This window comes from Paraburkholderia sp. EG287B (assembly GCF_040965595.1).
Taxonomy (GTDB): Bacteria; Pseudomonadota; Gammaproteobacteria; order Burkholderiales; family Burkholderiaceae; genus Paraburkholderia.
This window is the reverse complement of record NZ_JBFRCG010000001.1, coordinates 398,095-455,765: the sequence shown is the minus strand read 5'-3', so window position 1 is coordinate 455,765 and position 57,671 is coordinate 398,095. Positions and strand designations below refer to the sequence as shown.

Annotated in this window: 48 protein-coding genes and 1 tRNA gene (2 of these 49 only partly in view); 34 read left to right on the top strand and 15 right to left on the bottom strand. The window is 65.5% G+C overall.

Translation table 11 applies throughout. The annotated features are described in order from the left end of the window. The 3 genes from glnL to AB4Y40_RS02020 all read left to right on the top strand — a co-directional run. On the top strand, positions 1-656 hold the 3' portion of the coding sequence (gene glnL / locus AB4Y40_RS02030) for a nitrogen regulation protein NR(II) (RefSeq protein WP_368686235.1). It extends 487 nt beyond the left edge of the window; 656 of the gene's 1,143 nt are visible here — the last part of the coding sequence; its start codon lies beyond the left edge, outside the window; it ends in the stop codon at positions 654-656. Positions 657-731: 75 nt separating this feature from the next. Continuing rightward, the gene (gene ntrC, locus AB4Y40_RS02025) at positions 732-2,315 is read left to right on the top strand and encodes a nitrogen regulation protein NR(I) (protein ID WP_368686234.1); all 1,584 of its coding nucleotides are present in this window, start codon (positions 732-734) and stop codon (positions 2,313-2,315) included. 117 nt (positions 2,316-2,432) lie between these two features. Further along, positions 2,433-4,526 carry a prolyl oligopeptidase family protein gene (locus tag AB4Y40_RS02020; protein ID WP_368686233.1) on the top strand — a complete coding sequence of 698 codons (2,094 nt, stop codon included), beginning with the start codon at positions 2,433-2,435 and terminating at the stop codon, positions 4,524-4,526. Between the two features lie 9 nt (positions 4,527-4,535). On the opposite strand, the gene xth is transcribed toward AB4Y40_RS02020, so the two are convergent. Next, positions 4,536-5,321 carry an exodeoxyribonuclease III gene (gene xth, locus AB4Y40_RS02015; protein WP_368686232.1) on the bottom strand — a complete coding sequence of 262 codons (786 nt, stop codon included), beginning with the start codon at positions 5,319-5,321 and terminating at the stop codon, positions 4,536-4,538. An 83-nt stretch (positions 5,322-5,404) separates the two neighbouring features. Next, positions 5,405-6,133, bottom strand: a complete 729-nt coding sequence (locus AB4Y40_RS02010) for an SDR family oxidoreductase (RefSeq protein ID WP_324149559.1) — start codon at positions 6,131-6,133, stop codon at positions 5,405-5,407. Positions 6,134-6,233: 100 nt separating this feature from the next. On the opposite strand from AB4Y40_RS02010, the gene AB4Y40_RS02005 reads away from it, so the two are divergent. After that, on the top strand, positions 6,234-6,854 hold the full coding sequence (locus tag AB4Y40_RS02005) for a 2-hydroxychromene-2-carboxylate isomerase (protein ID WP_368686231.1): 621 nt from the start codon (positions 6,234-6,236) through the stop codon (positions 6,852-6,854). Between the two features lie 64 nt (positions 6,855-6,918). On the opposite strand, the gene AB4Y40_RS02000 is transcribed toward AB4Y40_RS02005, so the two are convergent. Then, positions 6,919-7,920: an NAD(P)H-dependent flavin oxidoreductase gene (locus tag AB4Y40_RS02000; RefSeq protein WP_368686230.1), complete on the bottom strand. Its 1,002-nt coding sequence runs from the start codon at positions 7,918-7,920 to the stop codon at positions 6,919-6,921. 188 nt (positions 7,921-8,108) lie between these two features. Between AB4Y40_RS02000 and AB4Y40_RS01995 the strand changes: the two genes are divergently transcribed. Further along, entirely contained in the window at positions 8,109-8,651 is a 543-nt protein-coding gene (locus AB4Y40_RS01995) for a PadR family transcriptional regulator (RefSeq protein ID WP_368686229.1), read from the top strand. Positions 8,652-8,789: 138 nt separating this feature from the next. Further along, a tRNA-Met gene (locus AB4Y40_RS01990) sits at positions 8,790-8,866 on the top strand. 94 nt (positions 8,867-8,960) lie between these two features. Here the strand turns inward: AB4Y40_RS01990 and AB4Y40_RS01985 are convergent. Then, complete coding sequence (locus AB4Y40_RS01985) at positions 8,961-9,668, bottom strand: aspartate/glutamate racemase family protein (RefSeq protein ID WP_368686228.1); 708 nt, start codon at positions 9,666-9,668, stop codon at positions 8,961-8,963. A 141-nt stretch (positions 9,669-9,809) separates the two neighbouring features. On the opposite strand from AB4Y40_RS01985, the gene dinB reads away from it, so the two are divergent. Both dinB and AB4Y40_RS01975 read left to right on the top strand, forming a co-directional pair. After that, positions 9,810-11,006 carry a DNA polymerase IV gene (gene dinB, locus AB4Y40_RS01980; RefSeq protein WP_368686227.1) on the top strand — a complete coding sequence of 399 codons (1,197 nt, stop codon included), beginning with the start codon at positions 9,810-9,812 and terminating at the stop codon, positions 11,004-11,006. 105 nt (positions 11,007-11,111) lie between these two features. After that, positions 11,112-12,398, top strand: coding sequence for an amidohydrolase family protein (locus tag AB4Y40_RS01975; RefSeq protein WP_368686226.1), 1,287 nt, complete (start codon positions 11,112-11,114; stop codon positions 12,396-12,398). Positions 12,399-12,481: 83 nt separating this feature from the next. On the opposite strand, the gene AB4Y40_RS01970 is transcribed toward AB4Y40_RS01975, so the two are convergent. The 4 genes from AB4Y40_RS01970 to fixL all read right to left on the bottom strand — a co-directional run bounded on the left by AB4Y40_RS01970 (position 12,482) and on the right by fixL (position 19,067). Further along, complete coding sequence (locus tag AB4Y40_RS01970; RefSeq protein ID WP_368686225.1) at positions 12,482-14,581, bottom strand: M3 family metallopeptidase; 2,100 nt, start codon at positions 14,579-14,581, stop codon at positions 12,482-12,484. A 246-nt stretch (positions 14,582-14,827) separates the two neighbouring features. Further along, positions 14,828-15,682 carry a bifunctional methylenetetrahydrofolate dehydrogenase/methenyltetrahydrofolate cyclohydrolase FolD gene (folD, locus tag AB4Y40_RS01965; protein ID WP_368686224.1) on the bottom strand — a complete coding sequence of 285 codons (855 nt, stop codon included), beginning with the start codon at positions 15,680-15,682 and terminating at the stop codon, positions 14,828-14,830. Positions 15,683-15,909: 227 nt separating this feature from the next. Beyond that, a complete protein-coding gene (gene fixJ, locus AB4Y40_RS01960; RefSeq protein ID WP_042264842.1) occupies positions 15,910-16,557 on the bottom strand; it encodes an oxygen response regulator transcription factor FixJ in 648 nt (215 codons plus the stop codon). After that, on the bottom strand, positions 16,554-19,067 hold the full coding sequence (fixL, locus tag AB4Y40_RS01955) for an oxygen sensor histidine kinase FixL (RefSeq protein ID WP_368686223.1): 2,514 nt from the start codon (positions 19,065-19,067) through the stop codon (positions 16,554-16,556). Before fixL ends, fixJ begins: the two co-directional genes overlap by 4 nt. Positions 19,068-19,362: 295 nt before the next feature. On the opposite strand from fixL, the gene aceE reads away from it, so the two are divergent. From aceE to lpdA, 3 genes are all read left to right on the top strand, one after another. Further along, positions 19,363-22,059 (top strand): pyruvate dehydrogenase (acetyl-transferring), homodimeric type, encoded by a 2,697-nt coding sequence (aceE, locus tag AB4Y40_RS01950; protein ID WP_368686222.1) that lies wholly within the window; start codon positions 19,363-19,365, stop codon positions 22,057-22,059. Between the two features lie 78 nt (positions 22,060-22,137). Then, positions 22,138-23,814, top strand: coding sequence for a dihydrolipoyllysine-residue acetyltransferase (aceF, locus tag AB4Y40_RS01945; RefSeq protein WP_368686221.1), 1,677 nt, complete (start codon positions 22,138-22,140; stop codon positions 23,812-23,814). Positions 23,815-23,909: 95 nt separating this feature from the next. Further along, positions 23,910-25,676 (top strand): dihydrolipoyl dehydrogenase, encoded by a 1,767-nt coding sequence (gene lpdA, locus AB4Y40_RS01940; protein ID WP_368686220.1) that lies wholly within the window; start codon positions 23,910-23,912, stop codon positions 25,674-25,676. Between the two features lie 231 nt (positions 25,677-25,907). On the opposite strand, the gene AB4Y40_RS01935 is transcribed toward lpdA, so the two are convergent. Next, positions 25,908-26,486 carry a phasin family protein gene (locus tag AB4Y40_RS01935; RefSeq protein WP_324140430.1) on the bottom strand — a complete coding sequence of 193 codons (579 nt, stop codon included), beginning with the start codon at positions 26,484-26,486 and terminating at the stop codon, positions 25,908-25,910. 714 nt (positions 26,487-27,200) lie between these two features. On the opposite strand from AB4Y40_RS01935, the gene pbpG reads away from it, so the two are divergent. The 3 genes from pbpG to AB4Y40_RS01920 all read left to right on the top strand — a co-directional run bounded on the left by pbpG (position 27,201) and on the right by AB4Y40_RS01920 (position 29,441). Continuing rightward, a complete protein-coding gene (gene pbpG, locus AB4Y40_RS01930) occupies positions 27,201-28,385 on the top strand; it encodes a D-alanyl-D-alanine endopeptidase (RefSeq protein WP_368686219.1) in 1,185 nt (394 codons plus the stop codon). Between the two features lie 240 nt (positions 28,386-28,625). Next, the gene (locus AB4Y40_RS01925) at positions 28,626-28,913 is read left to right on the top strand and encodes a hypothetical protein (protein WP_368686346.1); all 288 of its coding nucleotides are present in this window, start codon (positions 28,626-28,628) and stop codon (positions 28,911-28,913) included. A gap of 3 nt (positions 28,914-28,916) precedes the next feature. Continuing rightward, complete coding sequence (locus AB4Y40_RS01920; RefSeq protein WP_368686218.1) at positions 28,917-29,441, top strand: helix-turn-helix transcriptional regulator; 525 nt, start codon at positions 28,917-28,919, stop codon at positions 29,439-29,441. 67 nt (positions 29,442-29,508) lie between these two features. Here AB4Y40_RS01920 and AB4Y40_RS01915 read toward each other — a convergent pair whose 3' ends face one another. Continuing rightward, entirely contained in the window at positions 29,509-30,309 is an 801-nt protein-coding gene (locus AB4Y40_RS01915) for an IclR family transcriptional regulator (protein ID WP_028204180.1), read from the bottom strand. 190 nt (positions 30,310-30,499) lie between these two features. Here AB4Y40_RS01915 and AB4Y40_RS01910 point away from each other — a divergent pair, with 190 nt between their 5' ends. From AB4Y40_RS01910 to iscX, 12 genes are all read left to right on the top strand, one after another. Beyond that, the gene (locus AB4Y40_RS01910) at positions 30,500-31,222 is read left to right on the top strand and encodes a (Fe-S)-binding protein (protein ID WP_368686217.1); all 723 of its coding nucleotides are present in this window, start codon (positions 30,500-30,502) and stop codon (positions 31,220-31,222) included. A 102-nt stretch (positions 31,223-31,324) separates the two neighbouring features. Beyond that, positions 31,325-32,761, top strand: a complete 1,437-nt coding sequence (locus AB4Y40_RS01905) for a lactate utilization protein B (RefSeq protein ID WP_368686216.1) — start codon at positions 31,325-31,327, stop codon at positions 32,759-32,761. A gap of 159 nt (positions 32,762-32,920) precedes the next feature. Then, positions 32,921-33,151 carry a hypothetical protein gene (locus AB4Y40_RS01900; protein WP_069265523.1) on the top strand — a complete coding sequence of 77 codons (231 nt, stop codon included), beginning with the start codon at positions 32,921-32,923 and terminating at the stop codon, positions 33,149-33,151. A gap of 108 nt (positions 33,152-33,259) precedes the next feature. After that, positions 33,260-33,742, top strand: a complete 483-nt coding sequence (locus tag AB4Y40_RS01895; RefSeq protein ID WP_368686215.1) for a low molecular weight protein-tyrosine-phosphatase — start codon at positions 33,260-33,262, stop codon at positions 33,740-33,742. 154 nt (positions 33,743-33,896) lie between these two features. Continuing rightward, on the top strand, positions 33,897-34,430 hold the full coding sequence (gene iscR / locus AB4Y40_RS01890) for a Fe-S cluster assembly transcriptional regulator IscR (RefSeq protein WP_042264865.1): 534 nt from the start codon (positions 33,897-33,899) through the stop codon (positions 34,428-34,430). Between the two features lie 80 nt (positions 34,431-34,510). Next, entirely contained in the window at positions 34,511-35,734 is a 1,224-nt protein-coding gene (locus AB4Y40_RS01885) for an IscS subfamily cysteine desulfurase (protein WP_069265526.1), read from the top strand. Between the two features lie 99 nt (positions 35,735-35,833). Beyond that, a complete protein-coding gene (iscU, locus tag AB4Y40_RS01880; RefSeq protein WP_028216879.1) occupies positions 35,834-36,238 on the top strand; it encodes a Fe-S cluster assembly scaffold IscU in 405 nt (134 codons plus the stop codon). 151 nt (positions 36,239-36,389) lie between these two features. Then, positions 36,390-36,713, top strand: coding sequence for an iron-sulfur cluster assembly protein IscA (gene iscA, locus AB4Y40_RS01875; protein ID WP_028210067.1), 324 nt, complete (start codon positions 36,390-36,392; stop codon positions 36,711-36,713). 106 nt (positions 36,714-36,819) lie between these two features. Beyond that, positions 36,820-37,368, top strand: a complete 549-nt coding sequence (gene hscB / locus AB4Y40_RS01870) for a Fe-S protein assembly co-chaperone HscB (protein WP_368686214.1) — start codon at positions 36,820-36,822, stop codon at positions 37,366-37,368. Between the two features lie 63 nt (positions 37,369-37,431). Further along, positions 37,432-39,303 (top strand): Fe-S protein assembly chaperone HscA, encoded by a 1,872-nt coding sequence (gene hscA, locus AB4Y40_RS01865; protein ID WP_368686213.1) that lies wholly within the window; start codon positions 37,432-37,434, stop codon positions 39,301-39,303. 184 nt (positions 39,304-39,487) lie between these two features. Continuing rightward, positions 39,488-39,829 (top strand): ISC system 2Fe-2S type ferredoxin, encoded by a 342-nt coding sequence (gene fdx / locus AB4Y40_RS01860; protein ID WP_158757575.1) that lies wholly within the window; start codon positions 39,488-39,490, stop codon positions 39,827-39,829. A gap of 30 nt (positions 39,830-39,859) precedes the next feature. Then, complete coding sequence (iscX, locus tag AB4Y40_RS01855; RefSeq protein ID WP_028204168.1) at positions 39,860-40,057, top strand: Fe-S cluster assembly protein IscX; 198 nt, start codon at positions 39,860-39,862, stop codon at positions 40,055-40,057. Between the two features lie 81 nt (positions 40,058-40,138). On the opposite strand, the gene AB4Y40_RS01850 is transcribed toward iscX, so the two are convergent. The 5 genes from AB4Y40_RS01850 to AB4Y40_RS01830 all read right to left on the bottom strand — a co-directional run bounded on the left by AB4Y40_RS01850 (position 40,139) and on the right by AB4Y40_RS01830 (position 47,024). After that, a complete protein-coding gene (locus AB4Y40_RS01850) occupies positions 40,139-40,879 on the bottom strand; it encodes a glycine zipper 2TM domain-containing protein (RefSeq protein ID WP_368686212.1) in 741 nt (246 codons plus the stop codon). 307 nt (positions 40,880-41,186) lie between these two features. Further along, complete coding sequence (gene lysS, locus AB4Y40_RS01845; RefSeq protein WP_368686211.1) at positions 41,187-42,722, bottom strand: lysine--tRNA ligase; 1,536 nt, start codon at positions 42,720-42,722, stop codon at positions 41,187-41,189. Between the two features lie 211 nt (positions 42,723-42,933). Next, a protein-coding gene (gene prfB / locus AB4Y40_RS01840) for a peptide chain release factor 2 (protein ID WP_342945887.1) occupies positions 42,934-44,038 on the bottom strand; the annotation gives its coding sequence in 2 pieces (ribosomal slippage) (positions 42,934-43,956 and positions 43,958-44,038; 1,104 coding nt in all). A gap of 118 nt (positions 44,039-44,156) precedes the next feature. Then, a complete protein-coding gene (gene recJ, locus AB4Y40_RS01835; protein WP_368686210.1) occupies positions 44,157-45,863 on the bottom strand; it encodes a single-stranded-DNA-specific exonuclease RecJ in 1,707 nt (568 codons plus the stop codon). Positions 45,864-45,896: 33 nt separating this feature from the next. After that, the gene (locus AB4Y40_RS01830; RefSeq protein ID WP_368686209.1) at positions 45,897-47,024 is read right to left on the bottom strand and encodes a regulator; all 1,128 of its coding nucleotides are present in this window, start codon (positions 47,022-47,024) and stop codon (positions 45,897-45,899) included. Positions 47,025-47,342: 318 nt separating this feature from the next. Between AB4Y40_RS01830 and AB4Y40_RS01825 the strand changes: the two genes are divergently transcribed. The 8 genes from AB4Y40_RS01825 to eno all read left to right on the top strand — a co-directional run. Further along, positions 47,343-48,596 (top strand): lipoprotein-releasing ABC transporter permease subunit, encoded by a 1,254-nt coding sequence (locus AB4Y40_RS01825; RefSeq protein WP_368686208.1) that lies wholly within the window; start codon positions 47,343-47,345, stop codon positions 48,594-48,596. Further along, complete coding sequence (gene lolD / locus AB4Y40_RS01820) at positions 48,589-49,320, top strand: lipoprotein-releasing ABC transporter ATP-binding protein LolD (RefSeq protein WP_368686207.1); 732 nt, start codon at positions 48,589-48,591, stop codon at positions 49,318-49,320. The genes AB4Y40_RS01825 and lolD overlap by 8 nt, the downstream gene beginning before the upstream one ends. Before the next feature lie 21 nt (positions 49,321-49,341). Continuing rightward, the gene (locus AB4Y40_RS01815; protein ID WP_368686206.1) at positions 49,342-50,130 is read left to right on the top strand and encodes a TatD family hydrolase; all 789 of its coding nucleotides are present in this window, start codon (positions 49,342-49,344) and stop codon (positions 50,128-50,130) included. A gap of 90 nt (positions 50,131-50,220) precedes the next feature. After that, positions 50,221-52,860, top strand: a complete 2,640-nt coding sequence (locus AB4Y40_RS01810) for a ComEC/Rec2 family competence protein (protein WP_368686205.1) — start codon at positions 50,221-50,223, stop codon at positions 52,858-52,860. A 76-nt stretch (positions 52,861-52,936) separates the two neighbouring features. Continuing rightward, positions 52,937-53,740, top strand: coding sequence for an alpha/beta fold hydrolase (locus tag AB4Y40_RS01805; RefSeq protein ID WP_368686204.1), 804 nt, complete (start codon positions 52,937-52,939; stop codon positions 53,738-53,740). A 151-nt stretch (positions 53,741-53,891) separates the two neighbouring features. Then, positions 53,892-55,553, top strand: coding sequence for a CTP synthase (locus tag AB4Y40_RS01800; protein ID WP_069265538.1), 1,662 nt, complete (start codon positions 53,892-53,894; stop codon positions 55,551-55,553). Further along, complete coding sequence (gene kdsA / locus AB4Y40_RS01795) at positions 55,550-56,404, top strand: 3-deoxy-8-phosphooctulonate synthase (protein WP_069265539.1); 855 nt, start codon at positions 55,550-55,552, stop codon at positions 56,402-56,404. Before AB4Y40_RS01800 ends, kdsA begins: the two co-directional genes overlap by 4 nt. A gap of 278 nt (positions 56,405-56,682) precedes the next feature. After that, positions 56,683-57,671 carry the 5' portion of a phosphopyruvate hydratase gene (gene eno, locus AB4Y40_RS01790; protein ID WP_028216897.1) on the top strand. 295 nt of this gene lie beyond the right edge of the window, so the window shows 989 of its 1,284 coding nt (coding positions 1-989); the start codon lies at positions 56,683-56,685; the stop codon falls past the right edge of the window.

The following is a 57,671-nucleotide window of genomic DNA, read 5'->3' as shown; positions in this document are numbered from 1 at the left end:
AGATCAAGAATCCGCTCGGCGGTATTCGCGGCGCGGCGCAGTTGCTCGAATTCGAACTCGGCGCGCTGGAGCGCGACGAGCTGCGCGAGTACACGCAGGTGATCATCAAGGAGTCGGACCGCCTGCAGACGCTCGTCGACCGGCTGCTGGAGCCGCACCGGCATCCGCATATCGTCGGCGACGTGAATATTCACGAAGTGTGCGAGCGCGTGCGCGCCGTGATCCTTGCGGAATTCCCGCGCGGCCTCACCATCGAGCGCGACTACGACGTGAGCGTGCCCGACCTGCGCGGCGACAAGGAGCAGTTGATCCAGGCACTGCTGAACATCGTGCGCAATGCGGCGCAGGCGCTGCGCGAACGCATTTCGCAGGGCGACGCGCGCATTGAATTGCGCACGCGCATCGCGCGCAAGGTCACGATTTCCAAACGCCTGTGCAAGCTGGCATTGGACTTGCATATCACTGACAACGGACCCGGCATTCCCGAGGATATTCGCGACCGCATCTTCTATCCGCTCGTCTCCGGACGCGAGGATGGCAGCGGTCTCGGCCTCACGCTCGCGCAGACGTTCGTCCAGCAGCACGACGGACTCATCGAAGTGGATAGCCGGCCGGGTCACACCGAGTTTCAGATCTTGCTGCCGCTCGATAGTTGAATCCGTTGCATCGATAGCCAAGCCTGAATTTAGATTTACCGATACCGCACGCCACCAGGACTTCTGACCGATCTTATGAAGCCGATCTGGATAGTAGACGACGACCAATCGATACGCTGGGTGCTCGAAAAGGCCCTTGCCCGCGAAAACTTCGCCACCCGCAGCTTTTCGAACGTGCGCGAAGCCGCGAGCGCGCTCGATCACGACAGCCCGCAGGTGCTCGTCTCCGACATCCGCATGCCGGGCGGCTCGGGCCTCGAGCTGCTGCAAACCGTGCGTGAGCGTGTGCCGGGCTTGCCCGTCATCATCATGACGGCGTTCTCCGACCTCGACAGCGCAGTTGCCGCGTTTCAGGGCGGCGCGTTCGAGTATCTCGCCAAGCCGTTCGACGTCGACAAGGCCGTCGAGCTGATTCGCCGCGCCGTGGACGAAAGCATGCGCGGCGAGCAGCAGTGGGACGAGCGTCCCGCCGAAGCGCCCGAGATGCTCGGCCAGGCGCCGGCCATGCAGGACATGTTCCGCGCCATCGGCCGGCTTTCGCATTCGGCCGCGACCGTGCTCATCACCGGCGAGTCTGGCACCGGAAAGGAGCTTGTCGCGCGCGCCTTGCACCGACATAGCCCACGCGCGAACGGTCCGTTCATTGCGCTGAACACCGCGGCGATCCCGAAGGATCTTCTGGAATCCGAACTGTTCGGCCATGAGCGCGGCGCGTTCACGGGCGCGCAGGCCATGCGCCAGGGCCGCTTCGAGCAGGCCGAGAACGGCACGCTGTTCCTCGACGAAATCGGCGATATGCCGTTCGATCTGCAAACGCGCCTCTTGCGTGTGCTCTCCGATGGGCAGTTCTACCGCGTGGGCGGGCACAACCCGCTGCGCGCGAACGTGCGCGTGATCGCCGCGACGCACCAGAACCTCGAAACGCGCGTGCGCCAGGGGCTGTTCCGCGAGGACCTGTATCACCGGCTCAACGTGATTCGGCTGCGTTTGCCTGCGCTGCGCGAACGCAGCGAGGACATTCCGCTGCTCACGCGCCACTTCCTCCAGAAAAGCGCGCGCGAGCTGGGCGTCGAGCCCAAGCGCGTGTCGGACGAGGCGCTGGCGTGGATGTCGTCGCTGCCGTTTCCCGGCAATGTGCGCCAGCTCGAGAATCTCGCGAACTGGCTCACCGTGATGGCGCCCGCGCAAACCATCGAGATCAAGGATCTGCCGCCTGACCTCGTGCCTGCGCACGGCTCGGCGGGTTCGGTGGTGCATCTCGCCGATGCTTCGGCCGCTTCCGAAGCGGGCGCGGGGACCAATGGCGCGGGCGGCGTATCGCCGGTTGGGGGCGCCTTGGCCGGCGCGGGCTTGCCCGGCGCGATCGGCGGCGTCCCGGGCGGCGTGGTGTTCGGCACGCCGGCGTTCGGCGCGGCCAACGGCGTTGCTGCCGCGGTCTCGCCGCTGAGCGTGTGGGAGAGCGGTCTGCGCACGGAAGTCGCGCGTCTGTTGCGCGAAAACAGCGCCGACGTCATGGACGAACTCTCGCGGCGCTTCGAAGCCGCCGTGATCCGCGAGGCGCTCGACTTTACGCGCGGGCGCAAGGTCGAGGCGGCCGAGCGTCTTGGCATCGGCCGCAACACCATCACGCGCAAGATCCAGGAACTCAATCTGGAATGAGCGCGGATTAGCATGGGGCACCGGGCCGGCCTCGCGCCACGCGAGCCGGCCCGGCGCGCAGTCCATCGGCACGCACACAGGGCATAATCGACGCTGTTTTCCTGTCGACGACCGATCATGCCCGTGACTTCTCCCTGGCCCACCGAGGCCGATCCGTTCCTTTCGCTCGAATCGCTCGACGACCCCGCCGTCATGGTCTGGGTCGACTCGCAGAACGCGCGCACGCGCGCCGCGTGGCACGGTGGTGCGCGCTTCGAGGCGCTCGAAAAGCGCCTTGCGCAGGCCTATTTGCCGCGCGAGCGGCCCGTGATCCCGAGCCGCTGGCAGGAGTGGGCCTACGACCTGTGGGAGGACGAGGACAATCCCAAGGGCCTGTGGCGCCGCGCGCTCTGGGCCGACTGGCGCGCCCACAAGCCGCAGTGGCAAACGCTGATCGACTTCGACGCGCTCGGCGCGAAAGAGGGTAAGCCATGGGTGTGCGCGGGCATCGACGTCCTCTACCCGGACGGCGACCGCGCGCTGATCCAGCTTTCCGACGGCGGCTCCGACGCGGTCATCGTGCGCGAGTTCGACATCGTGAAGCGCGATTTCCTCGGCGATGGCTTCGCCATCGCGAAGGAAGGCAAGCACATCATTTCGTGGATCGATCGCGATACCGTGTACCTGGGTTGGGACGCGGGCGGCAAGATCGGCAAGAAGATGCTCACGCGCTCGGGCTATCCGCGCGAGGTGCGCCGCTGGACCCGCGGCACCGCGCTCGCCGACGCGCCCGTGGTGTTCAGCGGCGAGTTCGACGACATCAGCGTGGAAGGCGACTACGATCCGGTCGAGAAGCGCCACGACGTGGTGCGCAGCGTCGACTTCTTCGATTCATACACCTATCGTCTCGACGAGCGCGGCGACTGGCAGGTGTACGACGTGCCCACGCATGTCTCGGTGGGCGCCTGGCATGGCTGGCTGCTGCTCGAGCCGCGGCTCGACTGGAGCGTTGCGGGCGTGACGTACATGGGCGGCGCGTTGCTCGCGATCCGCGAAGACGCGTTCCTCTCGGGCGAGCGCGCGTTCACGCCGCTCTTCACGCCCACGCCGGTTACGTCGGCGTGCGACTGGACCAATACGCTCAACGTCCTGATCGTCTCCTGGCTCGACGATGTCGAGAGCCGCACGATGCTGTGGCAACCGCAGCAGGAAGATGGCGCATGGCGCTGGGAGTCGCGCGTGTTTCCTGCGCGTGCGAGCTCGCAGGTGGATGTCTCGCCCATTGAAGACACGCTCAACGACGAGGTTTTCGTCGACGTCGACGATTATCTGCTGCCGCCCGAATACTGGCTCGCCGATCTCGCGCAAACCGATCTCCAGCAGTGGGAATTGCTCGACCGCTGGCCCACGCAGTTCGACTCCGGCCCGCTCACGGTCATCCGCTCGCACGCGCGCTCGGCGGATGGCACGAGCGTCCCGTTCACCGTGATCGGCCCGAAGGCCGTGCTCGAAGGCGAGTCGCGCAAGGCGTCGCCGTGCCTGCTCACGGGCTACGGCGGCTTCGCAATCGCGCTCACGCCGCAATATCTCGTGGGCTCGGGCATCGGCTGGCTGGAGCAGGGCGGCGTGGTGGCGATCGCGCACATTCGCGGCGGCGGCGAGTACGGCACCGCCTGGCACGTCGAGGCGCAGCGCGAGCATCGCCAGCGCTCGTTCGACGACTTCATCGCGGTGGCCGAGCAGTTGATCGCCGATGGTTACACGAGCGCCGCGCAACTGGGCATCAAGGGCGGCAGCAATGGCGGGCTGCTGGTGGGCGCCTGCATGGTGCAGCGCCCTGAGCTGTTCGGCGCCGTGGTGTGCGAGGTTCCGTTGCTCGACATGCAGCGTTACCCGCTGCTGCATGCGGGCGCGTCATGGATCGACGAATATGGCGATCCTGAGGATTCCGAAGAATCGGGCGCGCTGGCCGCCTATTCGCCTTACCACCATGTGAAGCCAGGCGTCGTGTATCCGCCGTCGCTGTTCACGACTTCGACGAGCGACGATCGCGTACATCCCTCGCACGCTCGCAAGATGGTCGCGCGCATGGCGAAGCAGGGGCACGCGAATGTCTGGTATCTGGAGAACACCGAAGGCGGTCACGGCCCCGGCAGCGATTCGCTCGAGCGCGCGGAGTATGACGCGCTCGTCTATCGCTTTCTGTGGACCACGCTCGCGGGGAACTGGTAAGGCGCGCGTTCAGCCGGCAATGTCGAGCGTGGCGATCACCGGCGTGTGGTCGGACGGCTGTTCCCACTTGCGCGGCACCTTGTCGACTTCGCACGCGGTGAGGTGCCCGGCAAGCGCGGGCGAGAGCAGGATATGGTCGATGCGCAAGCCCGCGTTGCGGCGAAACGCGAACATGCGATAGTCCCACCACGTGAAGAGCTTTTCGGGCTGTTCGAACTGGCGGAACGCATCGACGAAACCCAGTTCGATCAGCCGGCGAAACTGCGCGCGCTCTTCGGGAGAGACGAGGTTCTGGCCTTCCCAGGCCTTCGGATCGTGCACGTCGCGGTCTTCGGGCGCGATGTTGTAGTCGCCGAGCAGCGCAAGCTTCGGGTAGCGCTGCATCTCCTGCGCGAGCCAGTCGTGCATGGCGTCGAGCCATTGCAGCTTGTACGCGAACTTTTCCGTGCCGGGCGCCTGGCCGTTGGGGAAGTACGCGCTCACGATACGCACATCGCCGATCGTGGCGGCGATCACGCGCTGCTGCGGGTCTTCGAAGCCCGGAATGTTGCGCACAACGGTGGCTTCGTCGACGAACAGGCCTTCGCGCACGAGAATGCCCACGCCGTTATAGGTCTTCTGGCCCGCAAACCAGCTGCGATAGCCGTGCGCCTCGAGATCGGCGCGCGGAAACTTGTCGTCGGTGAGCTTGAGTTCCTGCAGGCAGAGCACGTCGGTCTTGCTCTCGTTGAGCCAGTCGATGACGTGCTGCAGACGGACCTTGAGGGAGTTGACGTTCCACGTTGCGATTTTCATGTGAGGCTCGATAGGGTGACGGTGTGCGTTCGGTGCACTTCGCCGCCATTATCGCCTGCTTCGCAGAGCGGGCAACTGTTGCCTCACCATTGCTCCAGCCACGGCCGCAGATCGAGTTCGTGTGTCCACGCATCGCGCGGCTGCTGGTGCAGCGTCCAGTAGGCGTCGGCGATGTGCTCGGGGTTCAGGATGCCGTCGCGTTCCTTGAGCTTGTAACGCTCGGGAAAATTCTCGCGGATGAACTCGGTGTCGATCGCGCCATCGACGATGATCTGCCCGACGTGAATGCCCTGCGGTCCGAGTTCGCGCGCCATCGACTGGGCGAGGGCGCGCAGCGCGTGCTTCGCGCCCGCGAACGCCGCGAAGCCCTCGCGCCCGCGCAGGCTCGCGGTCGCGCCCGTGAAGAAGATCGAACCGCGCTCGCGCGGCAGCATGACTTTTGCGGCTTCGCGGCCCATCAGAAACCCGGCGAAGCAGGCCATTTCCCAGACCTTGTGATAGACGCGCGCCGTGGTTTCGGTAATGCCGAAGCGCACGTTCGCGCCGATATTGAAGATCGCCACCTCGATGGGCGCGATGCGCGTTTCGATCTCCGCGAAGAGCGCGATCATGTCCTCTTCCTTGCGCGCATCCGAGCCGAAGGCGTGCGCTTCGCCGCCCTCGGCTTCGATCTGCGCGACGAGCGGCGCGAGCTTGTCGGCATTGCGGCGCGTCACGCAGGCAATGTAGCCCTCGCGTGCGAAGCGGCGCGCGATGGCGCCTCCGGTGGCGTCGCCTGCGCCGATTACCAGTACGGCTTTCTTTTGCGTCATGGTGTTTGTCTCACTGTCGATTACAGCGGCCCGGTTTCAGGTATCTTAGGACGTCGGCGCGCCCGGGCAAAGGTGCGCGCATTCACATAAGGGAGACACGATGGCTGACATCAAGGTGCAGTTTCTGTTCGACTTCGGTAGTCCTAACGCTTACCTGTGCCACAAGGTGATCGGCGGCATCGAAGCGCGCCAGCAGGTGCGTTTCGAGTATGTGCCGATCCTGCTCGGCGGCCTCTTCAAGCTGAGCGGCAATCGCTCGCCGGCCGAGGCGTTCGCGGACATCGAGAACAAACGCAAGTTCATGATGCTCGAGATGCGGCGCTTCATCGGGCGGCATGGGCTGAGCGCCTATCGGCACAATCCGCACTTCCCGGTGAACACGTTGCAGATCATGCGCGGCGCCATTGCGGCGCAGCGCAACGGCACGTTCGAGCGCTACGTGGACCGCATGTTCGCGCACATGTGGGAAGAGGGCCTCAAGATGGACGACCCCGCCGTGATCCGCGCGGCGCTCGAGGCGGACGGCCTCGACGCCACGGCATTCGAAACGGCGATTCAGGACGCCGATGTGAAGGCCGCGCTGCTTGCGAACACGCAGTCGGCGTTCGAGCGCGGCGCGTTCGGCTCGCCGACGTTCTTCGTCGGCGACGAAATGTACTTCGGCAAGGATCAACTGCGCGACGTCGAAGAGGAAATCGCGCGCGTGAAGTCGCACGCATAAAACGCGGCGCTGCAGCACGAGGCGAGGCGGGCGCGGCATGATCGCTCCCGCCTCGCGCCGCGCATCAGAGCGCGGCTTGTTCCACCGTTTGTTCCTCGGCTTGCGGCGCGGCGACCACGCCCAGACGCACGTGCGCCGCCTCGTATTCGCGCTGCAAACGCGCGACGAGTTCAGCCGCAGGCACGACGCTCTTCACCGCGCCGATGCCCTGGCCCGAGCCCCAAATGTCCTTCCACGGCTTCACGCGCGTCGAGCCGAAATTCATCGCCGACGGATCCGACTGCGGCAGCGCTTCCGGATCGAGGCCGCTCGCCACGATGCTCTGGCGCAGATAGTTGCCGTGCACGCCCGTGAAGAGATTCGAGTAGACGATATCGCCCGCGCCGCCTTCGACGATCATTTGCTTGTAGGCGTCGACGGCATTCGCTTCGTGCGTGGCGATGAACGCCGAGCCGATATAGGCGAGATCGGCGCCCGCCGCCTGCGCCGCGAGAATTGCGTTGCCGTTGCCGATCGCGCCCGACAGCAGCAGCGGGCCGTCGAACCATTCGCGAATCTCGTGGATGAGGGCGAACGGCGAGAGCGTGCCCGCGTGGCCGCCCGCACCGGCGGCCACGGCGATGAGGCCGTCCGCGCCTTTCTCGATGGCCTTCTTCGCGAACGTGTTGTTGATGACGTCGTGCAGCACGATGCCGCCCCATGCGTGGATCGCGTGGTTGACCTCTTCGCGCGCGCCGAGCGACGTGATGACGATCGGCACCTTGTATTGGGCGCACACACCAAGGTCATGCTCGAGGCGGTCGTTCGACTTGTGGACGATCTGGTTGACGGCGAACGGCGCCGCCGGGGCGTCCGGATGCTTCGCGTTGTACTCGGCGAGCTCGGTGGTGATGCGGTCGAGCCATTCACCGAGCATGTGCTCGGGGCGCGCGTTGAGTGCGGGGAACGAACCGACGACGCCTGCCTTGCACTGGGCGATCACGAGATCGGGATTCGAAATGATGAAGAGGGGCGAGCCGACGACGGGAATCGACAGGCCGCGGCGCAGCACGGCGGGCAGGGACATCCATATCTCCTGGATTGGGGCGGCCGCCGGGTGCGGCTGCCGTCGCGTGATTCGATGCGCCGGCGTACGCGCCGGCTGGCAGGCTCAAACATAGCAAAGCCGCCGAAACTATGCAACCAGTTGCATAGTGGGAAAATTCGCTCCGCAACAGATCCGGTATCGGGCGGGGCGTGGTTTAAAATCGCCGCATGTCGACGCCGCATGCCATCCTCATCGCCTTGCTGGAAAAGCCTTCATCGGGCTACGACCTCGCGCGCCGCTTCGATCGCGCGATCGGCTATTTCTGGCACGCCACCCATCAGCAGATCTATCGCGAACTGGGCCGCATGGTCGACGCGGGGTGGGTCTCGGTCATCGAAGACGAGACGGCCGCCGCGTCGCGCAAGAAGGTGTACTGCGTGTTGCCGGTCGGGCGGGATGAAGTGGCGCGCTGGGTGCGCGAGACCGCGCTCGACCTCGACTCGCGCAACGTGTTTCTGCTCAAGCTGCGTGCCGATGCCGTGATCGGGCCGCTCGGCCTCGCCGAGGAACTCGCGCGGCTCATCGAAGAAAATCGTGCGCGGCTCGCGACCTATCGGGAGATCGAGCAGCGCGATTTTGGCGCGGCATCGCTCACGCGCGGGCAGCAGTTGCAGTACGCGATCCTCAAGGCGGGCATCCATACGCAGGAGATGTGGCTTGCGTGGGCGGAAGAGGTGCGCACGCTGGTGGAACCCCCGCAGGCACAGTGAAATGTGCCAGGTTGTCCGAAGTAATTATCGCGTTGCGATTACCTGCCCGACGGTGTCCGAACGAGCGACGTTTCAATCGTGTGAAAAAGACTCTTGACGGAGTGATTGAGGCACCCTATAATTCTTTTCTCTGACGGACGCGGGGTGGAGCAGTCTGGCAGCTCGTCGGGCTCATAACCCGAAGGTCGTAGGTTCAAATCCTACCCCCGCAACCAAACGTCTTAAGCAACAAGGCCTCGTGCCAAACAATGAACCCGCTCTGAGCGGGTTTTTTGTTTTCTGCGGCTGAAGCTGCAACGAGCGCCATCGCTAGGCACCTGCCTCGCTTCCAATCGCCCAATCCACCGCGGCCTGCGCGTGCAACGCGGTCGTGTCGAACACCGGCAGTGCCGAGTCGTTCTGTCCAATCAGCAGCGTGATTTCCGTGCAGCCGAGAATGACCGCCTGCGCGCCGCGTGCCGCGAGGTCTTCGATCACGCGCTGATACACGCGCCGCGACTGCGCATCCACGTTGCCGTGACACAGCTCGTCGTAGATGATCCGGTGCACGTCCGCGCGATCGTGTTCGTTCGGCACGATTGCTTCGATGCCGTGCGCCTCGCGCAATCGCCCCACATAGAAGTCCTGTTCCATCGTGTAGCGCGTGCCGAGCAGGCCCGCTCGCGTGAAGCCCGCGGCGCGCAACGCCTGGCCGGTCGGGTCCGCGATATGCAGGAAGGGGATCGAGATCGTCGCCTCGATCGCCGCGCGCACGCGGTGCATCGTGTTCGTCGCGAGCAGCACGATCTCGGCGCCGCCGCGTTCGAGCTGCTGCGCGGCCTCGGCCATCTGCACGCCCAGCGCGTCCCAGTCGCCCGCGCGCTGGAGCGCTTCGACCTGCGCGAAGTCCACGGTCACCATCAGGCTGCGCGCGTTGTGATGGCCGCCCAGACGCGCCTTCGCGTGGCGGTTCAGCAGCCGGTAATACTCGGCCGACGATTCCCAGCTCATCCCCCCAATCACGCCGATCGTCTTCATCGATTCGTTCCTCGCTCTCGTGGCCTGTTCAGTCCGCACGAGTATAGGCCCGCGCAGCCAGCAGTCCAGAGACGGTCTGGCCGATCCGAAGCGGTACGGGAGCCGATAAAGGGCGCGGACACTTGTCTTGAAAATAGTACTGTGTTTTTGTACAGTATCGAGACCGTGAACTCGCCTTCCTCCGACCTCGCGCCGCCGGCTGCGCCCGCCCCGGGGCGCTCCGCCGCCGCACTTATCGCCGCCGCTCGCAAGATCATCCATTGCGACTGCGACTGCTTCTATGCGTCGGTCGAAATGCGCGACGACCCCTCGCTGCGCGGCCGTCCGCTCGCCGTGGGCGGCCGGCCCGACCAGCGCGGCGTGATCGCCACCTGCAACTACGAGGCGCGGCGCTTCGGCATACATTCGGCGATGTCGTCGGCGCTCGCCATGCGCAAGTGTCCCGAGCTGCTGATCCTGCCCACGGCGATGGAGAAGTACCGCATTGCCTCGCGCGCGATCATGGCGATCTACCGCGACTACACGCCCGACGTCGAACCGCTCTCGCTCGACGAAGCCTATCTCGACGTCACGCGCGCCTCGCGCTGCAAGGGCAGCGCCACGCTGATCGCCGAGGAAATACGCGCGCGCGTGCGCGAAACCGTGGGCGTGACGGTATCGGCGGGCGTCGCGCCCAACAAGTTCATCGCCAAGATCGCCTCGGACTGGAACAAGCCCGATGGCCTCTTCGTCGTGCGTCCGCCTGAAGTCGATGCCTTCGTCGCCGCGCTGCCCGTGCGCAAGATCCACGGCGTCGGCAAGGTCACGGCGGCGAAGCTCGAAAACCTCGGGCTCACCACCTGCGCGCAACTGCGCACGTGGTCGCTGTTCGATCTGCATCGGCATTTCGGCGTCTTCGGCAAGCGGCTCTACGAACTCGCGCGCGGCCTGGATGACCGGCCCGTGCGCGCCGATCAGGAGCGCAAGTCGGTGAGCGTCGAAACGACCTATGTGAACGACCTGCTCACGCTCGAAGCGTGCAGCGAGGAGCTCGAGCGGCTTGCGGTGCAGCTCGACGCGCGCATCGAACGCGCGGCTTGCGCGCACGCGGTGCGCAAGCTCTTCGTGAAGATCCGTTTCGCCGACTTCCAGCGTACGACGGTCGAGTGTGTGGCCGACGCCACCGATGTGCGCACACTGCTACTAATGCTCGAAAAAGGGCTCGCGCGGCGCAAGCTGGCGGTGCGACTGCTCGGCGTGGGCGTGCGGCTCGAAGAGGACAACCCGGCGTTGCGCGGGCAGTTCGCACTCTTCGACGACGATCCCGCGGAAGACGACGGCCCGATCGCGCCCGTCTGACGCCTGCGCGTAGAGGCGGGCCACGCCGCTGGCGGCGTCATTCTGGCGTCGATAGAATCGACGCGAGTCTTAACGAAAGCGCCACGCCAGAACAAGGAGCCGCAGATGGACCTGATCATTCGCCGCGCGGTGCTCGCGCATGCGCATCCCGCCGGGTATCCCACGGTGGATATCGGCATCGAGGGAGGGCGCATTACGGCGGTCGAGCCGCAGCTCACGACGGCGGCGCACGAGGAGATCGATGCCGCGGGTGCGCTTGTGAGCGCGCCGTTCGTCGATGCGCATTTCCACATGGACGCCACGCTTTCGTATGGCCTGCCGCGTGTGAATGCATCGGGCACGCTGCTGGAGGGCATCGCGCTCTGGGGCGAGCTCAAGCCGCATCTCACGCAGGAGGCGCTCGTCGAACGCGCGCTGCAGTACTGCGACTGGGCCGTCGCGCGCGGGCTCCTCGCGATCCGCTCGCACGTCGATGTATGCGACGCACGGCTGCTCGCGGTCGAGGCGCTGCTGGAAGTGAAGCGCCGCGTCGCGCCGTATCTCGATCTCCAGCTCGTGGCGTTTCCGCAGGATGGCGTATTGCGCAGCCCCGGTGCCTTCGACAATCTCAAGCGCGCGATCGCGATGGGCGTGGACGTGGTGGGCGGCATTCCCCACTTCGAGCGCACGATGGCGGAGGGCGCCGAATCAGTGCGCCTGCTCTGCGAGTTCGCCGCCGACAAGGGCCTGCGCGTGGACATGCATTGCGACGAATCCGACGACCCGCTCTCGCGCCACATCGAAACGCTCGCGGCGCAGACGCACCGGCTGGGCATGCATGGGCGCGTGACCGGCTCGCATCTCACCTCGATGCATTCGATGGACAACTACTACGTGAGCAAGCTGATACCGCTCATGCGCGAGTCGGGTGTCGCGGCAATTGCGAATCCGCTCATCAACATCACGCTGCAAGGGCGCGCCGATACCTACCCGAAGCGCCGCGGCATGACGCGCGTGCCCGAGTTGTTGGCGGCAGGCGTGACCGTCGCGTTCGGCCACGACTGCGTGATGGACCCGTGGTACAGCTTCGGCTCGGGCGACATGCTCGAAGTCGCGCACATGGGCCTGCATGTCGCGCAAATGACGGGCACCGACGCCTCGCGCGCCTGCTTCGACGCGGTGACCGTGAATGCCGCGACGATCCTCGGCCTCGAAGGCTACGGCGTGGCGCCCGGTTGCGCGGCGAACCTCGTGGTGCTCGACGCGCGCGATCCCGTCGAGGCGATCCGGCTGCGCGCGGCGCGGCTCGCGGTTGTGAGCCGGGGCACGGTGGTGAGCCGGCAACCCGCGCAGCGCGCGGCGCTTGCGCTCGAAGGGCGGCCGCAAAGCGTCGATTTCAGGCTGCATCGATAAAACGCGCGGCAATAAAAAACCGCGCATGGGTTGCCCACCCATGCGCGGTTTTCGTTCGGATCGCTTACGAGCGAGTCACGTGGTCATTGCTGTGCCGGCGGCTGCTCCATGCCGTTGTGGCGCAGCAGCGCGTCGATGTTCGGCTCGCGGCCGCGGAAGGCCTTGAACGATTCCATCGCCGGGCGGCTGCCGCCCACTTCCAGGATTTCCTTGCGGTAGCGCGTGCCGGTCGCTTCGTCGAGCACGCTCGACTTCGCGGCTTGTGCGGCTTCCTCGAAGGCGGCATAGGCATCGGCGGAAAGCACTTCGGCCCACTTGTAGCTGTAGTAGCCGGCTGCGTAGCCGCCCGCGAAGATGTGGCTGAACGTGTTCGGCCAGCGCGAGAACGGTGCCTGCGGAATGACGTGGTAGCGCTCGTTGATCTCGCGTGCCAGGTCGTTCGCGCTCTTGCCCTTCGAAGCGTCGAAGTCCACGTGCAGCGCCATGTCGAACATCGAGAACACGATCTGGCGCAGCGTGCCGAGACCGCTCTGGAAGTTCTTCGCGGCAAGCATCTTGTCGAAGAGTTCGCGCGGCAGCGGCTTGGCCGTCTCGACGTGCGAGCTCATTTCGCGCACCACGTCCCATTCCCAGCAGAAGTTTTCCATGAACTGCGAGGGCAATTCGACGGCATCCCACTCCACGCCGTTGATGCCCGACACGCCCAGTTCGTCCACCCGCGTGAGCATGTGGTGCAGGCCGTGGCCGAACTCGTGAAAGAGCGTAATGACTTCGTCGTGCGTGAAGCACGCAGGGCGGCCGCCGACCGGTGCCGAGAAATTGCACGTGAGGTACGCGACGGGCGTTTGCACGTCATTGCCTTCGAGCTTGCGGCGCGAGCGGGCGTCGTCCATCCATGCGCCGCCGCGCTTGCCTTCGCGTGCATAGAGGTCGAGATAGAACTGCGCGACGAGCGTGCCGTCCGCGTTTTCCACGCGGAAGAAACGCACATCGGGATTCCACACCGGCGCGGTGTCCGGGCGGATGCGCACGCCAAACAGCGTTTCCGTGACCTTGAACAGGCCCTGCAGCACGAAGTCTTCCGGGAAGTACTGCTTCACTTCGTTTTCCGAGAACGAGTAGCGCTTCTGGCGCAGGCGCTCGGCGGCGAACGCCATGTCCCACGGCTCGATCTGCGTGAGGCCCAGTTCGCTCGCGGCGAATTCGCGCAGCTCTTCCCAGTCCTTTTCGGCGTGCGGGCGCGCGCGCGTGGCGAGGTCTTCGAGGAAGCTCATCACCTGGGCCGGCGTTTCCGCCATCTTCGGCGTCAGCGAGACTTCGGCGAAGTTGTTGTAGCCGAGCATCTTCGCTTCTTCGGCGCGCAGCTTCAGTTGCTCCTCGATGATCGCCGTGTTGTCCCATTCGGCCTTGCCGCCGCCGTAGACGGGGCCAAGCTCGGACGCGCGCGTGACGTAGGCGCGGTACATCGTCTCGCGCATCGCGCGGTTTTCGGAGTACTGCAGCACCGGGAAGTACGAGGGGAAGTGCAGCGTGAACTTCCAGCCTTCCTTGTTCTCGCGCTCGGCGGCTTCGCGCGCGGCGGCGATCACGTCCTCGGGCAGGCCCACGAGATCAGCTTCAGTCGTGGCGTAGAACGCGTAGCCGTTGGTCGCGTCGAGCACGTGGTCGGAGAAGGCTTTGGCGAGCGCGGCCTGGCGCTCCTGCAGCTCGGCGAAGCGCGGCTTCTGGTCTTCGGGCAGTTCCGCGCCGGAGAGGCGGAAGTCGCGCAGCGAATTGTCGAGGATCTTCTTGCGCTCGCCCGAAAGCAGCTCGAACGAGTTGTGGTTCGTGATGGCCTTGTACTTCTTGAAGAGCTCGAGATTCTGGCCGACGCTCGACCAGAATTCGGTCACGCGCGGCAGGTTCTCGCCGTGGGCGGCGCGCAGTTCCGGCGTGTCGGCGACGGCGTTCAGGTGGCCGACCACGCCCCAGGCGCGCGAAAGCGGCTCGCTGGCGCGTTCGACCGGTTCGACCACGTCGCTCCATTGCGCGGGCGTCATGGGTTGCGCGGCGCGCTCGACCGCGGCCTTCGCGTTCGCGAGCAGGACGTCGAGCGCGGGCGTTACGTGCTCGGGGCGGATTTCGCCAAAGCGCGGCAGTCCGGTGAAGTCGAGGAGCGGATTGTCGGAGGGGGTAGTAGCCATGATGCTTCCTGTTCCTGTCTGTCGCGGGTTAGGGGACCGGGGGCGCGGCACGCGCGCCCGATAGCCAGAGTATTGGGGCGCCAGGCGCGCTTTCCAACCGGGTTATCCGAGCAAATTAACAGATGTCGGGGGGCGGTGCCGCAATCGCGGCTGCGCTCGTACACGCGGGCGGCGCCGCAAAAAGAAAGCGGCCCGTGGTGGGCCGCTTCGGAAAATGTCATGCTGCGACGCGTCGCAGCGCGTGGCTTACGCGCCTGCCGCGCGCTCCGCGGCTTCGATCGTGTTCACGAGGAGCATCGTGATGGTCATCGGGCCGACGCCGCCCGGCACCGGCGTAATGAAGCCGGCCACGTCCTTCAGGCCCGCGAAATCGATGTCGCCGCAGAGCTTGCCGTTGTCGTCGCGGTTCATGCCCACGTCGATCACGGTCGCGCCGGGCTTGACCATGTCGGCGGTCAGCACGTTGCGCTTGCCTACCGCGGCGACCACGATATCGGCGTCGCGCGTGTGCTTCGCGAGGTCGCGCGTCTTGCTGTGGCAGATCGTGACCGTCGCACCCTTTTCGAGCAGCAGGAGCGCCATCGGCTTGCCGACGATGTTCGAGCGGCCGATCACCACGGCGTTCGCGCCTTCGAGCGGGATCTTGTACTCCTCGAACATCTTCATCACGCCATAGGGCGTGCACGGGCGAAAGAGCGGCTGGCCCGTCATGAGCGCACCCGCGTTGGCGACGTGAAAGCCGTCCACGTCCTTTTCGGGCGCGATGGCCTCGATCACCTTGTGGCTGTCGATGTGCTTGGGCAGCGGCAGCTGCACGAGAATGCCGTTGATCTTCGGGTCGCGATTCAGCTCGTCGATGCGCTTGAGCAGATCGGCTTCGGAGAGCGACTCGGGATAGCGGTCGTACGACGAGTAGAGGCCGTTGTCTTCGCAGGCCTTCACCTTGTTGCGCACGTAGACTTCGCTTGCCGGATTGTCGCCGACCAGCACGACGGCGAGTCCCGGCTGATGGCCGCGGGCGGTGAGGGCGGCGGCGCGCGTGGCGACCTCCGCACGCAGTTTCTTGGAGAGGGCGTTGCCGTCGATGATAGTGGCAGTCATGGTCGGTCGGGGTCGAGAGTGGGCAATGCGGGCTCTGTTCGGGCTCGTTTTGGCGCGAGCGCTGGCGCGCGTGGGGCGGGCGCCATTCGAAGGCCGACATTATACCCGCGCGGCGGGCGTGCTCCGGCCTGAGCGGACGATGGAGGAGGGAAGAGGGGCGCGGCGAGATGCCGTCGGCAGCATTCGCGCGGCGTGGCGCGCGAATGCTGCCGGAGAAAGACGCACGCTTACTGCTGCGCCTGTTGCGGCTTGTTGGAGAGCGCGAGACGCAGCAGGTCGGCGACCGTGTTGACGTTGAGCTTCTCCATGATGTTGGCGCGGTGCGCCTCCACCGTCTTGATGCTGATCCCGAGGTCGTCGGCGATCTGCTTGTTCAGGCGGCCCGCGATGATGCGCTCGAGCACCTGGTGCTCGCGCGCCGTGAGCTTGCCAAGGCGTTCGGCGGCCGCGCGCTGTTGCTGCACGTTGGTGCTTTCGTTGCGCGCCTTGTCGAGCATGCGCTCCACCAGCTTGCGCAGCTCGGCTTCGTCGAAGGGCTTCTCGATGAAGTCCATCGCGCCCTTCTTCATGGTCGAGACGGCCATCGGCACGTCGCCGTGGCCCGTCACGAAGATGATCGGCAGCGAGGCGTTTTCGGCGATCAGACGTTCCTGCAGTTCGAGACCGCTCATGCCTTGCATGCGCACGTCCAGAATCATGCAGGCGATTTGCCCGGCCTGTTGCGCCGGCTGGTACGCCTCGAGGAACTCCTCCGCGCTATTGAAGCACTGGACGCGGTAGCCGTTCGCTTCGAGGAGCCAACGCAGGGAATCTCGTACGGCCTCGTCGTCATCGACAACAAAGACGGTTTCCTGGGTGGTGACTGGGCTGTTCATGGCTCTCCCGTAACGGTTTGTGGAGTCGGTTCGTCGGTGTTCCGCGAGAGGGTGTCCGATTCGCCGATAGGCAGACTGCAATGGAACGTTGCGCCGCTGATGTGGCCGTCGGATTCGACGTTGTTGACCACCCAGAGACGCCCGCGGTGCGATTCAATAATGGAGCGGCAGATGTTCAGGCCCATGCCCATGCCGTCCGACTTGGTGCTGTAGAAGGGCTCGAAGAGGCGCTCGGCCGTGGCTTCGTCGACGCCGGGGCCCTGATCGACCACGCTGATGCAGACGTTGCCGCCTTCGCGCTTCACGATCACGCGGATCACCGGGTCGATCGCATTCGGGCGCGCTTCGGCCATGGCTTCCGCGGCGTTCTTCAAGAGATTGACGAGCACCTGTTCGATCAGCACCGGATCGACGTAGATCACGGGCATGCGCGAGCGCATGTCGGTCACGATGCGGATGCGGCGCTTGCGCGCCTCGATCTCGGCGAGGCCCACTGCGTCGGCGACGATGTCGGCCACGCGCGTGGCCTGGCGCTTGGGCTCGGAGCGCTTCACGAACTCGCGGATGCGCTTGATGATCATGCCCGCGCGCACGGCTTGCTGCGCCGTTTTCTCGAGCACGGGTAGCAGGTTGTCGGGCGCGGCACGGCCCGACTTCACGAGCGCGACGGTGCCCGAGGCATAGTTGTTGATCGCGGCGAGCGGCTGGTTCAGTTCGTGCGCGAGCGACGAGGCCATTTCGCCCATCGTCATCAGGCGGCTCGTGAACTGGAGCTTCTCGTCCTGCTGGCGGGCCAGTTCCTGCGCCTGCTTGCGCGTGGTGATGTCGGTCGCGATCTGCATCTGCGCGAGGTGGCCGTCCACCCACTGGATGTACTGGCGCCGCACTTCGAACCACTTCTGGATGCTTTCGACGTAGACCTCCTGCGCGTCCGCCGTGCTCTCGGTGAGCGCGGTGGCGGGCAGGCCGGCGAAGGCGTCGACCATGTCGATCGAGTCGGAAGAGGCGCTCGCCGAATCGAAGCCGCCGCCGCCCGCGAGTTCCAGATGGCCGTCCGGGCGGATGCCGAAGAGGTGGCGGTAGTAGCGGTTCGCAAACAACAGTTCGGCTTCGTCGGCGGCGAGCACCGAGACGGCGGCGTCGAGGCTTTCGAGCACGGTGGTGAAGCGCTCGTGCGCGGCGGCGAGTTCTTCGCGTGCGCGCTTGGGCTCCGTGATGTCGGTCATCGACGACATCCAGCCGGTCTGGCGGCCCGAGCTGTCGATGAGCGGCGAGACATAGAGCCGCGCGTGGAACTGCGAGCCGTCCTTGCGGCGCACGCGCAGTTCGAACCCCGAGGAGGGCGCCTTGCCGCGCAGCGTCATGTCGAGCTGGCGCTGCATTTCGGGGTAGGCGTCGCGCGGCCAGTAGGGGAACGGTGCGTTCTTGCCCACGAGGTCGCTTTCGTCCCAGCCGGTCATGCGGCAGAACGCCGGGTTCACGTGCGTGATGCGGCCGTGCATGTCGAGCACGCGCATGCCGATCAGCACCGAGTTTTCCATCGCGCGGCGGAAGAACGCCTCCGCGTAAAGCGCCTGCTGTGCCTCGAAGCGCTGCCGCGTGTGCTTCCAGAGGCTCCAGAGGCTCCACAGCACGAAGCACGACAGCCCCGCGACCAGCCACACGAGCGTGTTGTTCGTGAAGTTGGTCATCTGCGGATACGAGTACACGCGTACCGAAACACCCTGGCCAGGCGGGTCGAGCGGCAGGTCGTAGTAGACGTCGCGCGGCAGGCGCGGGCGCGTCGAGGTGGTGGCGAGCTCGCGGTTGTTCGCGTCGAGAATCGAAATCTTGTACTTGGCCGACAGCTCGGGCGGGATGTCGTGCTTCAGGATGCCTTCGACCGAAAACACGGCCGCGATCGACCCAAGAAATTCACGATCGCGGTATACCGGCGTTTGCAGCGTGAGGTAGCCGTTACCGACGTCGTCATAAATAAGCGGCGAATACACCTGGCGGCGCGTGGCGCGCGCTTCGGCGAAAGCGGCCTTCACGGCCTCGTCCATTTGCGCGTCGTTGGGCTTCGCCAGGCGCTGGCCGAAGACCGGCATCGCCGTGTTGGGCCAGCGCGGCGCCTCCTGGCTCGTGTACCAGTTGAGATAGAGGATCTCCGGATGGCCCTGCATGATGTCCGTGGTGGACGTCTGGAAATACTGCGGATCGCTGTGGCCCGCGGCGAGGTCGCGAGCGAGCGCCTGCAGCTGCTCCTGCGCGCCTGTCATGGATAGCCGGATCTGCTGCTGGGCCCATGCGACGTTGCGGTAGAGCGTGTCTTCCTGCTGCTGTTGCTCGCGACGGTTCAGGCTCCACAAGATCAGGCTCATGACGATCAGGAACACGAGGATCGACAGGAGCGGCGTCAGCAAATAGGAATTCGACCACCAGGGTCCGTGGTGCCAGCGGGATGGCGACGACTCGCCGGGCGTTCCGGGCGGCCGCGCCGAGCGTGCGAAAAGCCGTTCGGTCAACATGGCAAGGATTGTAGCTCAGCGTAAGACACGGAAATGCCGCGAAAAAAGCCGTAAATCGCCGATAAACAGGTGCAAACTGGCCGTTATCGGCGCAGGGGCGCGAACGATTAAGCATGCGCTGCACCAATTTTTCACATTATAAAACCACATCTCGCAATTCGAAAATTTTGTTGCGCAATGGTCAGGGGGGTCATTACAATCGCCCCGAAGCTGCTGCGGTTGGCCCGGTCACGTCTTAAGCGTTGCCGCCCGCATGGTCCGATCAACAGCGTTGCCCTACATCCAGGAGACGAGCATGTCCGCTGTACCCGACGAAGTCCTCAAGTACGTTGCCGCCGACAAGGACGAGGATCCCCAGGAAACCGCCGAATGGCTTGAAGCGCTGGACGGCGTGATTTCGACTGTCGGCCCTGATCGCGCCCACTACCTGATCGAAAAGCAGATCGAATTCGCCCGTGTGCACGGCGAGCATCTGCCGTTCTCGGCGAACACGCCGTACATCAACACGATCCCCGTTGCCAACCAGGCCAAGAACCCGGGCGACCAGGACATCGAACACCGCATCCGCTCGTACACGCGCTGGAACGCCATGGCCATGGTGCTGCGCGCGGGCAAGCACACGAACGTGGGCGGCCACATCGCTTCGTTTGCATCGGCGGCCACGCTTTATGACGTCGGCTACAACCACTTCTGGCGCGCGCCCTCGGCTGAGCATGGCGGCGACCTCGTGTTCGTGCAGGGCCACTCGTCGCCGGGCGTCTACTCGCGCGCGTTCCTGCTCGGCCGTCTGACCGAAAAGCAGCTCGACAACTTCCGCCAGGAAGTGGGTGGCGAGGGCATCTCGTCGTACCCGCACCCGTGGCTCATGCCGGACTTCTGGCAGTTCCCGACCGTCTCGATGGGTCTCGGCCCGATCATGGCGATCTACCAGGCGCGCTTCATGAAATACCTGCAGGCGCGCGGCATCGCCAGGACCGACGGCCGCAAGGTCTGGGCCTTCCTCGGCGACGGCGAAACGGACGAGCCGGAATCGCTCGGCGCGATCGGCATGGCCGGCCGCGAGCGTCTGGACAACCTCGTGTTCGTCATCAACTGCAATCTGCAGCGCCTCGACGGCCCGGTGCGCGGTAACGGCAAGATCATCCAGGAACTCGAAAGCGAGTTCCGCGGCGCCGGCTGGAACGTCGTCAAGGTCATCTGGGGCAGCCGCTGGGACGCGCTCTTCGCACGCGACAAGTCGGGCGCGCTGATGCGCCGCATGATGGAAGTGGTCGACGGCGAGTACCAGACGTACAAGTCGGAGTCGGGCGCGTTCGTGCGCGAGCACTTCTTCAACACGCCGGAACTGAAGGCGCTGGTCGCCGACTGGTCCGACGACGACATCTGGAACCTGAACCGCGGCGGCCACGACCCGCACAAGATCTACGCGGCGTTCCACGAAGCTTCGAACTCGAAGGGCCAGCCGACCGTCATCCTCGCGAAGACGATCAAGGGCTACGGCATGGGCGAAGCCGGCCAGGCCATGAACATCACCCACCAGCAGAAGAAGATGCAGGTGGATCAGCTCAAGAAGTTCCGCGACCAGTTCCGCCTGCCGATCACGGACGAGCAGATCGTCGACGTGCCGTACCTCACGTTCGAGGAAGGCTCGAAGGAACTCGAGTACATGCGCCAGAAGCGCATGGACCTCGGCGGCTACCTCCCGGCTCGCCGCCAGAAGGCCGAGTCGCTGCCGGTGCCGGCGCTCGACGCATTCGAGCCGTTGCTCAAGGGCACGGGCGAAGGCCGCGAGATCTCCACGACGATGGCGTTCGTGCGGATCCTGAACATCCTGTTGAAGGACAAGGCGCTCGGCAAGCGCGTCGTGCCGATCGTGCCGGACGAGTCGCGTACCTTCGGTATGGAAGGCCTGTTCCGCCAGATCGGCATCTGGAATCAGCAAGGCCAGAAGTACGTGCCGGAAGATTCCGACCAGCTGATGTTCTACAAGGAATCGGAAACCGGTCAGATCCTGCAGGAAGGCATCAACGAAGCCGGCGGCATGTCGGACTGGATCGCAGCTGCGACGTCGTACTCGACGCACGGCGAGATCATGATCCCGTTCTACATCTTCTACTCGATGTTCGGCTTCCAGCGTATCGGCGACCTGGCCTGGGCAGCGGGCGACATGCGTTCGCGCGGCTTCCTGCTGGGCGGCACGGCGGGCCGTACGACGCTCAACGGCGAAGGTCTGCAGCACGAAGACGGCCACTCGCTCCTGTGGGCCGCTTCGGTGCCGAACTGCGTCAGCTACGACCCGACGTTCGGCTATGAACTCGCGGTCATCATGCAGGACGGTCTGCGCCGCATGGTGCAGGACCAGGAAGACGTGTTCTATTACGTCACGGTGATGAACGAGAACTACGAGCACCCGGCGATCCCGCAGGGCGAGAGCGTGGCGGCCGACATCATCAAGGGCATGTACTCGTTCAGGAAGGCCGACGCGAACGCCAAGGCGCCGCGCGTTCAGCTGATGGGCGCGGGCACGATCTTCAACGAAGTGATCGCCGCCGCCGACCTGCTGAAGAACGACTGGGGCGTCGAAGCCGACCTCTGGAGCGTGCCGAGCTTCACCGAACTCGCCCGCGAAGGTCACGAAGTCGAGCGCTGGAACCTGCTGCACCCGAGCGAGCCGCGCCGCGAATCCCACGTCGAGAAGCTGCTCAAGGACACGCAAGGTCCGATCATCGCTTCGACCGACTACGTGCGTGCGCTGGTCGACCAGATCCGCGGTCTGGTGCCGCGCAAGTTCGTGGTGCTCGGCACCGACGGCTTCGGCCGTTCGGATACGCGTGAGAAGCTGCGTCACTTCTTCGAAGTCGATCGTTACTGGACGACGGTTGCAGCGCTCAACGCGCTCGCAGACGAAGGCAAGATCGAGCGCAAGGTGGTTGGCGAGGCGATCGCCAAGTACAACCTCGATCCGTCCAAACCCAACCCGATGACCGTCTAACCCATCACCCCTGTGCATGGCATGTGCGCCTCCCCGAAGCGGGGAGGCGTGTCGTATGCGGCCCCGGAGACACTAACAATGAGTCAAGCGATCGAAGTCAAGGTGCCGGACATCGGCGATTACAAGGACATTCCTGTGATCGAGGTGCTGGTGAAGGCGGGCGATACCGTCGAAAAAGAGCAGTCCCTCGTCACGCTCGAGTCTGACAAGGCGACCATGGACGTGCCGAGCCCGGCGTCGGGCACGGTCAAGGAAGTGAAGGTCAAGGTCGGCGACAACGTGTCGGAAGGCTCGCTCGTGCTGGTGCTGGACGGCGCCGGTGCAGGCGCTGCGCCCGCCGCTCCCGCGCCCGCCGCGAAGGCAGAGAAGGCCGCTCCTGCCGCCGCGCCCGCGTCCGCGCAAGCGGCTGCGCCGGCACCCGCTGCAGCGCCCGCCGCGAGCGGCGGCGCGCAGTCGGTCAAGGTCCCCGACATCGGCGACTACAAGGACGTGCCGGTCATCGAAATCGGCGTGAAGGTCGGCGACCGCGTCGAGAAGGAACAGTCGCTCGTCACGCTCGAGTCGGACAAGGCGACCATGGACGTGCCGAGCCCCGTGGCCGGCGTCGTCAAGGCAATCAAGGTCAAGGTCGGCGACAACGTGTCGGAAGGCACCGAGATCGTCGTCGTCGAAGCAGAAGGCGCCGCGGCGCCCGCCGCCGCACCGGCTGCGAAGCACGTCGAAGAGCCGTCGGATGCGCCCCAGCAAGCGCCGGCCAAGGCCGCGGCCGCCGCACCGTCGGCACTCGCGCAGGCGCCGATCATTCCGGCAGGCGAAGGCGGCTCGCGCCGCCCGAGCCACGCCTCGCCGTCGGTGCGCAAGTTCGCGCGCGAACTCGGCGTGGACGTTGCCCGCGTGACGGGTACGGGTCCGAAGGGCCGCATCACCCAGGACGACGTCACCGCGTTCGTGAAGGGCGTGATGACGGGCCAGCTCGCAGCACCGGCCGGCGCTGCCGCCGCACCGGCTGCGGGCGGCGCGGGCCTGAACCTGCTGCCCTGGCCGAAGGTCGACTTCACGAAGTTCGGCCCGATCGATACGCAGCCGCTGTCGCGTATCAAGAAGATCTCCGGCGCGAACCTGCACCGCAACTGGGTCATGATCCCGCACGTCACGAACAACGACGAAGCGGACATCACCGACCTCGAAGCGCTGCGCGTGCAGCTGAACAAGGAAAACGAGAAGGCGGGCGTGAAGTTCACGATGCTCGCGTTCGTCATCAAGGCCTGCGTCGCGGCGCTCAAGAAGTTCCCGGCGTTCAATGCGAGCCTCGACGGCGACAACCTCGTCTTCAAGCAGTACTACCACATCGGTTTTGCCGCCGACACGCCGAACGGCCTCGTCGTCCCGGTGATCCGCGACGCGGACAAGAAGGGCCTCGTCGACATCGCGAAGGAAATGGCCGAGCTCTCGAAGCTCGCGCGCGAAGGCAAGCTCAAGCCGGACCAGATGCAAGGCGGCTGCTTCTCGATCTCGTCGCTCGGCGGCATCGGCGGCACGCACTTCACGCCGATCATCAACGCACCGGAAGTGGCGATTCTCGGCCTGTCGAAGAGCGCGATGAAGCCCGTGTGGGACGGCAAGCAGTTCGTGCCGCGCCTCACGCTGCCGCTGTCGCTCTCGTACGATCACCGCGTGATCGACGGTGCAGCCGCCGCGCGCTTCAACGCGTACCTCGCTTCGATCCTCGGCGATTTCCGCCGCGTGATTCTGTAAAACCGATCTGACCGGCTCGCGCCGACGCGCCGCACGTCCACGACGTGCGCGCTGCGGCAGGCGCGGCCGGTCATCCTTTAGGGGTAGGGGACACCATGAGTCTCGTCGAAGTGAAAGTGCCGGATATCGGCGACTTCAAGGACATCGACGTCATCGAAGTCAACATCAAGGCGGGCGACGTCATCGAGAAGGAGCAGACGCTGCTCTCGCTCGAATCGGACAAGGCCACGATGGAAGTGCCCAGCGACGTCGCGGGCACCGTCAAGGAAGTGAAGATCAAGGCCGGCGACAAGGCTTCGCAGGGCACGGTGATCGCACTGGTCGAGGCTTCGGAAGGCGCATCGGCGCCGGCTCCGAAGGCTGAAGCCCCCAAGGCGGAAGCGCCCAAGGCCGCCGAAGCCCCGAAGGCCGCAGCGCCGGCTCCGCAAGGCGGCAGCTTCAGCGGCAGCGCCGATGTCGAATGCGACATGCTGGTGCTCGGCGCGGGCCCCGGCGGCTACTCGGCGGCGTTCCGCTCCGCCGACCTCGGCATGAAGACCGTGCTGGTCGAGCGTTATTCGACGCTCGGCGGCGTGTGCCTGAACGTGGGCTGCATTCCGTCGAAGGCGCTGCTGCACACGGCGCTCGTGATCGACGAAGCCGAAGCGCTCGGCTCGCACGGCATTACCTTCGGCAAGCCGCAGATCGATCTCGACAAGTTGCGCGACTTCAAGTCGGGCGTCGTCAAGAAGCTCACGGGCGGCCTCGCCGGCATGGCGAAGGCGCGCAAGGTCGAAGTCGTGACGGGCGTCGGTGCGTTCCTCGATCCGAACCACATGGAAGTGGTGGGCGAGAACGGCAAGAAGATCGTCAAGTTCAAGCAGGCGATCATCGCTGCGGGTTCGCAGGCCGTGAAGCTGCCGTTCATGCCGGAAGATCCGCGCGTGGTCGATTCGACCGGCGCGCTGGAACTGCGCCAGATTCCGCAGAAGATGCTCGTCATCGGCGGCGGCATCATCGGTCTGGAAATGGCCACCGTCTACGCGACGCTCGGCGCGCAGATCGAGGTCGTGGAAATGCTCGACGGCCTGATGGCCGGCGCGGACCGCGACCTCGTGAAGGTCTGGGAGAAGTACAACGCGAAGCGCTTCGCGAACGTCATGCTCAAGACCAAAACCACGAAGGCCGAGGCGAAGGACGACGGCATCTACGTGTCGTTCGAGGGCGAGAAGGCCCCGGCCGAGCCGCAGCGCTACGACCTCGTGCTGGTCGCCGTGGGCCGCTCGCCCAACGGCAAGAATATCGGCGCGGACAAGGCGGGCGTGGCGGTGACGGATCGCGGCTTCATCGAAGTCGACAAGCAGATGCGCACCAACGTGCCGCACATCTTCGCGATCGGCGACGTGGTCGGCCAGCCGATGCTCGCGCACAAGGCCGTGCATGAAGGCCACGTGGCGGCGGAAGCGGCGCACGGCGAGAAGGCGTACTTCGACGCGCTGCAGATTCCTTCGGTGGCCTACACCGATCCGGAAGTGGCGTGGGCCGGCAAGACCGAAGACCAGTGCAAGGCCGAAGGCATCAAGTACGGCAAGGCGGTGTTCCCGTGGGCCGCTTCGGGCCGCGCGATCGCCAATGGCCGCGACGAAGGCTTCACGAAGCTGATCTTCGACGAAGAGACGCATCGCGTGATCGGCGGCGGCATCGTCGGCCTGAACGCGGGCGACCTCATCAGCGAGGTCTGCCTCGCGGTGGAAATGGGCGCGGATGCGACCGACATCGGCAAGACGATCCATCCGCACCCGACGCTGGGCGAGTCGATCGGCATGGCCGCCGAGCTGTACGAAGGCGTCTGTACCGACCTGCCGCCGCAGAAGAAGAAGTAAGTTCGTGCCGCGCCGCTCGTTGCGGCGCGCATGAAGAAACGGCGCACTCCGAGAGGGGTGCGCCGTTTGCTTTTGGGTTCTGCGGTAGGTGCTGCGAGAGGCGCCGGAGCGTAAAAAAGATTCCCGGTCGGCGACCGGGCAAGTGACATGCCGGGCGGCATGCCGGAGCGTTCAGGTCCGGCGCCCGGTGCGACGCTGCTTCAGCGCACGCACCGGATCAAGCTACAACCTTCAGACCGTCTTCTTGGCCGTGGCCGAAGCGGCAGCCGAGCGCGACGCCTGGGCGGCAGCCTTGCTCGCAGCAGCGGTGGCGGCGTTGAAGTTGCTTTCCGCCATTTCCACGGCTTGCTTCGTCGCCTTGTGGACCGTTTCGTAGGTCGTGTTCGCGGCGTTGATGGCCGACTTGATCACGGCGACTGCGGTTTCCGAGCCAGCCGGCGCATTCTTCGCGACGTTGTCGACGAGCGATTGAACCTTGCGGTTCTGCTCTTCGTAGTGGGCTTCGGCGACCTTCGCGAACTCAGCCTGGGTGGCCGAGGCGATTTCATACACATGACGGCCATACGACAGCAGCTTTTCGGTCAGCGGCTGGGCATAGCTCGTTTGCAGGGCCAGGAATTCCTGCGCGTCCTTCACCGACAGTGCGCGCTGGGCGTGTTCCTGCGATTCCGCCAGATTCGAGCGGACAGCCTGAAGGTTCAATTCGACGAGCTTTTCCACGCCTTCGAATGCCTTGCCGGTGAGGCCGAACAGGGTTTCGAGGTTGGCTTTCTGGGCAGCGGCGAATTGCTCAGGGGTCAGCAGACTCATGTTTACGCTCCTGGATGTCGGCGGCCTTCGTGGGTCGCCTGAAGTAAGTGGCACGGCGCTGGTGCTCTGTCGCTCGCTTTGTGCGTCGCAACATTGATTCGATTTTAGGATGCTCCAGAAGAAAGTCAAGGCTTTTTGGTGCGTCGCACAATGTCGATAATTTATTATTAAACAATCACTTATGCCCGGCGCATCGCGCAACCGCGACAACCTGCCAATGCCCCGTAGCGCGGGGCTCGCAGCGCGTTGACAAAGGCAGCGCGCAGGGTGGGGCAAGCGCGCAAACGCGGCTTCTGGCAAGATGCGGCATGGATCACGTGAACGCGTCTATAGGATTTCACCTGGGTGCGTCCACCGAATTCCTTCATGGAACGTTAACGATCCATTGCGGTCGAACGCGCGTCGCGCGGCACGGCGGCACTGGTAGTCAGACAAATCTCACCCGTTTTTTCCTCAGTTCAAGTTCCTGCGACGAACGCCGTTAACGCAGCAAGCGCATTTTGCGCGTGCCGCAAACGTTGTCAGAAAACGGCGTCGCGGCGAGAGGAGTGGCTTGGCAATTGTCTGACTCCATCGAATGCGGGAAGTGCATTGGCCAGCTCAATCGGAGGTCATACTTCGGTTTAATGAGCGCCTATAAGTGCTTCAATTTGCGAATTTTTCGTGGTTTTACTACACTTGGCGAACGATCCCGCCGCTCCATCAAGAACACTAATGAAATCCGACAAGCTCCTGTCGTTCTCACTGATGCCGTCGTCGGTTATCAGCACCGCACTGTCGGTGGCTGTTTCCGTCGCGATCAGTGCGACGCTCGTGGCGCCTGAGGGCGCCTTTGCTGCGTCGCAAGACGCTGCGCCGGCCAAAACGGCCAAGGCGAAAAAAGCCACCAAGAAGGTTGCGAAGGCCGAGCCGGAAACGGCCAAGGTCAGCAAGAAGGCGGGCGCCGCCCGTACCGTCGCCGCAAAGGACGACGATGCGCGTCCGGTGGCCAAAAAACGCCGCGTCACTTATACGATGAACGGTCGCCACCACTCGGCGGTGCGCCGTGTCGCGTTCGAACCGCGCCAGCCGACCGTGGGTCAGGCGTTCGGTCTGCACGATTCCCCCGACTCGCTGATGCTGCGCTCGGGCGTTGCGTACGTGGTCGACCAGAACACGCTCGAGCCGCTGTTCGACAAGAACTCGCACGCCGTCGTGCCGATCGCCTCGATCTCGAAGCTCATGACCGCGATGGTCGTGCTCGACTCGAAGGAGTCGCTCTCGGAACCGATCGAAGTCACGGACGAAGACCGCGACTACGAGAAGAACACGGGTTCGCGTCTTTCGGTGGGCTCGGTGCTCTCGCGCGAGGACATGTTGCACATCGCGCTGATGGCATCGGAAAACCGCGCGGCGGCGGCGCTCTCGCGCTATTACCCGGGCGGGCGTCCGGCGTTCATCGCGGCGATGAACGCGAAGGCGAAGCAACTCGGCATGACCGATACGCACTTCGAGAATTCGACGGGGCTCACGAGCCACAACGTTTCGACCGCGCGTGACCTCGTGAAGATGGTGAACGCGGCGTACCAGTACCCGATGATTCGCCAGTTCTCGACCGACCGCAGCTACGACGTATTCACGGGCAAGCGCAATCTCGCCTACAACAGCACGAACGCGCTGGTCCGCAATGCGTCATGGGACATCGGCCTGCAGAAGACGGGCTTCATCAACGAAGCGGGTGAGTGCCTCGTCATGCAGACGACGATCCACAATCGTCCGGTGATCATGGTCCTGCTCGATTCGAGCGGCAAGTACTCGCGCTTCGCGGATGCAACGCGCGTGCGCACGTGGCTCGACAATGGCGGCGCCGACCAGCAGCCGCGCATTACGAGCGCCGACGCAGGCGGCGCTGGGACCTGATCCCCGCCTTTGCGGATTTCCGGACAAACGCCCCGCAACCGCGGGGCGTTTTGCTTTCTGGTGCGTGCCGTTCGTCCTATAACGATCGGCAGACTGTTTCGTCGTTTGGTTCGTCGGCAACATTGTTCATTCAATGGTGGCCTGGCGTCCAATCCCGCCTGACTTCGGCGCGCGGTGATGCTGGCTCTTGATGGTTGTCAATTGACAACCATGGTGATCATGCATACACTGAGTCTGTCGATGAGACGATCGCACCCAAAGAAAGAAATCGAGGCCGTGCTTGCTTACGCCGAGAAGCAGGGTTGGTTAGTTAAACCAGGTAAAAGCCATGGGCACGCGTGGGGACGAATGTACTGCCCATACAACGACGCTGCCTGTCGTTGCGGGGAATTCTGCATTACGAACATCTGGAGTACACCGCGTAATGCAGGCAATCACGCCTATGTGCTCAAACGCGTGGTCGACAACTGCACGACACATCGTATCAACGCGGCAGCTGCGTGTGCGGCGGCCGAAGCGCCGGAGTAAGTCATGAACTACCTGTTCACTCTCAAGTACCAGCTGGCAATCGAAGACAGCGATCACGAATATCTCGTGGAGCGCCTCGCCGTTGCCGGCTGCGACGACGCGACGATCGGTGTGGGCTTGCCGGGCCGAATCGCGCTGAGTTTCTCGCGCGACAGTGCGAACGCATGGTCGGCAATCTACACGGCGCTGCAGGACGTGAAGCAGGCGGTGCCTACCGCGCGCCTCGTGGAAGCCGCACCAGACTTTGTCGGTTTGACCGATGCCGCGGACATGACCGGCATGTCCCGCCAGAACCTGCGCAAGCTGATGCTCGGGCACGCGGCGGAATTTCCCCTGCCCGTGCACGAGGGCAATCCGTCGCTATGGCATCTTGGCGACATCCTGGCCTGGCTGAAGGGGCGCGACGCGTACAGCATCGACTCGGCGCTGCTGGAAACGGCGCGAACGGCGAAGCAGGTGAATCTGGCAAAAGAAGCACGCCATCTCGACACGAAGCTGAGCCGCAAACTCGATGAAGTGGTCGCATGAGGCAGGCAGCAAGCCAAAAAAAGCGGAGGGCACGCCTCCGCTCTTCTCGATGTGCTTCGCCCTGACTTCAGGCGGGCTGCACGTTGCCTTCGGCGGGCTCCGGGTGATAGCCGAGCGACTCTGAAATCGTCAGCGCCGTCTTGCTCAACTGGCCGAGCCACGAATCCTGCAGGCGGTCCGCGGGTGCCGAGAGCGAAAGGCCCGCCACGAGTTTGCCGGTGTCGTCGTAGATGCCGGCGGCGATGCAGCGCACGCCCAGTTCGAGTTCTTCGTTATCACGTGCACAGAATTGCTGGCGTACGTGAGCGAGTTCGCGCTCGAGGCGTCCGAGGTCGGTAATGCTGTTGCGCGTGTGACCCGACAAGCCGGTGCGCGTGGCGTACGCGCGCACGCGGTTCGCTTCGTCGGCGGCCAGAAAGAGCTTGCCAACCGAAGTGAGGTGCAGCGGAGCCCGGCCGCCAATCGCGCGCACCACCTGCATGCCCGAGCGCTCCGAATAGGCGCGTTCGATATAGACGATTTCGTCGCCCTGGCGCACGGAGAGGTTGACGGTCTGGCCCGTGAGACGGTGCAGTTCGCGCATCGGCGTGAGCGCCGCGTCGCGCACCGAAAGCCGCGCTTTCACGAGGTTGCCGAGTTCGAGCAACCGCATGCCAAGCCGGTAGGTGCCGGGATCGGAGCGGTCGACGAGGCGGCAGCTCACCATATCGTTCAGGATGCGGTGCGCAGTCGAAGGATGCAGTTCGGTGCGCTGCGCAAGTTCCTTCAGGCTGACAGGGTCGCTGTGCGCGGCCAGCGCGTCCAGCAGGCGCATCATGCGCTCGATCACCTGAATCGAGGTCTTCGGATCTGGATGGGTGTCGCTCATGAGTTCAGATTCGTTTGACACGTGAGGCGGAAAATGCATTGTATCTCGTATTGTGAAAAAAGTAAGCGCCAGGACCAAGACTCGCGCTGCGCTGCGGCATCGCGCGCGACGGGCGAGGGCGATGCAGGCCGGCGTTGGTCATGGCGGCGAAACAAAGGATAATCGGGGACGGTTTTCACGAGGAGTTCCCATGCGAGTCGGTTTGTTCGTCACGTGCCTCATCGACACGATGCGTCCGGAAATTGGCTTTTCGACGCTCAAGTTGCTCGAAGAGGCGGGCTATGAAGTCGTCGTGCCGCCCGCGCAAACCTGCTGCGGCCAGCCGGCCTACAACTCCGGCGAGCGCGCCATCGCGCGTGACCTCGCCGAAAAGACGCTGCGCGAATTCGAGCAGTTCGACTATCTCGTTGTCCCTTCGGGTTCGTGCGGCGGCATGATCCGCGTGCACTACGGCGATCTGTTCCGCGACGATCCGGAATTGATGGCGCGCTACGGTAAGTTGCGCGAGCGCGTCTACGAACTCACGGATTTCCTCGTGAACGTCGCCAAGGTCACGCTGCCGCAAGGCGAGTTCAGCGGGCCGGTGACGTATCACGATTCGTGTTCAGGCCTGCGTGAGCTCGGGGTCAGGGCGCAGCCGCGCGCGTTGCTCGCCCAGCGCGGCGTCGAAGTGCGCGAGATGAAGGACTGCGAGCACTGCTGCGGCTTCGGCGGCACCTTTGCGGTGAAGTACGGGGACATCTCGACGGCCATTGCAGACGAAAAATGCGCGAATGTTCAGGCGAGCGGCGCGGGCGCGGTGGTGCTCGGCGACCTCGGCTGCATGTTGAATATCGAAGGGCGTTTGCGCCGCACCGGCGACACCACTACGCGCGTGCTGCACATTGCGCAAGTGCTGGCCGGCGACGTGTGATGCGCCGCCGGCTGCCGCCGCTCGCTTCGTGCGGAACGTCCGAATAGCCCCGGACCTCGACCCCAGACCTCGCCGAACACCGCTCAACCTCGCCCTCACGCCATGCAAGTCCAATCGATGCAGTTCAAGGCGCGCGCCGGTCAGAAGCTGGCCGATCAGCGTCTGCAGCACAACCTCAAGAAACTTTCGACCAAGTTCGTCTCCGCGCGCGCCGAAGCGATCACCGCGATCGATTTCCCGGCCACGCGCGCGGCGCTCAAGGCGCGCCGCAACCGCGCGCTCGACAATCTCGACGTCTGGCTCGAGCAGTTCGAGACCGAGGCGACGCGGCGCGGCGTGACCGTGCTCTACGCGGAAACGGCGCAAGACGCGGCGAAGCTGGTCGCGGACATCGCGCGGCGCCACGACGTGCACAAGGTCATCAAGACCAAGTCGATGGTTTCGGAGGAGATGCGGCTCAATACGGTGCTCGCGGAAATGGGCGTGCAGTCCATCGAGACCGATCTGGGCGAGTACATCCTGCAGATCAACGACAACGAGCCGCCGAGCCACATCATTGCGCCCGTCGTCCACAAGGACAAGGACGAGATCGCCGATCTCTTCGCAAAGACGCACGATAAGCCGCGCCTGACCGAAATCCCCGACATGACCCGCGAGGCGCGCGAAGTCCTGCGCCCGCATTTTCTCTCGGCGGACATGGGCGTGACGGGCGGCAACTTCCTCGTCGCGGAGACGGGCTCGATCGTGCTGGTGACCAACGAGGGCAACGAGGGCATGTGCACCGTGATGCCGCGCGTGCACGTGGCGGTGACGGGCATCGAGAAGGTGCTGCCTACGCTCGAAGACCTCGCCATCGCCATGCGTCTGTTGCCGCGTTCGGCGACGGGGCAGGCCACGTCGAACTACTTTTCGGTTCTCACGGGCCCTCGCGGACCCGAGGACCGGGACGGCCCCGAGCACATGTACGTCGTGCTCGTGGACGGCGGCCGCACCGGCCTGATCGGCGGCGAATTCCAGGAGATGCTGCGCTGCATCCGTTGCGGGGCGTGTATGAACCACTGCCCGGTCTACCAGAAGGTGGGCGGCCACGCGTACGGCTGGGTCTATCCGGGGCCGATGGGCTCGGTGCTCACGCCAAGCTACGTCGGCATCGAAAAGACGCTCGATCTGCCGCAGGCTGCAACGCTGTGCGGCGAGTGCAATAGCGTCTGCCCGGTGGGCATCCCGCTTTCGGACCTGCTGCGCAAACTGCGCGAGAAGCAAACAGAGCGGCACCTGCGTCCGTGGCGCGAGCGCGCGGCGCTCGCAGCCTGGGGCTGGCTCGCGCTTCACCCCACGGCCTACGCGCTGCTCGCCAAGCTCGGCGTGCGCATACTCGAGCGCATGGGCGGGCAGGCCAGGCTCATTCGCAAGCTGCCATTTGCGCGGGGCTGGAGTACCGGGCGCGACATGCCCGCGCCGGTCGGGCGCACGTTTCGCGAGTTGTACGCGGCGCGGCACACGCATCTGGACACGACAAAGCGCCCCGAACAGGCCTGACACGCGCGCATCGGTCAAGTCTGGTTTGCCGACTATTTAAGCTGGCGCAACAGTGTGTTCGTCCGGACCGGGTTTTTCCTGATTGCGACTCTCTATATCATCTCGCCTGGCGATAGTGCGTCCGCACCTGTCGCTTCACAGTCGATAGAGAGTCGCATCATGAGAAAGAAAATAACGGTGTACTGGCCGCTGGCGCTGATCGTGCCGCTTGCGGTGATCGCATGGATCCATGCATGGAAGACCGCCGAGCAGCAAATGCCGCTCGCCGCCGATCAGGTTACGGCAGAACTCGCACGCGCCGTGTCGTATGGCCTCGTGGGCAGCGAAGGCAAGACGCCGGTGAAGGCGATGAACGGCATCGCGACGCTGCCGCGCTCGAACGCAATCTGATGATCGCGCCGGCGCCAACGCGCCGCGCAGCGCGTTGTTCGTGCGCTTCGTATAATTTAAGATTCGCCGCCGCACGCTGAACGCCTTCCGTTGCCCCAGCCCCCACGAATGAAAAAGGTTTCCGTCTGCTTCGTTTGTCTTGGCAATATCTGCCGCTCGCCCACGGCCGAGGCCGTGATGCTGCGTCTCGTCGACGAGGCGGGGCTGGCGGGGCGCGTCGAGGTCGATTCGGCGGGAACGGGTGACTGGCACATCGGCGAAGCGCCCGACGAGCGCGCCCAGCGCGCGGGCGGCCTGCGCGGCTACGCGCTCGCGGCGTTGCGCGCCCGGCAGATCGCCGCCGACGATTTTCACCGTTTCGACCTGATCGTGGCGATGGACGACGCCAACGTCAGCGCGCTTCAGGGCGTCTGCCCGGCGAGCGAGCGCGACAAGATCCGCCTGCTGATGGAATTCGCGCCGCAGGCCGAAACGCGCGTCGTGGTCGATCCCTATTTTGGCGGCGACGCGGGCTTCGAAACGGTGCTCGATCAATGCGAAGCCGCCTGCGCGGGTCTGCTCGCCGCATTGCGTCCGCAACTGGCGGATTGAGATGAGCGGCGCGGATCTGCCGAATGCAGAAATCGCGCCATTTTTGCGATTCGCCGCGCACCTAATAACCCAGATCGCGACGTTGATACTTGACTAAACTAGTCATGTATTTATACTTGACGAAAATTGTCGAGAATTGCGGTTCCCATACATCATGAGACTCACCACCAAAGGCCGTTTCGCCGTCACGGCGATGATTGACCTGGCGCTGCGCCAGGAGCAGGGCCCGGTGACGCTTGCGGGTATCAGCCAGCGGCAGCACATCTCGCTGTCGTACCTCGAACAGCTGTTCGGCAAGCTGCGCCGTCATGAAATCGTCGAATCGGTCCGTGGGCCGGGCGGCGGGTACAACCTCGCGCGCCGCGCGGAGGACGTCACGGTCGCGGACATCATCATCGCCGTGGACGAGCCGCTCGACGCCACCCAGTGCGGCGGCAAGGGCGCCTGCGAGGGTACCAAGCAGCACGACGGCCACTGCATGACGCACGAACTCTGGTCGACGCTGAACCAGAAAATGGTCGAGTACCTCGATTCGGTGTCGCTCAAGGATCTGGTGGACAAGCAGCGCGCCCGCGAAGGCGCCGCGCCCGCCGTCCTGCGCGACCGCCGCGCCGAGGCGCCGGCGGTGGAGCCGGTCAGGGCGATGCCGCTGGGTCCGAACTCGATCTTCAACATGGCGGGCTCGTAACGCCTGCGAGCGCCGCCAGAACGCCGCAGTTGGCAAAACAGACAGTACAGCGCAGCACACAAGATTCCCCGGAGCGATAGATGAATAACGACATTCCCCACCTGCCCATTTACATGGACTACAGCGCGACGACCCCCGTCGACCCGCGCGTGGTGGACAAGATGATTCCGTATCTGCGCGAGCAGTTCGGCAATCCGGCGTCGCGCAGCCACGCTTATGGCTGGGATGCGGAGCGCGCCGTCGAAGAGGCGCGCGAGCAGGTCGCAGCGCTCGTCAACGCCGACCCGCGCGAAATCATCTGGACCTCCGGTGCCACCGAATCGGACAACCTCGCGATCAAGGGTGCCGCGCACTTCTACAAGAGCAAGGGCAAGCACATCATCACGGTGAAGACCGAGCACAAGGCCGTGCTCGACACCTGCCGCGAGCTCGAGCGCGAAGGCTACGAAGTCACGTATCTGGACGTCAAGGACGACGGCCTGATCGACCTCGAAGCGTTCAAGGCCGCGCTGCGCCCCGACACGATCCTCGTTTCCGTCATGCACGTGAACAACGAGATCGGCGTGATCCAGGACATCGCGACGATCGGCGAAATCTGCCGTGAGAAGGGCATCATTTTCCACGTCGACGCTGCGCAATCCACCGGCAAGGCGCCCATCGACCTGCAAAAACTCAAGGTCGACCTGATGTCGTTCTCGGCGCACAAGACCTACGGCCCGAAGGGCATCGGCGCGCTGTACGTGCGCCGCAAGCCGCGCGTGCGCATCGAAGCACAGATGCACGGCGGCGGCCACGAGCGCGGCATGCGCTCGGGCACGCTGGCCACGCACCAGATCGTCGGCATGGGCGAAGCGTTCCGCATCGCGCGTGAAGAGATGGCCACGGAAAACGAGCGCGTGCGCATGCTGCGCGACAAGCTCCTGCGTGGCCTGAAGGAAATCGAAGAAACCTACGTGAACGGCGACATGGAACAGCGTGTCCCGCACAACCTGAACATCAGCTTCAACTTCGTCGAAGGCGAGTCGCTGATCATGGCGGTGAAGGACGTGGCGGTGTCGTCGGGTTCGGCGTGCACTTCCGCATCGCTCGAGCCGTCGTACGTGCTGCGCGCGCTCGGCCGCAACGACGAGCTGGCGCACAGCTCGATCCGCTTCACCGTGGGCCGCTTCACGACGGAACAGGACGTGGACTACGTGATCAACCTGCTGAAGACGAAGATCGCCAAGCTGCGCGAGCTGTCGCCGCTGTGGGAAATGCATCAGGACGGCATCGATCTGTCGACCATCCAGTGGGCAGCGCACTAAGCAAGGCGGCGCAGTTAGCAGCGAACAACGACCCGGCCGCAGCGCAAGGAGCAGTCAACTGCGTGCAGCGCGGCAAACACGAATTGAAGGAGTGTGATCATGGCATATAGCGACAAGGTTCTGGACCACTACGAAAACCCGCGCAACGTCGGCTCGTTTGCCAAGGACGACGACGCAGTGGGCACCGGCATGGTCGGCGCACCGGCGTGCGGCGACGTGATGAAGCTGCAGATCCGCGTGGGCGCGGACGGCGTGATCGAAGACGCGAAGTTCAAGACCTACGGCTGCGGCTCGGCGATCGCTTCGAGCTCGCTCGTGACCGAGTGGGTGAAGGGCAAGACGCTCGACCAGGCGCTCGACATCAAGAACACGCAGATCGCCGAAGAACTGGCGCTGCCGCCCGTGAAGATCCACTGCTCGATTCTCGCGGAAGACGCGATCAAGGCAGCGGTTGCGGACTATCGCCAGCGTCACACGACCGAAGCGAAGGCCGACGCGGCGTAAAGCACGGCGCTGGGGCGTAGTAGATGCAGGACGGCGTCGGACCGGAAAGTTCGGCGCACTGGGACTAACGATTTTGGATGCAGCAGGGTTGCGTCGTGACGCAAGGGAAGGCGAAAGCCCAACTGGCGGCGCGAGGCGCGGCGAAGATGCTATGGCAATTACGTTGACTGAAAAAGCGGCACAGCACGTGCAAAAGTACCTGACCCGTCGCGGCAAGGGCGTGGGTCTGCGTCTTGGCGTGCGCACGACGGGCTGCTCGGGCCTCGCGTACAAGCTCGAGTACGTCGACGAACTCGCGCCCGAAGACAACGTCTTCGAGAGCCACGGCGTGAAGGTCATCGTCGACCCGAAAAGTCTCGCCTATATCGACGGCACGCAGCTCGACTTCGTGCGTGAAGGGCTGAACGAAGGCTTCCGGTTCAACAACCCGAACGTGAAGGACGAGTGCGGCTGCGGCGAGTCCTTCCGCGTTTGAGCCCGCGTCGAGCGGTGAAAAGGCGGCCTGTGCCGCCTTTTTGATTTTGACGGCCGCGGGTTAGCCCCTCTCAGCCCCTCATAGCCCCACAAGAACGTTCCAGCCGATGAGCACGCCTTCCACGCCTTCCCGGTCGCTCTCCGACAGCCACTTCGTGCTGTTCGGCCTGCCCGAGCAGTTCGCGATCGACGCGAACGTGCTCGACCATGCCTACCGCACGGTGCAGGCGCAGGTGCATCCCGACCGCTTCGCGGCGGCCGGCGAGGCGCAAAAGCGCATCGCCATGCAATGGGCCACGCGCACGAACGAGGCGTATCAGACGCTGCGCGATCCGCTCAAGCGCGCGAAGTACCTGCTGCATCTGCGCGGCATCGACGTGGGCGCGGAGAACAATACCGCGATGGAGCCCGCGTTCCTCATGCAGCAGATGGAGTGGCGCGAGTCGATCGAAGACGCGGTCGCGGCGAAGAACGTCGATGCGCTCGACGCACTCGCGGGCGAGCTGCGCGACGACGAACGCGTGCGCTTCACGAAGCTCGCGGCGCTGCTCGACAGCGGCTCGAACCAGCCCGCGGCCGAAGCGGTGCGCCAGCTCATGTTCATCGAGCGCGTGGCGAGCGAAATCGACTCGCAGATCGAGCGGCTCGAAGGCTGAAACCGGGCGCGCAAACGGATATCGGGCGCTCGCGCCCATCAGGTTAAAAAGCAGATCACACAGATGGCCTTACTGCAAATCTCCGAACCCGGCATGGCGCCGGCGCCGCATCAGCGGCGACTCGCCGTCGGCATCGACCTCGGCACGACGAACTCGCTGGTCGCCGCGGTGCGCAGCGGCGTGCCCGACGTGCTGCCCGACGAAGCCGGGCACGTGCTGCTGCCCTCGGTCGTGCGCTATCTCGCGAACGGCGGCCGGCGCATCGGCCGCACGGCGAAGGCGGAAGCCGCGACCGACCCGCGTAACACGATCGTGTCGGTCAAGCGCTTCATGGGCCGCGGCAAGTCCGAGGTCGAAGGCGCGGCCAACGCGCCGTACGACTTCGTCGACGCGCCGGGCATGGTGCAAATCCAGACCATCGACGGCGTGAAGAGCCCCGTCGAAGTCTCGGCGGAAATTCTCGCGACGCTGCGCCAGCGCGCCGAAGACACGCTCGGCGACGAGCTCGTCGGCGCCGTCATCACGGTGCCGGCGTACTTCGACGAAGCGCAGCGCCAGGCGACCAAGGACGCCGCGCGTCTCGCCGGCCTGAACGTGCTGCGTCTGCTCAACGAGCCGACCGCGGCGGCAATCGCGTACGGGCTCGACAGCGGCGCCGAAGGCCTCTACGCGGTCTACGACCTCGGCGGCGGCACCTTCGACCTGTCGATTCTCAAGCTCACGAAGGGCGTGTTCGAAGTGCTGGCGGCCGGCGGCGATTCGGCGCTCGGCGGCGATGATTTCGACCACGCGCTCTTTGCTTACGCACTGGAGCAGTCCGGCATCGAACGCGCGACGCTCGCGCCCGAAGACGTGCGCCTGTTGCTCGACCGCGTGCGCGATGCGAAGGAAGCGCTCTCGTCCGCGCCCGTGGCGCGCATCGAGGCGACCCTGTCGAGCGGCCAGCCGATCGCGCTGACGATCGACGAGCCGCGCTTCGAAGCGCTCACGCAAGCGCTCGTGCAGCGCACGCTCACGCCGACGAAGAAGGCGCTGCGCGACGCGAAGGTCGCCGCGAAGGACGTGAAGGGCGTGGTGCTGGTTGGCGGCGCGACGCGCATGCCCGTGATCCGCCGCGCCGTGGAACAGCACTTCGGCCAGGCGCCGCTCACGAATCTGGACCCCGATCAGGTCGTCGCGCTCGGCGCGGCGATCCAGGCCGACCTGCTCGCGGGCAACCGCGGCGGCGAGGACGACTGGCTGCTGCTCGACGTCATTCCGCTGTCGCTCGGCGTGGAGACGATGGGGGGCCTCGTCGAGAAGATCATCCCGCGCAATTCGACCATCCCGGTCGCGCGTGCGCAGGACTTCACGACTTTCAAGGACGGCCAGACGGCCATGGCGATTCACGTGGTGCAGGGCGAGCGCGAACTCGTCGCCGACTGCCGCTCGCTCGCGCGTTTCGAGCTGCGCGGCATTCCGCCGATGGCGGCGGGCGCGGCGCGCATTCGCGTGACTTACCAGGTGGATGCGGACGGTCTCTTGTCGGTGTTCGCGCGCGAGCAGCTCTCGGGCGTGGAAGCCTCGGTGGTGGTGAAGCCGTCCTACGGTCTCGCCGACGACGACGTGGCCCGCATGCTCGAAGACAGCTTCAAGACCGCCGAAGTCGACATGCGCGCCCGCGCGCTGCGCGAGGCGCAAGTCGAGGCGCAACGCATCATCGAAGCGACGAACGCCGCTTTGGGCGCCGACGGCGAACTGCTCGACGAAGCCGAGCGCGCGCAAGTCGACGCGTTGATCGCCGCGCTCGCGCAAGTTGCGCAGGGCGAGGACGCCGGCGCGATCGAAGCCGCCACCAAGGCACTGTCCGAGGGCACCGACGAGTTTGCGGCGCGCCGCATGGACAAGGGCATCAAGCGCGCGCTGGCCGGCAAGAAGCTCGACGAGATCGGCTAAAGGCGCGGCCAGGAGCGCGCCTGCAGCCTCAACAGCTTAAAGGCGAACGCGTCGTTAGCAAACGGCGCACGCGTGCGTGCTTTCCCGATGTGGCTGAGCGCGCACCGACAGTAGAATGGGCACATGCCGCCGTCGGAGGCGGGGCATGCGCCCGATATGAAAGTTATTGGATACGGAAATCACAATGCCTCAAATCGTGGTGCTGCCCCATGTCGAACTGTGCCCTGAAGGCGCGGTCATCGACGCCAAACCGGGCGAGAGCGTGTGCGACGCGCTGCTCGAACACGGTATCGAAATCGAGCACGCATGCGAGAAGTCGTGCGCCTGCACGACCTGTCACGTGATCGTGCGCGAAGGTTTCGATGCGCTCGTGCCGTCCGAGGAAGACGAAGACGATCTCCTCGACAAGGCGTGGGGCCTCGAGCCGACGTCGCGGCTGTCGTGTCAGGCCATCGTGCCCGCGAACGACGACCTGGTGGTCGAGATTCCGCGTTACTCGATCAACCACGCGAAAGAAAACCACTGAGCCACTGAACACCAGGAGGAGCGTGCAGCCATGAAATGGACCGATACGCAGGACATCGCGATGGCCTTGACGGACACCCATCCCGAAGTGGATCCGCAGTATGTGCGCTTCACCGATCTGCACCGCTGGATCACCCAGCTCGACGGTTTCGACGACGACCCCGAGCGCTCGAACGAGAAGATTCTCGAAGCGATCCAGGCTGCGTGGATCGAAGACGCGGACTACTGATTCCCGGCACGCAGACGAGAAAAAGGCGATTTGCCAGTACGGCAAATCGCCTTTTTTATTGCGCGGCCAGCGTCAGTGCAATCAACCCGCGACGAGCGTGCCGTTCTCCACGCGCACGCGCTCGCCTTGCTGGAACGGCGGCGCTTCGTGATACGTGAAGTAGCGCATCTTGCCGTTCTCCATGCGCACGCGCACAGAATAGGTCGTCGTGCTGCGCAGGTGCTTTTCGACCGAGTTGCCCGCGAAGCCGCCACCCAGTGCGCCAAGCAGCGTCATGGCCGTGCGGCCGTTACCCGAGCCGAACTGGTTGCCGACCACGCCGCCGGCCACCGCGCCGCCTACCGCGCCGATGCCGGTGCCGTGGCCTTCTTGCTTGACCGCGGAAATCGCGACGACCGTGCCGCACGTCGAACATGCGGGCTGGGCGGGCGGCGCTTCCTGGGCGTACTGCTGCGCAGGCTGCGGCTGTTGGGCAGGCTGTTGACCATACTGCTGCGCCGGGGCGACGGGCACGGCCGCTTGCTGTTGAGCTTGTGCCGGCGCCGGCGCCTCTTGCGACTCGGCGGGCGCATTCTGCCCGTTCTGCGCATATTGCGAGGCCTGCACCGGCTTCGTCGAGTCGACCACCTGCGGCTGGGAAGCCGTCACGGCCGTCTGGCCCGTCTGAACCTGGGCGCTCTGTTCGGCGGTGCTGGACGCTTTCGGGAAAACGCCGGTGATGGCCGCCGTGGCCGCAAGGCTCGCGACGATGACGGCTGCCGCCGCGGTTGCGATCAGCGGATGGAGGCGGCGTTTCGGTGTGGTCGGATCGGTTGTGTTCATGACAGGCTCCGTCTTTGGCAGAGTTGGCTCTCTTGTAAGACCCAGTTTGAGCCAATCGAATTCTGTGAGCGTTTCAATTTGTAACCCCGCGCGGTGGGTGCGGGCAGACGCTGAGCGCGTGGTCGTCGCGCAGCGTTGCACAGCGCGGTTTTCCACAGGGCAGCAATTGATGTACCCGTCTCCGCCGCTGCGCCCGCCGGCAGATTTTACCGATGGTTACAAATGTGTGCACTTCAGATGCCCCAACGGAAACGGGGCGCACACGGTGTGAACCGCATGCGCCCCGTCTTGTCAGGCAGTGTTCGGCTTAGTCTTCGCGGCGCAGGTGCGGGAAGAGGATCACGTCGCGGATGCTCGCGCTGTCCGTGAGCAGCATGATCAGACGGTCGATGCCGATGCCGCAGCCGCCCGTCGGAGGCATGCCGTATTCGAGCGCGCGGATGTAGTCGGCGTCGTAGAACATCGCTTCTTCGTCGCCGGCGTCCTTTTGCTCGACCTGCTTCTTGAAGCGCGCAGCCTGGTCTTCCGGATCGTTCAGCTCCGAGAAGCCGTTGGCGATCTCGCGGCCCGTGATGAACAGCTCGAAGCGCTCGGTGATGCCCGGCAGCGTGTCCGAAGCGCGCGCGAGCGGCGAGACTTCAACGGGGTAGTCGATGATGTAGGTCGGCTCCCACAACTGCGACTCGGCCGTCTCTTCGAAGAGCGCCAGCTGCAGCGAACCCACGCCCGCGTTGAGGAATTGCGGCTGGTTCGCGTCCACGCCGAACTTCTTGAGTTCTGCGCGCAGGAAGGCGGCGTCGGCAAGCTGCTCGTTCGTGTACTGCGGCGCGTACTTCTGGATTGCCTGCACGATCGTCAAGCGATGGAACGGCTTCGAGAGGTCGAGTTCACGGCCCTGATACGTGAGCACAGCGGTGCCGCTCGCGTCGATGGCGGCCTGGCGGATCAGTTGCTCGGTGAAGTCCATGAGCCACGCGTAGTCGGTGTACGCGGCATAGAACTCCATCATCGTGAATTCCGGATTGTGACGCGGCGAAACGCCTTCGTTACGGAAATTCCGGTTGATCTCGAACACGCGCTCGAAGCCGCCCACGACCAGACGCTTCAGATAAAGCTCGGGCGCGATGCGCATGAACATCTGCATGTCGAGCGCGTTGTGGTGCGTGACGAACGGCTTGGCGGCCGCGCCGCCCGGGATCGGGTGCAGCATCGGCGTTTCGACTTCCATGAAGCCCGAGTCGGCCATGAAGCGGCGCACCGAAGAAATCGCCTTGGTGCGCGCCTGGAAGGTCTGACGCGCTTCCGGCGTGACGATCAGGTCGACGTAGCGCTGGCGATAGCGCATTTCCTGGTCGGCGAGGCCGTGGAACTTGTCCGGCAGCGGACGCAGCGCCTTCGAGAGCAGACGCAGTTCCGTGCAGCGCACCGAAAGCTCGCCCTTGTTGGTGCGGAACAGCACACCCCTGGCCGCGACGATGTCGCCGAGGTCCCACTTCTTGAACGCGTCGTAAGTCGCCTCGCCCACGTCGGCGGGCGTGATGAAGAACTGGATCTGGCCCGAACCGTCGCGTACCGTGGCGAAGCTCGCCTTGCCCATCACGCGCTTGAGCATCATGCGGCCGGCGATCGCCACTTCGAGCGGATTCGCTTCGAGCGCGTCCTTGTCGGTGTCGGCGTAGTCGCGCGCGAGGTCGGCGGCGTGGTGGGTCGGGCGGAAGTCGTTCGGATAGGCGACGCCTGCCTCGCGCAGCGCGCGCAGTTTCTCGCGGCGCTCGGCGATGATCTGGTTGTCGTCGAGTTCGGGCGCGGCGCTGGGCGCGTTCTGCTGGGTCGGTTCGGTCATGATGGCTCGGAGTTCTTTGATTCGCAGGTGTTACGGCGAGTTTTCGGGGCTGCGGCCCCGGCATGGTCCTTCGCGGGACACGGCGCGCATTGCGCGCAGATAAGCGGACTTCGGTTCCCGCTGCGCGTCGCGCGCCTCGCAGTCGAGGCGGGCGGCGCAGCAGGAGAGGGCGGCATGCGGTGAACTGCTGCGCCCGTGGCGTGCGGCAAGCTTACACGCCCTGTTTCAGGCTCGCGCTGATGAAGGCGTCGAGATCGCCGTCGAGCACGGCCTTGGTGTTGCTGATTTCGACGTTGGTGCGCAGATCCTTGATCCGGCTGTTGTCGAGCACGTAGGAGCGGATCTGGTGACCCCAGCCCACGTCCGACTTGCCCGCTTCGAGCTTGTCCTGTTCCGACTGGCGCTTGCGCATTTCGGCTTCGTACAGGCGCGACTTCAGCATGGCCATGGCTTCGGCGCGGTTGCGGTGCTGCGAGCGGTCGTTCTGGCACTGCACGACGATGCCCGACGGCACGTGCGTGATACGCACGGCGGAGTCGGTCTTGTTGATGTGCTGACCACCCGCGCCCGAAGCGCGGTACGTGTCGATGCGCAGATCGGCCGGATTGACTTCGATCTCGAACGAGTCGTCGATTTCCGGATACACGAACACCGACGAGAACGACGTATGACGCCCGCCCGACGAGTCGAACGGCGACTTGCGCACGAGGCGGTGAATGCCGGTTTCGGTACGCAGGAAGCCGTAGGCGTATTCGCCTTCGACCTTGATCGTCGCGCTCTTGATGCCGGCCACGTCGCCTTCGGATTCTTCGAGCACTTCGGTCTTGAATCCCTTGCGCTCGCAGTAGCGCACGTACTGGCGCAGCAGCATGGACGCCCAGTCGCAGGCCTCGGTGCCGCCGGCGCCGGCCTGGATGTCGATGAACGCGTTGTTCGGGTCGGCCGGATTCGCGAACATGCGGCGGAACTCGACGTCGGCTACGCGCGCTTCGATCGCGTGAGCGTCGGTTTCGATGGCGACGAGCGTGTCTTCATCGCCTTCCTCGCGAGCCATCTCGAAGAGGTCCTGGGTGTCGCGCGTGTCGTTCTCGATGCCGTCGAGCACGTGCACCACGCCCTCGAGCAGCTTCTTTTCCTTGCCGAGACCCTGGGCGTGCTTGGAGTCGTTCCAGACGTTGGGGTCTTCGAGTTCGCTGTTGACTTCGACGAGCCGTCGGGCTTTTACGTCGTAGTCAAAGATACCCCCGTAGCTCGCCCGCGCGCGTGCGCAGGTCCGCCAAAAGGGCTTCGATCGCGTTGAGACGTTCCGCTTCCATTTGTGTCGTGATCCGGCGTGTAAAACATTGAATTATAGCCGATTGGACCCGGATCAAGGGCGGCGCGGGCGCTTCGGGCGGCCCGCGCTTTCAGCGCAACGTGTACTTCAGAGCGGACTCACAGCGCGGCGTGTTCCACCACGAGCTGCACGCGCGACACGCCGTTCCATGTGTCGCGCACGAGCCGGTAGGCGACCGTGGTGTGCTGCGGCAGCGACTCCGTGTGATTGAACCAGATCGCGTTGAAGCGCTGGCGCCCGCGCAGCAGTTGCAGCTTGAGGTGCTTGTCCTTCACGAGCGCCTGCGAGGCCACCTCGAATTCGCCCGAGAAGACGGGCGCCGGGAAGCCCTGGCCCCACACGGCGGCGTCGAGCATCTCGACGAAATCGGGCGTGAAGTAAGCGTCTTCGAGATCGCCGTCGGTTTCGACCGTGCGCGCGAGGGCCTCTTCGGTGAGCCACTCGCGGCCCACGCGCTCGAAGGCGGCGGCAAAGCGCGGCACGTCGGCGGCGGCGATCGTCATGCCCGCGGCCATGGCGTGACCGCCGAACTTCTGGATCAGACCGGGCTCGCGCTTGCTGATCAGATCGACCGCGTCGCGCAGATGAAAACCGGGGATCGAACGGCCCGAGCCCTTCACGAGTGCGCCGTCGTCATCGGCAGGCGCGAAGGTGAACGAGGGGCGGTGGAAGCGCTCCTTGAGCCGTCCCGCGACGATGCCGATCACGCCCTGGTGCCAGCTTTCGTTGAACAGCGTGAGCGTGGCCTTGCCTTGCGGATCGACGTCGGCGAGATCGGCGAGCGCCTGCTGCTGCATGCCGGCTTCGATCTCGCGGCGCTCGCGGTTCATGCCGTCGAGCTGCTGCGCAAGCTCCCAGGCGCGGCCCACGTCGTCGGTGGTCAGGCACTCGATGCCGAGCGACATGTCCGAGAGCCGGCCGGCCGCATTCAGGCGCGGCCCGAGCGCGAAGCCGAAGTCGAAGCCCGACGCGCTTTTCGCGTCCCGGCCCGCAGCGCGGAAGAGCGCCGCGATGCCCGGCTGCATGCGGCCGTTGCGCACGCGCTGCAAGCCTTGCGCGACGAGCACGCGGTTGTTGCAGTCGAGCTTCACGACGTCGGCGACGGTGCCGAGCGCGACGAGATCGAGCAGGCCGTCGAGGCGCGGCTCTGACTTGCCATCGCTGAACGTGCCGCGCTTGCGCAGCTCCGCGCGCAACGCGAGCAGCGTGTAGAACATCACGCCCACGCCCGCGATGCACTTGCTCGGAAACTCGCAGCCCGGCTGGTTCGGATTGACGATGGCGCGCGCGTCGGGGAGCGTGTCGCCGGGCAGGTGGTGGTCGGTCACGAGCACCTCGATGCCGAGCGCGTTGGCGGCTTCGACGCCTTCCACGCTGGCGATGCCGTTGTCCACCGTGATCAGGACGTCGGGTGGCCCGCCCTTGCGTTGCGCGGCGAGTGCGACGATCTCGGGCGTGAGGCCGTAGCCATACTCGAAGCGGTTCGGCACCAGATAGTCGATCTGTGCGCCGAACATGCGCAGGCCTCGCACGGCCACGGCGCAGGCCGTCGCGCCGTCGCAGTCGTAGTCGGCGACCACGAGCATGCGGCACTCGGCTTCGAGCGCGTCGGCGAGCAGTTCGGCGGCCTCGTCGAGGCCCTTCATGCCTGTGGGCGGGACGAGGCGCGCGAGGCCGGTTTCGATCTCGTCGGGCTGGCAAACGCCGCGCGAGGCGTAGAGGCGCGCGAGCACCGGATGCAGGCCGTGGCGCACGAGCGCTTCGGTGTCGGCGGGCGAGCAGGCGCGGGTGACGATTCGGGTCATGCGTGAGCGCGGAAGAAAGAAGTCATTCGGGGATCATTCGATAAAGAGCGACGCGAACAGGCGGCGTCGCCAGAACTTGCGCAAATCGCCGCGCGTGATGGACAGCGTGACCGAGCCGGTGTCGCCGCACAGCGTGAGCTCGAGCGCGGCGAGCGCGCCCGTTTGCAGCGCCGTGAGCGCGGGCGCGAACCAGTCGCGCTCCAGTTGAGCGAAGGCGGCGTTCCAGCGGCCCCAGTCCTGCTGGATGAAGGCCGCCGAGAACGGATCGAGCTCGACGAGCGTCGCGCCCGTGCCCGCACCGTTGTTGAGCGCAGCTGCGAGCGCAGCGAAGGTCGCGGGCGCGGCGCCGACTTCCGCCTTTGCGGCGAGCGCCAGGCCGCGCGTGGCGGCCGCATCGGAGCGCACGCGCGCATAGGGGCTCGTGACGGTGCGCAGCGCGCCCTGGGCGTGGAACCAGATCGAATTGACGGCGGGCAGGCCGCGCGCTTCGCGGGCCTCGTTCACAGGATGCTCGAACCACGCCATCTGCACTTCGTTCTGCACCTTCATCCAGGCACGCGAACGCTGGCCCGAATGGGCCTCGTGCGGCAACCAGATCTCGATGTTGCGGCCGCTCGCCCGCAAGGGCGACGCGCCCGCTAGCGTGCCGAACGCTTCCGACGAGAGATACCAGCGCTGCGGCGTGGGGGCCTCGATGCGCACGCCCATTTCTTCGATCAGCGGACGGGCGACGGTGTAGAGCGTGGCGGCGTCGGCGTCGGCGAGTTCCAGCGAGGCGGGGTCGATCAGCACCAGGTGATCGTGCGCGATGCGCACGTGCACGGGCTGCACGCACGCCCACTTGGCGTCGCCGGGCGTGCCGCCGTCGGCGAGCAGCATGTAGGGCGCAAGCGGTGCTTCGTCGTCGGCGGCCGGCGCGGAGTTTGCGCGGTTCGCGCTCGCCGGACCGAGCGCGCCGAACTGGCGCGCGACCCAGCGCTCGTGCGGCAGCGTACGCTGGAAGTCTTCGCCGATCACCTGCTCGCCGAGTGTCGCGCGCGCAACCAGTTTCGCGAGCGCCGGGTATGCGAGGCCCGCGAGCGCGGTGGAGGCGGCCGCCGCGGACGGCAAGGCAAAGGGGACGAGGAGATGAAGTCGGTCGGCGGGCATGATGGTGCGCATTGTACTTCGGCGCTTCGTGCGCCGGGCGGCCCTCGGGCGTGCCGCAACGGTATCGCGTCGACCCGTTATGCTGGCGCTGCGGCACTTGTGGGCGAATTGCGGCTCGAAGCAGAGGGCGGGCGGACGCCTCGCCGGGTAGCGGTTCTCACGCGCGAAAGTGCGTGGGGAACTTCGTCGAATATCCGTGACCCGCCGCCAGTGTGGCAAACTTCGCGGTTGATCGCCGCCCGACCCGGCACGATATTCTCCGGCCGTCCGGCGCACTGGCCCCAGGGTCAATACGGCGCCGGAGCGCAACGAAGACGCAAAAGGATTCGCTTGAAACTTCCCTACGAATGGCAGATAGGCTGGCGCTACACCCGCGCCGGCAAACGCACGACCGGCAACGGGTTCATCTCGTTCATCGCGCTCATATCGATGTCGGGCATCGCGCTCGGCGTCGCGGCGCTGATCGTCGTGCTCTCGGTGATGAACGGCTTCCAGCGTGACGTGCGCGACCGCATGCTTTCCGTGCTCGCGCACATCGAGATCTTTTCGCCCACCGGCACGATGCCTGACTGGCAGCTCACCGCGAAGGAAGCGAAGACCAATCCCGAAGTCATTGGCGCGGCGCCTTACGTGGACGCCCAGGCGCTGCTCACGCGCGGCGACAGCGTCAACGGCGTCGCGCTGCGCGGCATCGAGCCTTCCGAGGAGCCGCAGGTTTCGGACATCGGCCGGGAAATGAAGGCGGGCAGCCTGAACGACCTCACGCCCGGCAGCTTCGGCATCGTGCTCGGCGCGGATCTCGCCGTGAACCTGGGCGTGACGGTGGGCGACAAGGTCACGCTCGTCGCGCCCGAGGGTTCGATCACGCCGGCCGGCATGCTGCCGCGCCTGAAGCAGTTCACGGTGATGGGCGTGTTCGAGTCGGGCCACTACGAGTACGACAGCACGCTCGCGCTCGTCAATATCCGCGACGCCGAAGTGCTCTATCGCCTCGGCGCGCCAAGCGGCGTGCGTCTGCGCCTGAAGGACATGCAGCGCGCGCCGGCGGTGGCGCGCCAGCTCGTGCATACGCTCTCCGGCGACCTCTATATCCGCGACTGGACGCAGCAGAACAAGACCTGGTTCTCGGCCGTGCAGATCGAAAAACGCATGATGTTCATCATTCTCACGCTCATCATCGCGGTCGCGGCGTTCAATCTCGTTTCGTCTCTCGTCATGACCGTCACCAACAAGCAGGCCGATATCGCGATCCTGCGCACGCTCGGCGCGCAGCCGGGCTCGATCATGAAGATCTTCGTCGTGCAGGGCGTGACGATCGGCTTCGTGGGCACGGCCATCGGCATCGCGCTCGGCTGCCTGATCGCATGGAGCATTCCATGGAGCGTGCCGGCGATCGAGCATCTGCTCGGCATTCAGTTCCTGCCGCCTTCGGTTTATTTCATCAGCGAGCTGCCTTCGGAACTCGTGCCTTCCGACGTGATCCGCATCGGCGTGATCGCCTTCGTGCTGTCCGCGCTCGCCACGCTCTATCCGAGCTGGCGCGCGGCCAAGGTTCGTCCTGCGGAGGCGCTGCGCTATGAATGACCGTCAATCGCTGATCGCCGCGGCTGGCGATTATCCGTACGTGCTCGAAGCGCACGGTGTCTCGAAGGTGTTTGGCCAGGGCCCGCTTGCCGTGCAGGTACTGCACGACACCGATCTGAAAGTGAAGCGCGGCGAGAAGCTCGCCGTGGTGGGCGCGTCGGGCTCGGGCAAGAGCACGCTGCTGCACGTGCTCGGTGGACTCGACGAGCCGGGCGCGGGCAAGGTCTCGGTGCTCGGCAAGCCGTTCACCGAGCTGTCCGAGCGCGAGCGCAACGAACTCCGCAATCGCGCGCTGGGCTTCGTCTATCAGTTCCACCATCTGCTGCCGGAGTTTTCGGCGCTCGACAACGTGGCGATGCCGCTGCGCATTCGCCGCATGACGCAGGAAGACGCGCGTGCCGAGGCGATGCAGATCCTCGAGCGCGTGGGCCTCTCGCATCGCGCGCGCAACCGGCCGGGCGAGCTGTCGGGCGGCGAGCGCCAGCGCGTGGCGATCGCGCGCGCGCTCGTGACGAAACCTGCATGCGTGCTCGCCGACGAGCCCACAGGCAACCTCGACGGTGCGACAGCGGATAACGTCTTCAATCTGATGCTCGAACTCTCCGACCAGTTCGATACGAGCTTCGTGATCGTCACGCACGATGCCGACCTCGCGGCGCGTTGCGACCGCATCGTGCGCCTGCGCGACGGCATGCTGCACGAGGAACCGGTCGTGCCGGTCTGAGCCTTCCCGCGAGCGAGCGCCATGTGGATCGATACGCACTGCCATCTCGATGCCGCCGAATTCGACGCCGACCGCGACGCGGTCGCGTTGGCGGCGCGCGCGGCGGGCGTGTCGCGCATCGTGATCCCGGCGGTGGCGCGCGAGAACTTCGAAGTGGTGCGCGCGCTCGCGCACCGCACCCCGGGCGCGGTCTACGCACTCGGCATTCACCCGCTCTATACGCCGCAGGCGCGCGACGAAGACCTTGAAGTGTTGCGCCGCGAGATCGAGGTGAGTCTCGATGATCCGCGCTTCGTCGGCATCGGCGAGATCGGGCTCGATTACTTCGTGACGGGCCTCGACGAGGCCCGTCAACAGCACTTCTACGATGCCCAGCTGCGCCTTGCGCGCGAGTTCGGCTTGCCGGCGATCTGCCATGTGCGCAAGTCGCAGGACCAGGTGCTCAAGGGGCTGCGCCGCAACGGCGTGAAAAGCGGCATCGCGCATGCGTTCAACGGCAGCTTCCAGCAGGCGCGAGCGTTCATCGATCAAGGGATGCATCTGGGCTTCGGCGGCAATGTGACGTTCGAGCGCGCGCTGCAGATTCGCAGGCTCGCGCAGCAGTTGCCGCTCGAGGCCATCGTCATGGAAACCGATGCGCCGGATATCTCGCCTGCCTGGCTCTATCGCGCGCGCAACACGCCCGATCAGGTGCCGCGTATCGGCGCCGTGCTCGCGGGCTTGCGGGGCTTGAGTCCCGAGGAACTCGCACTTGGCACGACGGCTAACGCGGCGGCTGCGCTGCCGCGGCTCGCGCTTTCGTCTGCATAATCGTTTCCAGGGTGGCATGCACGGCGTGCATCTGGCGCGGCGCGATTGACGCGGTCCGGGCATTGAGCCCCCTCGTTGCGAGGAGGCGGGATGCGGGCGATTTGGTGCGGGTTTGCGCTGGGCGTGATTGTGTTGCAGCGACAGGCGGCGTTGCCGGGGTGGGGCGCGTGGGTCGCGCTCGTTCTGGCAAGCGTGCTTGCGGCGGCGTGGGCGGCATGGGCGCTGGGCGCCGCGCCGCCGGCGGACGAATCTCACGAAGCGGCGCGCCGGGTGTTCGGCTTGGCTTGCGGGCGACGCTGGCGTATGGCGCTCGGCTGGGCGGCGGTGTGGCTTGCGGCCGGATGCGCGGGCTTTGGCTACGCGGCGTGGCGCGCCGAAACGCGGCTTGCTGAGGCGCTTCCCGCTGCCTGGCAGGCGGGCAACATCACCATCACCGGCTATATCTCCAGCTTGCCTTCTTACGGCGCGAACGGCGCAAGCTTCCTCTTTCGTGTCGAATCCTGGGCAACGCACAAAGCCGCTGCGCCGCTACCGCATTTGATTCAACTGTCGTGGGTGGCGCGCGAAGCGCCGCTGCCGCCGCTCGTGCCCGGCGCGCGCTGGCGCCTCGCCGTGCGGCTCAAACGCCCGCATGGCAACGGCAACTTCGGCCTGCGCGATACGGAAGTCGCGCTGCTCGCGCGCGGCGTGCGCGCCGTCGGCTACGTGAGCGATCCCGGGCATGCCGTGCGTCTGCCCGTTGACGCCAGCGGCATCGGCGTGCGCATCGAGCGGGCGCGTGCCGCGCTGCGTGCGCGCATCGACGCGGTGCTCGGCGACGCGCCGCATCGCGGCATCGTCATCGCGCTCGCCACCGGCGCGCAGGACGCGCTCAGCGACGCGGACAGGCGTCTCATGCGCAATACGGGCACGAGCCATCTGGTGGCGATCTCCGGGCTGCATCTCGCGTTCGTCGCGGGGCTCGCCGGGGGGATCGCGGGCGCACTGTGGCGGCGCGCCCGCTGGCGCGGCGTCGAGGCGCCGCTCATCGTGCCCGCGCAGAAGGTAGCCGTTGCGGGCGCGTTGCTGGCGGCGGGCGTCTATGCCGCGCTCGCCGGCTTCAACGTGCCGGTGCAGCGCGCGCTCTGGATGCTGGCGGTCGTTGCGCTCGCGCTGTGCGCCGGGCGCGAGGTCGCGCGCTCGCACGTGCTGGCGTGGGCGCTCGGGCTCGTGCTGCTGCGCGATCCGTGGGCGGTGACGGCAGCCGGATTCTGGCTCTCGTTTTGCGCGGTCGCAGCGATCCTCTTCGCAGCGAGTGGCGTGCCGCGCTTGCACAGGGACGCGCCGCAAGATGTTGCCGCGGACGCAGCCGATGCGATGCGCGAGCGAACTGAGCCACTAGTGGAGCCAACCGCGCGCGGCGGCTGGCTTCGACGTCTCGCCGCCATCGCCTATCCACCGGGGGGCTGGCGTGGCGCGATGCGACGTCTCGCGTCACGCCTTTGCGATGGCGCTCGCGTGCAGTGGGCCGTGACGCTGGCGCTCGCGCCGCTCACGGTCTACTGGTTCGCGCAAATACCGCTCATCGGTCCGATCGCCAATGCCTTTGCGATTCCCTGGGTGAGCATGCTCGTCGCGCCGCTGGTGATCGCGAGCGCGGCGATGCCCGCGCCGATCGACGCCCTCGCGCTGCGCGCGGCGCATATCTGCCTCGACTGGCTCGTTGTGGCGCTGAGCGCGCTGGAGGGCTTGCCGTGGGCGGTTTTGCGGCTGCCGCAACCCGGGGCGTGGCCGCTCGCCAGTGCAGCCGTGGGCGTCGCCTGGTGGCTTGCGCCGCGCGGCTGGCCGCTGCGCTGGATCGCGCCGTTCACGTGGCTGCCGCTACTGATGCCCGCGCCCATGGGGCCGCCGCCGGGCGCTTTCCGGCTCACGGCGCTCGACATCGGGCAGGGCACGTCGGTGCTGGTCGAAACGGCCCGGCATCGCCTGCTGTTCGACGCGGGCCCGGGCCCCGAATCGACCCAGGCGGGCGAGCGCATCGTCGTGCCGTATCTGCAGGCGCACGGCATAGGGCGCCTCGACGCGCTGATGATCAGCCACGACGACTCCGATCATGCGGGCGGCGCACAAGCCGTGCTCGATGCCGTCGACGTAGGGGCATTCGTGGCGGCCGTTCTGCCCGCGCATCCGCTGTGGGCGAGCGCGCGTATGAAGGGCGCGCAGACCGTGCAGTGCGCCGCCGGCCAGCGCTGGCGATGGGACGGCGTCGACTTCGAGGTGCTGTGGCCCGACCCCGGGCCGCTCGCGGGCAAACCCAATGCGCATTGCTGCGTCCTGCGGGTGACGGCGGCGGCGGCCAGCGCCGCGTCCGACGCACAGGCAGCGCCGGTATCCGCGCTGATCGCCGCCGACATCGAAGCGGGCGGCGAGCGCACGCTGGTCGCGCGCGACCGCGGGCGGCTGCGCGCACAGCTACTGGTGGTGCCGCACCATGGCAGCCGCAGCTCGTCGACTGAACCGTTCCTCGATTCTGTCTGGCCGCTCGTCGCGATATTTCAGGTAGGCTATCTGAACCGCTTTCATCACCCGCATCCGGGCGTCTACGCGCGCTACGCGGCCCGCCAGATCGTGCTCGCTCGCAGCGACGCGCATGGCGCCGTGCGCGTCGAGGCGCGACCCGGCGCACTCGCCGTCGAGCGCTTTCGCGATACGCAGCGGCGCTACTGGATGGACCCGCCTACGCAGGACTGACGTGCCGGGCCGCTAGCAGCGTGAAGGAAAGCGCGCACGACGAAAGAGATCAACAAAATAGAGAGACACGCCGCCTTTGAAAAACGTCATCCATTTCTCGCACGCGAACGGCTTTCCGGCCTCGACGTATCGCACGTTCTTCGCCGAACTGGGCGACAACTACGAGCTGCGCTACATCGAGCGCATCGGGCACGACGCGCGCTTTCCCGTCACCCGCGACTGGCCGCATCTCGTCGAGCAACTGCTCGACGACATCGGCCGCACCTACGAGGAGCCCGTGTGGCTCGTCGGCCATTCGCTCGGCGGCTATCTGTCGCTGATGGCCGCGCTGAAAAAACCGCAGTGGGTCAAGGGCGTCGTGATGCTCGATTCGCCGGTGATCGCGGGCTGGCGCAGCAGCATGCTGCGGGTCTCGCAGTGGACCGGCCTCGACGAGCGCCTGTCGCCAGCCGTCGCCACGCGCACGCGCCGCACGGACTGGGCGAGCCGCGACGAGGCCTGGCGGCATTTCCATTCGAAGGCGGCGTTCGCGCGTTGGGACGAGCGCGTGCTTTCCGACTATGTGGACTTCGGCATTCCTCAGACTTCGGTCGACGGCGGCCGCACGCTCGCCTTCGACCGCCAGACCGAATACATGATCTACCGCACGCTGCCGCACACGCTCGGCGCGCGACTCGCGCACGGCTCGCCCGTGCCGGTGAGCTTCCTCGCGGGCACGCAGTCGCGCGAAGTCCGCCAGGTCGGGCTTGCGGCAACTCGGCGCATCGCCGGCGAGCGCTTCGAGTGGATCGAGGGCAGTCATCTGTATCCGATGGAGCGTCCGATCGAGACCGCGCGCGCGGTGCAGCGCATGCTTTACGCCATGGAAAACGGAGCCTGAGCGGCCGCTTTCCGGCGCGGTTGCTTGCGGGGCAGGGTGGAGCGCGGGGCGACGCGTCGCGCATCGCGTTCGACCCATATTCGGCTCGCTCAAAATTCAGGGTTAGCCCTTGCTTTCAGGTATAATCCGTTTTTCCCGCGAGCATCCAGCGATGACCAAATATGTTTTCGTCACCGGCGGCGTAGTTTCCTCCCTTGGCAAGGGTATTGCCGCCGCCTCCCTCGCCGCGATCCTCGAATCGCGCGGTCTGAAAGTCACCCTCCTCAAGCTCGATCCCTACATCAACGTCGACCCCGGCACGATGAGCCCGTTTCAACACGGCGAAGTGTTCGTGACGGAAGACGGAGCGGAAACCGACCTCGACCTCGGCCACTATGAGCGCTTCATCACCACGAAGATGCGCAAGGCCAACAACTTCACCACGGGCCAGATCTACGAATCGGTGATCCGCAAGGAACGCCGCGGCGACTATCTGGGCAAGACCGTGCAGGTCATTCCGCACATCACGAACGAAATCCAGGCATTCATCGAGCGCGGCGCCGCATCGGCGACCTGCGGTGAGCCGGATGTCGCGATCGTCGAAGTGGGCGGCACGGTGGGCGACATCGAGTCGCTGCCGTTCCTCGAGGCCGCGCGTCAGATGAGCCTGCGCCTTGGCCGCAACAGCGCGTGCTTCGTGCACCTCACGCTGGTGCCGTTCATCGCGACGGCGGGTGAGCTCAAGACCAAGCCCACGCAGCACAGCGTGCAGAAGCTGCGCGAAATCGGTATCTATCCGAACGTGCTGCTGTGCCGCGCCGACCGCCGCATCCCCGACGACGAGCGCTCGAAGATCTCGATGTTCTCGAACGTGCCCGAAGACGCCGTGATCTCGGTGTGGGACGCCGACAGCATCTACAAGATCCCGCAGATGCTGCACGACCAGGGCCTCGACTCGATCGTCTGCGACGAACTGAAGCTCTCCGCCAAGCCGGCCGATCTGTCGATCTGGGCGGAAATGGTCGAGAAGCTCGAGCATCCGAAGCACGAAGTCACGATCGGCATGGTCGGCAAGTACGTCGACCTGACCGAGTCGTACAAGTCGCTCATCGAAGCGCTGCGCCACGCGTCGATCAAGACCTCGGCGAAGGTGAACATCGAGTACATCGACTCCGAGCAGATCGACGAAGAGGGTGTCGAGAGCCTCAAGCATCTCGACGCGATCCTCGTGCCGGGCGGTTTCGGCCGTCGCGGCACAGAAGGCAAGATCAAGGCCATCCAGTACGCTCGCGAAGCGAAGGTGCCGTACCTCGGCATCTGCCTCGGCATGCAGCTCGCCGTGATCGAATTCGCGCGCGACGTGGTGGGCCTGAAGCACGCGAACAGCACGGAATTCGATCCGGACACGCCCGACCGCGTCGTGGCGCTCATCACCGAATGGGCCGACCGCGAAGGCAAGGTCGAGAAGCGCACCGAAGACTCGGACCTCGGCGGCACGATGCGCCTCGGTTCGCAGCGCTGCCCGATCAAGCCCGGCACGCTCGCGGCAGAAATCTATGGCAAGGACGTGAACGAGCGTCACCGTCACCGTTATGAAGTCAATAACGGCTACGTGCCCAAGCTCGAAGCCGGCGGCCTTATCATCAGCGCCCGTACGCCGACCGAAGACCTGCCGGAAATGATGGAACTGCCGCGCGACATGCACCCGTGGTTCGTCGGCGTCCAGTTCCACCCGGAATTCACGTCCACGCCGCGTGACGGCCATCCGCTCTTCAAGGCGTATGTCGAAGCGGCAGTCGCGCACCATGAGGCGCGCGCCGAGGAGAAAGCATGAATCTGTGCGGTTTCGAGGTAGGCCTCGACAAGCCGTTCTTCCTGATCGCAGGCACCTGTGTCGTCGAATCCGAACAGATGACGATCGACACGGCGGGCCGCCTGAAGGAAATCACGTCGAAGCTCGGCATTCCGTTCATCTACAAGTCGTCTTACGACAAGGCCAATCGTTCGAGCGGCAAGTCGTTTCGCGGCCTCGGGATGGACGAGGGCCTGCGCATCCTTTCCGAAGTGAAGCGTCAGCTCGGCTTGCCCGTGCTGACCGACGTGCACACGGAAGAAGAGATCGGGCCCGTGGCTTCGGTCGTGGACGTGCTGCAAACGCCCGCGTTCCTGTGCCGCCAGACCGACTTCATCCATGCGTGCGCGCGCTCGGGCAAGCCTGTGAACATCAAGAAAGGCCAGTTCCTCGCGCCGCACGACATGAAGAACGTGATCGACAAGGCCCGCGAAGCCGCGCGTGAGGCGGGTCTTTCCGAAGACCGCTTCTTCGCCTGCGAGCGCGGTGTTTCGTTCGGTTACAACAACCTCGTCTCGGACATGCGCTCGCTCGCTATCATGCGCGAGACGGGTGCGCCGGTCGTGATGGACGTGACCCACTCGGTGCAGTTGCCGGGCGGGCAGGGCACGAGCTCGGGCGGTCAGCGCGAATTCGTGCCGGTGCTGGCCCGCGCGGCCGTCGCCACGGGCGTGGCGGGTCTCTTCATGGAGACGCACCCGAACCCCGCGCAGGCCAAGTCCGACGGCCCGAACGCCGTGCCGCTGAACCGGATGGCCGACCTGCTCGAAACCCTCGTGACGCTCGATCAGGCGGTCAAGCGCACGCCGTTCCTCGAGAACGACTTCAGCTGAGCAGGGAATTACGTAGTACGGCGCGCCGCTTCGATTGCATGAGCGGCGCGATGGAGGAGCAGCGCGGCGCACCGCACCGCGCTCGATGTACAAGGCAGCGTGGCAGCGCATCGGTCACGGGAACGTGAGCCTCGCGCTGCGGCAAGTTGAACCTGGCGAGCACGCAGCCTGTCCCATGTGACGGTGTGCCCCGAACGAGCATAGAAACTGTGCCTCGCGGGCCGATGCAGCAGGCGGCGCAGCTCGCGCAAGAATTACTGTCATTTCCTGAGGAAACCATGAGTGCAATCGTAGATATCATCGGTCGCGAGATTCTGGATTCGCGCGGCAATCCCACCGTCGAATGCGACGTGCTGCTCGAATCGGGCACGATGGGCCGCGCGGCAGTGCCGTCGGGCGCATCCACGGGCTCGCGCGAAGCGATCGAACTGCGCGACGGCGAAGCCGGCCGCTACAACGGCAAGGGCGTGCTGAAGGCCGTCGAGCACATCAACACCGAAATCTCCGAGGCGATCATGGGCCTCGACGCGTCGGAACAAGCCTTCCTCGACAAGACCCTGCTCGAGCTCGACGGCACCGACAACAAGTCGCGCCTCGGCGCAAACGCCATGCTGGCCGTTTCGATGGCCGTGGCGAAGGCCGCCGCTGAAGAAGCCGGCCTGCCGCTGTACCGCTACTTCGGCGGCTCGGGCGCGATGCAACTGCCGGTGCCGATGATGAACATCGTCAACGGCGGCGCGCACGCGAACAACAGCCTGGACATCCAGGAATTCATGATCGTGCCGGTGAGCCAGCCGACCTTCCGCGAAGCGCTGCGTTGCGGCGCGGAAGTGTTCCACGCGCTCAAGAAGATCCTCTCGGATCGCGGCATGAGCACGGCAGTGGGCGACGAAGGCGGCTTCGCGCCGAACTTCGGCAGCAACGACGAGTGCCTCTCGACCATCCTGCAAGCCATTGAAAAGGCTGGCTACCGCGCCGGTGAAGACGTCCTGCTCGCGCTCGACTGCGCAGCGAGCGAGTTCTACCACGACGGCAAGTACCAGCTCGCGGGCGAAGGCCTGCAACTGTCGTCGGCCGAATTCGCCGACTACCTCGCGACGCTCGCCGACAAGTTCCCGATCGTTTCGATCGAAGACGGCATGCACGAAAGCGACTGGGCCGGCTGGAAGCTCCTGACCGACAAGCTCGGCAAGAAGGTCCAGCTCGTGGGCGACGACCTGTTCGTGACCAACACGCGCATCCTGAAGGAAGGCATCGAGAAGGGCAT

Bases quoted from the DNA above. Each gene is read 5' to 3' on its own strand.
- ntrC (WP_368686234.1), top strand. From the start codon at position 732: ATGAAGCCGATCTGGATAGTAGACGACGACCAATCGATACGCTGGGTG.
- AB4Y40_RS02020 (WP_368686233.1), top strand. From the start codon at position 2,433: ATGCCCGTGACTTCTCCCTGGCCCACCGAGGCCGATCCGTTCCTTTCG.
- xth (WP_368686232.1), bottom strand. From the start codon at position 5,321: ATGAAAATCGCAACGTGGAACGTCAACTCCCTCAAGGTCCGTCTGCAG.
- AB4Y40_RS02010 (WP_324149559.1), bottom strand. From the start codon at position 6,133: ATGACGCAAAAGAAAGCCGTACTGGTAATCGGCGCAGGCGACGCCACC.
- AB4Y40_RS02005 (WP_368686231.1), top strand. From the start codon at position 6,234: ATGGCTGACATCAAGGTGCAGTTTCTGTTCGACTTCGGTAGTCCTAAC.
- AB4Y40_RS02000 (WP_368686230.1), bottom strand. From the start codon at position 7,920: ATGTCCCTGCCCGCCGTGCTGCGCCGCGGCCTGTCGATTCCCGTCGTC.
- AB4Y40_RS01995 (WP_368686229.1), top strand. From the start codon at position 8,109: ATGTCGACGCCGCATGCCATCCTCATCGCCTTGCTGGAAAAGCCTTCA.
- AB4Y40_RS01985 (WP_368686228.1), bottom strand. From the start codon at position 9,668: ATGAAGACGATCGGCGTGATTGGGGGGATGAGCTGGGAATCGTCGGCC.
- AB4Y40_RS01975 (WP_368686226.1), top strand. From the start codon at position 11,112: ATGGACCTGATCATTCGCCGCGCGGTGCTCGCGCATGCGCATCCCGCC.
- AB4Y40_RS01970 (WP_368686225.1), bottom strand. From the start codon at position 14,581: ATGGCTACTACCCCCTCCGACAATCCGCTCCTCGACTTCACCGGACTG.
- folD (WP_368686224.1), bottom strand. From the start codon at position 15,682: ATGACTGCCACTATCATCGACGGCAACGCCCTCTCCAAGAAACTGCGT.
- fixJ (WP_042264842.1), bottom strand. From the start codon at position 16,557: ATGAACAGCCCAGTCACCACCCAGGAAACCGTCTTTGTTGTCGATGAC.
- fixL (WP_368686223.1), bottom strand. From the start codon at position 19,067: ATGTTGACCGAACGGCTTTTCGCACGCTCGGCGCGGCCGCCCGGAACG.
- aceE (WP_368686222.1), top strand. From the start codon at position 19,363: ATGTCCGCTGTACCCGACGAAGTCCTCAAGTACGTTGCCGCCGACAAG.
- aceF (WP_368686221.1), top strand. From the start codon at position 22,138: ATGAGTCAAGCGATCGAAGTCAAGGTGCCGGACATCGGCGATTACAAG.
- lpdA (WP_368686220.1), top strand. From the start codon at position 23,910: ATGAGTCTCGTCGAAGTGAAAGTGCCGGATATCGGCGACTTCAAGGAC.
- AB4Y40_RS01935 (WP_324140430.1), bottom strand. From the start codon at position 26,486: ATGAGTCTGCTGACCCCTGAGCAATTCGCCGCTGCCCAGAAAGCCAAC.
- pbpG (WP_368686219.1), top strand. From the start codon at position 27,201: ATGAAATCCGACAAGCTCCTGTCGTTCTCACTGATGCCGTCGTCGGTT.
- AB4Y40_RS01925 (WP_368686346.1), top strand. From the start codon at position 28,626: ATGAGACGATCGCACCCAAAGAAAGAAATCGAGGCCGTGCTTGCTTAC.
- AB4Y40_RS01920 (WP_368686218.1), top strand. From the start codon at position 28,917: ATGAACTACCTGTTCACTCTCAAGTACCAGCTGGCAATCGAAGACAGC.
- AB4Y40_RS01915 (WP_028204180.1), bottom strand. From the start codon at position 30,309: ATGAGCGACACCCATCCAGATCCGAAGACCTCGATTCAGGTGATCGAG.
- AB4Y40_RS01910 (WP_368686217.1), top strand. From the start codon at position 30,500: ATGCGAGTCGGTTTGTTCGTCACGTGCCTCATCGACACGATGCGTCCG.
- AB4Y40_RS01905 (WP_368686216.1), top strand. From the start codon at position 31,325: ATGCAAGTCCAATCGATGCAGTTCAAGGCGCGCGCCGGTCAGAAGCTG.
- AB4Y40_RS01900 (WP_069265523.1), top strand. From the start codon at position 32,921: ATGAGAAAGAAAATAACGGTGTACTGGCCGCTGGCGCTGATCGTGCCG.
- AB4Y40_RS01895 (WP_368686215.1), top strand. From the start codon at position 33,260: ATGAAAAAGGTTTCCGTCTGCTTCGTTTGTCTTGGCAATATCTGCCGC.
- iscR (WP_042264865.1), top strand. From the start codon at position 33,897: ATGAGACTCACCACCAAAGGCCGTTTCGCCGTCACGGCGATGATTGAC.
- AB4Y40_RS01885 (WP_069265526.1), top strand. From the start codon at position 34,511: ATGAATAACGACATTCCCCACCTGCCCATTTACATGGACTACAGCGCG.
- iscU (WP_028216879.1), top strand. From the start codon at position 35,834: ATGGCATATAGCGACAAGGTTCTGGACCACTACGAAAACCCGCGCAAC.
- iscA (WP_028210067.1), top strand. From the start codon at position 36,390: ATGGCAATTACGTTGACTGAAAAAGCGGCACAGCACGTGCAAAAGTAC.
- hscB (WP_368686214.1), top strand. From the start codon at position 36,820: ATGAGCACGCCTTCCACGCCTTCCCGGTCGCTCTCCGACAGCCACTTC.
- hscA (WP_368686213.1), top strand. From the start codon at position 37,432: ATGGCCTTACTGCAAATCTCCGAACCCGGCATGGCGCCGGCGCCGCAT.
- fdx (WP_158757575.1), top strand. From the start codon at position 39,488: ATGCCTCAAATCGTGGTGCTGCCCCATGTCGAACTGTGCCCTGAAGGC.
- iscX (WP_028204168.1), top strand. From the start codon at position 39,860: ATGAAATGGACCGATACGCAGGACATCGCGATGGCCTTGACGGACACC.
- AB4Y40_RS01850 (WP_368686212.1), bottom strand. From the start codon at position 40,879: ATGAACACAACCGATCCGACCACACCGAAACGCCGCCTCCATCCGCTG.
- lysS (WP_368686211.1), bottom strand. From the start codon at position 42,722: ATGACCGAACCGACCCAGCAGAACGCGCCCAGCGCCGCGCCCGAACTC.
- recJ (WP_368686210.1), bottom strand. From the start codon at position 45,863: ATGACCCGAATCGTCACCCGCGCCTGCTCGCCCGCCGACACCGAAGCG.
- AB4Y40_RS01830 (WP_368686209.1), bottom strand. From the start codon at position 47,024: ATGCGCACCATCATGCCCGCCGACCGACTTCATCTCCTCGTCCCCTTT.
- lolD (WP_368686207.1), top strand. From the start codon at position 48,589: ATGAATGACCGTCAATCGCTGATCGCCGCGGCTGGCGATTATCCGTAC.
- AB4Y40_RS01815 (WP_368686206.1), top strand. From the start codon at position 49,342: ATGTGGATCGATACGCACTGCCATCTCGATGCCGCCGAATTCGACGCC.
- AB4Y40_RS01810 (WP_368686205.1), top strand. From the start codon at position 50,221: ATGCGGGCGATTTGGTGCGGGTTTGCGCTGGGCGTGATTGTGTTGCAG.
- AB4Y40_RS01800 (WP_069265538.1), top strand. From the start codon at position 53,892: ATGACCAAATATGTTTTCGTCACCGGCGGCGTAGTTTCCTCCCTTGGC.
- kdsA (WP_069265539.1), top strand. From the start codon at position 55,550: ATGAATCTGTGCGGTTTCGAGGTAGGCCTCGACAAGCCGTTCTTCCTG.